Genomic DNA, 57,671 nt, shown 5'->3' with positions numbered 1-57,671 from the left:
GCCCCGCCCCGCACCCTCCGCGTCCCCGGCGAAGGCGGCCCCGCCGACCCTCGCCCCCGGAGCCGCGGGCCTGGTCCCGGTCTTCCACAACGGTCCGCGCACCGGCGACCGGACGGTCGCCCTCACCTTCGACGCCGACATGACCGCCGACCAGGGTCCGAGGGCCGCGGCGGGCGAGCACTTCGACCACCCCCGCCTGATCGGGACCCTGCGCGCGCTGAAGGTGCCGGCCACGGTGTTCATGACGGGTCGCTGGGCCGAGGAGTACCCGGACCAGGCCCGCTCCATCGGCCGGGACCCGCTCTTCGAGGTCGCCAACCACTCCTACAGCCACTACGCGTTCACCGGCGACTGCTACGGCCTGCCGACCGTCCCCGCAGACCGGGCGCGGGCGGACGTGGAACGGGCGTACGCGGCGTTCCGGAAGGTGGGTGTCCGGGAGCCCATGCCGTACTTCCGCTTCCCCGGCGGCTGTTACGACCGTAAGGCGCTCAAGGCGCTGGCCCCGGCCGGGGTGACGGCCGTGCAGTGGGACGTGGTGGGCGGCGACGCGTTCGCCACGGACGCGGACGCGGTGGCCCGGCAGGTGCTGGACGGTGTGCGCCCCGGCTCGGTGGTCGTCCTGCACTGCACCCGCAGCGCGGCCCCGACGACGGAACGGGCCGTGCGCGCGATCGTCCCGGAGCTGCGCCGCCAGGGCTACCGCTTCGTCAAGGTGTCCGAACTGATCGCGGCGGCGAACGGCCGGGGCTGAGCCGCCGGGCGGACCTACGCTGGAGGCATGAGCGACACCGAGAACGACTACTGCCTGATCGACGCGTCCAGGCCGCCGAAGGCCGACGGGCCGCCGTACGCGCGGTGCGTGCTGTGCCAGGAGCCGACGGAGTACCCGGAGTCGTACAAGGGCATCACTCTGTGCCCGGTCTGCGAATGGCGGGAGGCGGAGCGCACGTCCTGCTCCGGCTGACGGACCCGTCGTGCGGCTTGGCACACTGATCCCGTGAGCGACGACCGGACGACACCCGCCCCCGACAGCCCCTTCCGCCCCGACCCGGGCGCCCGCGACGAGGCACCCCAGTTCGTGCTGCCCCTGGTGGTCCGCATCGAGCGCGCGGCACCCCCGGCCCGCACGGACGCCCTGGAGACCGCGGCCCGCGCGGTGCTGCTGATGCTGACCGACGAGCGCTCGGTGGGCGAGGGCGAGTGGGCCCGCGCGATGCGCGACTGGCAGGACGCCCGCATCCGCAAGGTGGTCCGCCGGGCGCGCGGCGCGGAGTGGCGCCGCGCGGAGGCCCTTCCCGGCCTCACGGTCACCGGCAAGTCGGCGGAGGTGCGGGTCTTCCCGCCGGTCCCCCTGGACGGCTGGCCCAAGGACCTGGCCCGCCTCCAGGTCTCGGGCACCGACCTCGACGACCCGGAGCCCGCGCCGCCCGTGGATCCCGCGGTCCCCACCCTCTGGCTCAACCCCGACCTCGGCATGTCGGCCGGGAAGGCGATGGCGCAGGCGGGCCACGGCGCCCAGCTGGCCTGGTGGGAGCTCTCGGACGAGGCCCGCGCCGTGTGGCACGCCACCGGCTTCCCGCTGGCGGTCCGCACCGCCGACCCGTCCCGCTGGCCCGCGCTGGTCGCGAGCGGCCTGCCCACGGTCCGCGACGCGGGCTTCACGGAGATCGCCCCGGGCTCCTGCACGGTGGTGGCCGACCACCCGGCGCTGCGGGCCCGCTGAACCGCGGGCACCCGCCGGGGTCACCCGCCGCGGTGACCGGCCTCAGTCGACCGCCACGGCGCGGCGGACGCTCTCGCGCAGCAGTTCGCGCCGCTGCTCGTGGGCGTCGGCGGGTTCGTCGGCGTGGGCCGCGTAGACGTTGCTGACCGGCGACCAGGCCATGGACATGGCGATGACCATGGCCATCAGGTCGAACGGGTCCCCCTGCCGCACCAGCCCCGCGGCCTGCGCCTCGGCGACGGCCCGCAGCTTGCGGTCGTCGAAGCTGTCGTGGTCGGCGACCAGATGGCCGACCGGCCGGCGCTCCAGACGCGCCCAGGTGGCCAGCCGGATGAGGTCGGGGCGCCGGAGGTACTCGTCGTAGAGGCGCACGGCCCAGTCCGCGAGGTCGGTGGCGTCGATCGGCACGACCTCGGTGATCCGGTCCAGCGAGCCCCGGAAGATCGCGTCGAAGAGCTGCTCCTTGTTGCCGAAGTAGGCGTAGAGCTGGGCCTTGTTGGTCCGCGCGGCGGCCACGATCCGCTCGATGCGCGCGCCGGCGATGCCGTGCTCGGCGAACTCCTGGGTGGCTACCTCGAGGATGCGCTGGTAGGTCGCCGCTCCGCGCGCGGTGAGGGGCTGGTCGGGCATGCCCGCAGGCTATCAAACAGACAAGTCGGTTTGCCTTTGTCGGCGACCCGCCGTTACGTTGGATAGACCGAACAGTCTGTTTAAGGGGATCGGCATGCGGTACACAACCGGTTGGCAGGCGGACGGCACGACCGCCGCTCTTCGTCGCACGTCCCTGCGGCGACGGGCGCTGCGGCCCGACGACGTGGCGGTCCGCGTCGACTACTGCGGTGTCTGCCACAGCGATCTGCACGCCCTCGACCAGCACGGCGCCGGGGCGGGCGAACCCCTGGTGCCGGGGCACGAGTTCACGGGAGTGGTCACGGAGACGGGGCCCGAGGTCACCCGCTTCTCCGTGGGCGACCCCGTCGCCGTGGGGAACATCGTGGACTCGTGCGGGGAGTGCCCGATGTGCCGGGCGGGACAGGAGAACTACTGCCACGCCTTCCCGACCCTGACGTACGGCGGCGCCGACCGGCGGGACGGATCGACGACCCTCGGCGGCTTCTCCCGTGAGTACGTCGTCCGGGAGGACTTCGCCCACCCGCTCCCGGCGGGCCTGGACCCCGCCGCCGCGGCTCCCCTGCTCTGCGCCGGGATCACCGTCTGGGAGCCCCTCCGCTCCCTCGGTGTCGGCCCCGGCAGCAGGGTGGCCGTGGCGGGCCTCGGCGGTCTGGGGCACCTCGCGGTCAAGATGGCCGTCGCCCTGGGCGCGGAGACGTCCGTCATCAGCCGCACCGCCGACAAGGCGAAGGACGCCCGCGACCTGGGCGCCCGCGAGCTCGTCGTCTCCACGGACCCGGAGCGGATGCGCGCGGCACGCGAGCGGTTCGACGTCGTCATCGACACCATCTCCGCGCCGCACGACCTCGGCCCCTACCTCCGGCTGGTCGCCCTGGACGGCACCCTCAGCGCGCTCGGCCATCTCGGACCCGTCACCGTGGAGACCATGGACCTGCTCGTCGGCCGCAAGAGGCTCACGTCGGCGGGCAGCGGCGGCCTCCCCGCCACCGCCGCCATGCTGGAGTTCTGCGCCGCGCACGGCATCACGGCCGACATCGAACTGCTCCCCTCCGCACAGGTGAACCGGGCACTGGCCCGGCTCCGGGACAACGACGTGCGCTACCGGTTCGTGCTCGACCTGTCGGACCTGGACTGAGTTTCCGGCCAACGGGTCAGGGCACGGCGTTGAACAGATCGACGGCGCTCTGCTGGCGCGCCGCGTCCACCCGGTCGACCGGCCCGTACCAGCGCAGCCCGTACTGGTCGAGGGCGTTGCGGTCGCTCACGTGGGCGCGGTCGGCCTGACGCCGGAGGTAGGCGGTGTACGGGTGGTCCGGGAGCACGGCGTCGAGTGCTCCCAGCCCTCGCACGTGCGCGCCCTTGAACGACGGTCCGTCCGCCCCGCAGTCGCCGTTCTCGCACGGGTCGCGCAGGACGCCGTCCGCCGTGTGGAGCGCGGGCGTGGTGGTGGCGGCGTCGGCGATCCGCCGTGCGTCGGTGAGCAGGGCGCCGTCGCCCGTCGCCCGGTACAGCTCGGTCAGGGCGCCGAGCAGGACGCCCTGGTTGTACGACCACACCGTGTCGCCGTTGTTGCGGCAGGTGCCGAGATCGATGCCGTCGTTGACCAGGTGCGAGCCGTTGACCATGCCCGTGCCCCGGAACCAGGACCAGCCGGCCCGCGCCCGGTCCAGATGGGTCCGGTCGCCCGGCATCCGGTTGTGGAGCGCGGCGTTGAGCCGGATGTACAGGGAGTTGGAGATCGCGTTCTTGTAGGTGCGCGCGGTGCTCCACCACACCCCGCCGCCGCAGGTGGAGTCCCAGTACGCGGCCATGTGGTCGGCGTCCGCGCGGGCGGTGGCGAGATAGCGGCTGTCGCCGGTCAGGTCGTAGGCGGCCACCCAGGCCAGCCCCCACCAGCCCGTGTCGTCGATGTACTCGTTGCGGAACTGCCCGTCCCGCGCGTTCACGTTCAGGTCGTAGGTGCGGGCGACGGCGTACCGGTAACTGCCCATGCCCGAGGCGCGGATGTTGTCGATCAGGGCCGTGAGGGCGTTCGCGGAGTTCCACCAGCCGGTGGTGGCGAACAGGCCCGTGGAGTAGTCGTAGAACGTCATCAGCCCGGTGGCCGCGGCGGTGCGCCGGTCGCCGGCGTTCCAGGTGGTGCGCGCCCAGGCGGTGCAGGCGATCTCGGGGCGGTCACCGGCCTTGCCGCAGGCCCGCAGCGCGCCGACGCCGTGGCCGCCCCAGTCGTCCACGTTGTACATCGAGGTCCGCCATCCGCGCTGCCCCGACGGTACGACGGTGGCGCCGAGTCTGCTGCCCGAACTCCAGGTACGGCCGCCGTCGAAGGAGCGGTCGAGCCATACCTCGTCGCCCGGGTCGCCGTTGCCGATGGAGGCCCAGCCCATCGCGTCGGCGTCGTCGAAGTGCAGGACGACCGACCGGGAGTGGACGGTCGCCGTGACGGGTGCGCGGTCTCCCGGGGAGAGGGCGGGGTCGCGGCCGTCGCAGTACTTGTTGCAGATCGTCGCCGCGGCGGCCCGGGGGGTGGTGACCGCGCCGTCGGCCGACGCGGTGTGCGGCAGCAGCGCGCACAGGGCGAGGGCGAGCACCGCGGCGGGCCGGAACCGGCGGGATCTCCATGCAGGATTCATGGGCTGCTCCCTGTGGGGGGTGTGAGAGCGCTCTCGCAACGTATTACCAGGCCGGTGAAGCGTCAACGAGTCGTGCGGGCAGGGGAGTTGGACGGAATGTACTGACGCCCGTTCTGCGGTTCGGCACGCCTCTTGCGGGGGCTGTGGCGTGCGGTGTACCAATGAGGACGCAGAACTTGAACGTTGTTCAGCTTTTGCCCGCCGGGGGGACCGACCGAGCCGGAGGAGCCTCAGATGTCCACGGAACGTCGTCCCGTGCGCAGCCGTCGTACCGTCCTACGGGCGGGAGCCCTCACCGGCCTGGGCCTGGCGGGTGCCCGCATCGTGGCCCCCGACCGGGCAACCGCCGCCCCCGGCACCGGTTTTCTCGTCGGCCGGGGTCTGGCCGACGCCACCGGTGAGGTCGCCGAGGTCGGGATGATGGGGTACGGCCGGTTCGACCAGCAGGCCGCGGGACTGCACACCCGGTTGCGGGCACGCGCCTTCGTCGTGGCCGACGAGGCGAGCGGCCGGCGGGTGATGCTGATCGTCGCCGACTCGCCGATGATCTTCGAGAGCGTGCACCGGGCGGTACTGCGCCGGCTCGCCGAGGCGTACGGCGATCTCTACACCGCGCGGAACGTGCTCATCACCGCCACCCACACCCATGCCGGTCCCGGGGGCTACGCGCACCATCTGCTGTACAACACGACCACGTTCGGCTTCCACCGCAAGACCTTCGAGGCGGTGGCGGACGGCCTGTTCGAGGCGGCGCAACGGGCCCACGAGGACCTCGCACCATCCGAACTGGTGCTCAGCCACGGCACGTTGACCGGGGCCAGCGTCAACCGCTCCCGGTCCGCCTTCGACCGCAACCCCAAGGCCGACCGCGACCACTTCCCGGACGCCGTGGACACGCACACCACCCTGCTGCGGGTGGAGCGGGCCGGGCGCACCGTCGGGGCCGTCAACTGGTTCCCGGTGCACAGTACGAGCATGTCCGGCGACAACCGTCTCATCAGCGCGGACAACAAGGGGTACGCGGCCTACCACTGGGAGCGCGAGGTCCACGAGGTCGACTATCTGGCCGACGGCTCCCCGGCGTTCGTCTCGGCGTTCGCCCAGACCAACAGCGGCGACATGTCGCCCAACCTGGATCTGAAGCCGCCCACCACACCGGAGGACTTCGCGCACACCCGCGCCAACGGACTGCGGCAGTACGAGGCCGCGGCGGCCCAACTCCACGAACCCGGCACCCGGTTGACCGGTCCGGTCGACTCCCGGCTGGTGTACGTCGACCTCTCCGACGTCACGGTCCGCCCCGAGTTCACCGGCGACGGACGCACCCACCGGACCTCGAAGCCCTGCGTCGGCGCCGCCATGGCGGCCGGCAGCCTGGAGGACGGTCCGGCCTTCCCCGGATTCGAGGAAGGGGAGAACCCCTTCTGGGACGCCATTTCCGACTCCGTGATCTACACGGTCTCACCCGAACTGAAGCAGGCACAGGCCCCGAAGGACGTCTTCGTCCCCATCGGGGAGATGAACCGGATCTACCCGTGGGTGCAGGAGCGGGTGCCGGTGATGCTGGTCCGCATCGGCGGCCTCCACCTCATCGGCATCCCGGGCGAGGTCACCGTCTGCGCGGGGCTGCGGCTGCGGCGGACGGTCGCCGGGATCATGGGCGCGGACCTCGACGACGTCCTCGTCGCCGGGTACTCGAACGCGTACTTCCACTACCTGACCACCCCCGAGGAGTACGACGCGCAGCAGTACGAGGGCGGCAGCACCCTCTTCGGCCGCTGGCAGCTCCCGGCGCTCCAGCAGACCGTCGCGGAACTGGCCACCTCCCTGCGCGACGGCACGGACCTGCCGCTCGGGCCCGAGCCCCCGGACCTCTCCGGCAAGGCGCTCTCCCTTCAGCCCGGTGTGGTGCTGGACACGCCGCCCGTCTTCCGGAAGTTCGGGGACGTGCTGCTGCCGCCACGGGAGACCTACCGGGCCGGTGAGAGGGTCGAGGCCGTCTTCGCGGGCGCCCACCCGGGCAACGACCTCCACCGGGGCGAGACGTATCTGACCGTCCAGCACCGCCGGCCCGACGGAACCTGGCGCACGGTGGCCGACGACGGCGACTGGTCCACCCGCTTCCACTGGAAGCGCGACGGAATCGCGGCCTCCCGCATCACCATCACCTGGGACGTCCCACAGGATCCCGTCCCCGGCACGTACCGCATCGCCTACCACGGCGACGCCCGCACCCTCACCGGCACGATCACCCCGTTCACGGGCACGTCCCCGTCCTTCACGGTCCGCTGACCGCGGGCGGCTTCGCGATCGGTCAGGCCGGCTGGGAGCCGGGGCGTGCCCGTACCACCCACATGTATCCGGCCAGACCGAGTGCTCCCCGGACCATGAGGTCGGCCCACACCGCCACGGTGCCGGGCCCGGCCTCCCAGCCTGAGGCCCGGAGCAGCAGCAGGCTCAGCCCGCCCGCCGCGACGACCGCGCTCCCGTACCCCACCCACGTGGAACGGCTCCCGCCCAGCCACGCTCCCAGCAGCCCCGCCGGCATCTGCACCGTCACGTGGAAGACCGCACAGACCAGCGGAACGGCGAGCAGCAGGAGGAAGGGAGCCTCCGCGGTGGGATCACCCGGCGGGGTCGCGTAGCCGGCGTCCGCCATCCAGGCCGGCGGCACCAGGAAGGTGAGCAGGAGGACGCCCCCACTCACATGCATGGCACCGAGCTGCCGCCACACCCCGACACCCCACCCCCGGCCGCCCGGCCCACCGGCTCTCCCGCCCATGCTTCCCTCCCACGGCACGCAGCCGTAGGCGATCGTAGTCAGCCGGCCACCGCCGACGACGCCCAACCGGCACCAACCTCAAATGTTGCTCTGAAGGTCGCCGGGGGGCGGTTCGGGGGTGGGGGGTGGGGTCATAAACGTCTCACCTACGGGGGCCGGGGGGCCTGAGGAGGAGGGGACCATGGTGCGGCTGGGAACGGGGATCGGGTGGCGGCCGGAGATCGCGGAGGCCGTCGAGGGGATGCCGGGCATCGACTGGGTCGAGGTCGTCGCCGAGAACGTGTGTCCGGGGCATCTGCCGGAGTCGCTGCTGCGGCTGCGCCGGCGCGGGGTGACCGTCGTGCCGCACGGGGTCTCGCTGGGGCTGGGCGGGGCCGAGCGGCCCGACGAGGGGCGGCTGGCCGCTCTCGCCGAGCGGGCGGAGACGCTCGGGTCGCCGCTCGTCACCGAGCACATCGCGTTCGTACGGGCGGGCGGCGCGCTGACCGCGTCCGAGCGGCTCGAGGCCGGGCATCTGCTGCCCGTGCCGCGCACCCGTGACGCCCTCGACGTGCTGTGCGAGAACGTCCGCATCGCTCAGGACGCGCTGCCGGTGCCGCTCGCCGTCGAGAACATCGCCGCGCTGATCTCGTGGCCCGGCGAGGAGATGACCGAGGGACAGTTCCTGTACGAGCTGGCCGACCGGACCGGCGTACGGCTGCTCATCGACGTCGCCAACCTGCACACCAACCACGTCAACCGGGGCGAGGACCCGGCCAAGGCGCTCGCCGAACTGCCCCTGGAGGCCATCGCGTACGTCCATGTCGCGGGCGGGTTCGAGCGGGACGGCGTGTGGCACGACAGCCACGCCCACCCCGTTCCGCGTCCGGTGCTCGACGTCCTCACCGACCTCGCCTCCCGGGTCTCCCCTCCCGGCGTACTGCTGGAGCGGGACGAGAACTTCCCCGAGGCGGAGGAGATGGAGCGGGAGCTGAGGGCGATCCGGCGGGCCGTCGAGGAGGGGGCGGAGCGGCGGGACGCGGGCGCGGGCGCGGCGGCGGTCGTGGGGGTCCGCCCCGAGCCACGGCAGGGCTCCCGCGAAGCCGCGCGCCAGCGGCTCGCGCTCGCGCAGACCGCGGTGCTGTCCGCGCTGGTCGCCGGGACGCCCGTGCCGGAGGGGTTCGACCGGGCGCGCATGGGCGTGCAGGCGCGGGCGCTGGCCGCCAAGCGGGCCGACGTCGTCGCCAAGGTCGCGCCCGAGCTGCCGGTGATCCTGGGGGACGGCTACCGGGCCGCGTTCCTCGCCTACGCCCAGACGCGGCCGATGACCGACGGATACCGGCGGGACGCGCTGGACTTCGCCGAGTGGCTGCTGCCGGCCGGGCGGCCGGTCGAGGAGTGGGAGCGGCGCGCGTTGCGGGAGTGGTGGCTGGAGCGGTCGGGTCCGAAGCCCCGGTCGACCAGGCCGGCGGTGCGGCTGGCCCGGGCCACGCGACGGGTGCTCCTGCGGCGCTGACCGGCGGCAGCCGCCCAAAGCCAAATGGAACGTCACATACCGACAACACTCCGTCCCGGATTGTGAACAAGGCATGGTGTTCTCGCGACCGTGTCACTTACAAACAACTCATGTTCTGGGTCCCTCTTCTGCTCCTGGCCTGGGCCGTCGCCGGCGCGACCTGCCTGCGGCTGTGCCTGGCCGCCGTACGCGGGGCCGCCGCCCCGGCCGACGACGACGCGGGAGCGGGACGCGATCTGACGCTGTACGAGGCCGCGTTCCTGTCCGGCGGCCCCCGGCGGGTCGCCGACGTCACGCTCGTCGCGATGGCCCGTCAGCGGCGGCTGCTGCTGGCGCACACGGGCTGGGCGACGGTCGTCGATCCGCGCGGGCGGGACGAGATGGAGCGGTCGGTGATAGGGGCGATAGGGCCGGAGGGCCAGTCGCCCATCGCCCCGGTACGGGCCGCCGCGGCGACCGCGGACGCCGTGCGCGGGATCGCCGACCGGCTGGTCGGCGCCGGGCTGGCGGTGCCCGACGGCGCCGGGACGACCGTCGCGGACGCGGTGCGTCAGGTGCGGCTCGCTGTACCGGCCGTCGCGGGACTGGGGGCCGCGGCGGTGTTCATGCCCGTCGCGCCGGACATGCCGCGCCATCTGGTCGCCCTGTGGTTCGCGCTGCCGCTGGTCCTCACCCTGGGCTGTCTGGCCATCGCCCGGTTCGAGGTGCACCCGTACTCGCGCTGGGCGTCCCCGGCCGGCCAGCGCCTGCTGGGCGCGCTCCCCCGCCGCGCCGACGAGGCCGGTGACGACCGTACGTATCTCACGTCCGTCGCGGTCCGCGGCATCCGGGCGGTGGGCGAGCCGGAGCTGCGCGCCGCCTTCGCGCACCGGGAGCCTCCTCGGGGGGATTGACGCCGACACCCCGGCGGACGGTCCTTGCCTCGGGCCACCACCGAACAGAAATATCCCTTTTGTCGCCATCGCGCACCGAAGGGACAGTCGATGAGAACCACCGCCGTCCATGTGGCCGCCGGGTCCTTGCTGCTCACCACCCTGGCCGCCGCCCCGGCCGGCGCGGGGACCGCCGCCGCCCCCGGGGCCGCCGAACTGCGCGGCACCGCCGTGGCCGCCGCCCGCGCCGCGGCCGAGGGCATCGACTTCGGCCCGTGCCCGGAGGCGGACGGGCTTCCCGGCACCGTCCGGTGCGGCACCGTCGCCGTCCCGCTCGACTACGCCCGTCCGAACGGCGAGCGGATCCGACTCACCGTCAGCCGCACCCCGGCCACCGGGAAGGACCCGGACGACAGCAAGCGCAAGGTGCCCCGGCAGGGCGCCCTCGTCCACAACCCGGGCGGCCCCGGCGCCACCGGCATGTACTTCCCGATGATGGGCGCGCTCCCCGAGTGGAAGCGCCTCGCGGCGGCGTACGACCTCGTCGGCTACGCCCCGCGCGGAGTGGGCCGTTCGGCACCGCTGTCCTGCACGGACCCCGGGACGTTCTTCAACGGCCCGGCCGAGTCACCGGTCCACCCCTCGGCGGCGTACAAGCGGGAGCGCGTCGCCCGGGCCAAGGCGTACGCGCGGGGCTGCGCCGAGCGGACGGGCGACGCGCTGAAGCACTACAACTCGCTCAACAACGCCCGGGACCTGGACGTCCTGCGCGCCGCGCTCGGCGAGAACCGTCTGACGTATCTGGGATCGTCGTACGGCACCTACTTCGGGGCGCTGTACGCCACCATGTTCCCCTCGCACGTACGGCGGATGGTGTTCGACTCCGCGGTGGACCCGGACCCGGAGCGGATCTGGTACCGCAACAACCTCGACCAGTCGGCGGCGTTCGAGGACCGCTGGGCGGACTTCCGGGCCTGGGCCGCCCGGCACGACGACGTGTACGGGCTGGGTCGCACGGCGGACGCGGTGCAGGGGAGCTACGAGAAGGCGCGTGCCCGGCTGGCGCAGGAACCGGCGGGCGGGACGGTCGGGCCGGGGCAGTTGCAGGCGGCCTTCCTCAAGGCCGGGTACTACGACGACTACTGGCCGCATCGCGCGCACGCGCTGTCCGCGTATCTGAAGGGCGACCCCGGACCGCTGGTGGAGCAGGCCCAGGACCTGCCGGAGGCCGCGGCGGAGGCGGAGAACTCACGGGCGGTGTATCTCGCCGTGGAGTGCAACGACGCGCCCTGGCCGACGGACTGGGCGGTGTGGGACCGGGACAACACCCGGCTCGCGCGCCGCGCGCCCTTCGAGACCTGGGCCAACGTGTGGACCAATCTGCCCTGCGCCTACTGGCCGGCACCCCGGCAACGGCCGCTGGACGTGCGGGCCGGGCACGGTGAACTGCCGCCCACCCTCGTCCTGGCGGCCGAGCGGGACGCGGCCACCCCGTACGACGGTGCCCTGGAGCTGCACCGGCGGCTGGCGGGATCGACGCTGGTGACCGAGCGGGACGCCGGCGGCCACGGCCTCGCGGGCGGGCCCAACGCCTGTGTGAACGGCCACCTGGAGGCGTATCTCCTGGACGGCCGGGTCCCGGGGCGGCGCGCGTCCTGCGCACCGCACCCGGCACCGAGGCCGAAGCCGGAGTCGGCGGGCCCGCGGGCCGAGGAGCCCCGGCCCGCCGCCTGATCAGGCCAGGCCCGCGACCAGTTCCGCGACGTCCTTGCGGCGGCCCGTGAAGAACGGGACCTCCTCGCGGACGTGCATCCGGGCCTCCGAGCCGCGCAGATGGCGCATGAGGTCGACGATGCGGTGCAGCTCGTCGGCCTCGAAGGCGAGGATCCACTCGTAGTCGCCCAGCGAGAAGGAGGCGACCGTGTTGGCGCGCACGTCGGGGTAGCCGCGGGCCATCTTGCCGTGGTCGGCGAGCATGCGGCGGCGGTCCTCGTCGGGCAGCAGGTACCAGTCGTAGGAGCGCACGAAGGGGTAGACGCTCACATAGTCGCGGGGCGTCTCGTCGGCGAGGAACGCCGGGATGTGCGACCGGTTGAACTCGGCGGGCCGGTGCAGCGCCATGTTCGACCAGACCGGCTCCAGCGCGCGGCCCAGCTTGGTGCGGCGGAAGAGGTTGTACGCCTCCTGGAGCTGGTCGGCGGTCTCCGCGTGCCACCAGATCATGAGGTCGGCGTCCGCGCGCAGGCCCGACAGGTCGTAGGTGCCGCGGACCGTGACGTCCTTGGCGGCGAGCTGGTCGAACAGCTCCTGGACCTCGTCGGCGTACCCGGAGCGGTCCTCGGGCAGCACGTCCTTCAGTTTGAAGACGGACCAGAGGGTGTAGCGGATGACCTCGTTGAGGTCCTTGGCCAGCTTGCCCTTGTTCGGGATCCGGTCGGCGGCGGGGGTGGTGGCGTCGTCACTCATGTCCTCATTCTCCTGCTCCTCCGTGGAGGCTCTGCACCGGGTCGGCGGTGAGTTGCTGCACACCGTGCGGGTCACCGTGGATCTGGTCGGCGGCGGCGTACGCGCTCGCGACGCACGCGGGGATGCCGACGCCGTCGTAGGCCGCGCCGCACACGGCGAGACCGGCGAGCCCGGCGAGGTGCTCGCGCACGCGGGCCACGCGCGCGTGGTGGCCGACGGGGTACTGGGGCAGTCCGTCCCGCCAGCGGGTGACGCGGGTCGCGACCGGGCCGGCGTCCAGGCCGACGGCCGCCTTCAGGTCGTGCCGGGCGACGTCCACGAGGTCGGCGTCGTCGCGGCGGAGGATCTCCGTCTCGCCGTGCCGGCCCACGGAGGCGCGCAGGACGACCAGGTCCGGGTTCTCGTCGGCGATCCAGCCCCACTTGTGGGAGGAGAACGTGGACGCCTTGATGGTGTGCCCGTCGACGGGCGGCACCAGGAATCCGCTGCCCTCGGGCAGCTCGGTCCCCGCGCGGCGGTAGGCGAGGGTGATCAGCGCCATGGAGGCGTACTCGACGCCGGCGAGTTCGGCGGCGGCTCCGGGGGCCTCGCCGCGCAGCAGGGCGGCGGCGGCCGGGGCGGGTACGGCGACGACGACCGCGTCGGCCCGCAGGACCCGGTCCCCGGCGACGACCCGCCAGCCCTCCTCCGGCTCGCGGCGCAGCTCCGTGACCGGGGTGCCGGTGAGGATCTCCGCGCCGCGCGCCCGCAGCGAGTCGGCGACGGCGAGCGGAAGGGTGCCGATCCCGCCCGCGAGGCCCATGAAGACGGGTCCGGCCTGCGGCGCGGCGGTGGACTTCGCCTGGAGGTCGCGGACCGCCTCGGTCAGGGAGGTGTGGGTCCGCGCCGCCTCGAAGAGCTGCGGGACCGCCGAGCGCATCGAGATGCGGTACGCGTCGCCCGCGTACACCCCGCCCAGCAGGGGCTCCACCAGGCGGTCGACGACCTCGCGGCCGACGCGCGCCGCCACGTACTCACCGACGGCCACGTCGTCGCCGACCTCGGTGCGGGGCAGGTCGGCGTCGCGCTCGATCCGGGCCAGCCCCTCGTCGGACAGCACTCCCGCGAGGGCGGCGGCGGTGCCGGGTACGCCCATGACGTGGCCCTTGGGCATGGGGTGCAGGGCTCCCCGGCTCCAGAGCGCGGCGGTCGCGGTGGCGGGCGGCTGGAGCCGGTCGGCGAGGCCCACCTCGCGGGCGAGACCGACCGCCTCGGGGCGGCGGGCCAGCATCGACTCCGCGCCGAGGTCCACGCGCGCGCCCGCGATCTCGCCCGGCAGCAGCTTGCCGCCGACCCGCTCCGAGGCCTCCAGCACCGTCACCCGCGCCCCGTGCCCCAGCAGCCGGTGCGCGGCGGCCAGCCCGGCGATTCCGGCTCCGACGACAACGACGTGCTGCCCCGGGCCCGCATGTGATCCGCTCATGGCTCCACCTTCTCAAACGCCACCGACGGTCCCGCCAGGGCCATGTGGCCCTGCCGAGTCCCTACCGTGACCGCATCGGGACCGTTCGGCCCCAACGTCCCGCGCCCCTGCCGCGTCGAAGGAGCGTCAGTCATCACGACGCCGGGGGAGACCCATATGCGCACACGACGATCCCTACGATCCGCCCACGCCCTGGCCGGGCTCCTGCTGGCGGCGGCCCTCGCCGTCAGCGGGTGCAGCGGCGCGGGCGACTCCGCCGCCGGGTCCACGGCCGACAAGGCCGCCGCACCGGAGGGGCAGGCGGCACAGGAGGACGCCAAGCAGGGCGCCCCCGGTGGCGCGGCGGACGGCGCGAAGGCGACCGCCGCGCCGCCGAGGGCCACCGCGAACCGCATCATCCGCACCGCCTCCCTGACCGTGCGGGTGAAGGACGTCCCGAAGGCGCTGGACGAGGCCCGCACGACGACCGAGAACGCGGGCGGCTACATCGGCGACGAGACCACCGACCGGGACGAGGACGGCCACGAGCACACGCGCGTCGTGCTGCGCGTGCCCGTCGAGAAGTACGAGGAGGTCCTCGCCGGCCTGGAGGGCACGGGCAAGCTCCTCGAACGCACGGCGAAGGCGCAGGACGTCACCGACCAGGTGGTCGACGTGGAGAGCCGGATCACCTCGCAGCGGGCCAGCGTGGCCCGGATCCGCGAGCTGATGGACCGGGCCACCAAGCTCAGCGACGTGGTCACCCTGGAGGGCGAGCTGAGCAGCCGCCAGGCCGATCTGGAGGCCCTGCTGGCCCAGCAGGCGTCCCTGAAGGACCGTACGAGCCTGGCCACCATCACCCTGTCCCTCTCCGAGTCACCGGTGCGGGAGGCGGCCGAGGACGACGACCCCGGCTTCATGGACGCGCTCGCCGGGGGCTGGGAGGCGTTCCTCACGATGCTGCGGTGGCTGGCCGTGGCGATCGGCGCGGTGCTGCCGTTCGCGGCGGTGACGGCGCTGCTCGTCCTGCTGTGGCTGAAGGCCGTACGCCCCCGGCTGCCCCGCCGCCCGGAGCCGCGCCCGGTGACGACCGCCCTGGGCCCGCTGCCCGCCGCCCCGCCGGTGCCCTCCTCCGCGCCCCGGCAGGCACCGGACCGCGCGGACGACGGGAACGGGAAGGACTGACAGGGGCCGGCGGACCCTCGGGCGAACCCGAAACACCCCGCCTCCGTAGCGTGTTCACATGACCATGAGCGATGCGCGCGGTGCGAGGGAACGCCTGGTGGTGATCGGCGGCGACGCCGCGGGAATGTCCGCGGCGTCGCAGGCCCGCCGGCTGAGGGGTCCGGACGAGCTGGAGATCGTGGCCTTCGAACGCGGCCACTTCACCTCCTTCTCGGCGTGCGGCATCCCCTACTGGGTGGGCGGCGACGTCCCGGAGCGGGACCATCTGATCGCGCGCACCGCCGAGGAGCACCGCGCGCGGGACATCGATCTGCGCCTGCGCACCGAGGTCACGGAACTCGACCTCGACCGGGGGCGGGTGCGGGCGCGGGACGTCGACTCCGGCGCCGAGTCCTGGACCTCGTACGACAAACTCGTGATCGCGACCGGCGCGCGGCCCATCCGCCCGGCGCTGCCCGGTATGGACGCCCCCGGGGTGCACGGCGTGCAGACCCTGGACGACGGGCAGGCCCTCCTCGACACGCTGACCCGCACCCGAGGGCGGCGCGCGGTGGTCGTCGGCGCCGGGTACATCGGCGTGGAGATGGCCGAGGCGATGATCAACCGCGGCTACGAGGTGACGGTCGTCAACCGCGGCAAGGAGCCCATGGCCACCCTCGACCCCGACATGGGGCGCCTGGTGCACCGGGCCATGGAGGGTCTGGGGATCACCATGGTCAACGACGCCGAGGTCACCAAGCTGCTCACGGGGGACGACGGCAGGGTGCGGGCGGTCGCCACGGAGGAGGCCGAGTACCCGGCGGACGTCGTCGTCCTCGGCATCGGTGTCCGTCCCGAGACGGGCCTGGCACGGGCCGCCGGGCTCCCCCTGGGGGACCACGGCGGCCTGCTCACCGACCGCTCCATGCGGGCGCTCGGGCACGAGAACGTCTGGGCCGGCGGCGACTGCGTGGAGGTCCTCGACCTGGTCTCCGGACAGCAGCGGCACATCCCGCTCGGCACGCACGCCAACAAGCACGGTCAGGTCATCGGCGCCAACGTGGGCGGCGGCTACGCCACGTTCCCGGGTGTCGTCGGCACGGCGGTCAGCAAGGTGTGCGACCTGGAGATCGCCCGCACCGGGCTACGGGAGAAGGACGCCCGCCGCGTGGGGCTGCGGTTCGAGTCGGTCACCATCGAGTCGACCAGCCGCGCCGGCTACTACCCGAACGCCTCCCCGATGACGGTGAAGATGCTCGCCGAACTCCGCACCGGCCGCCTCCTGGGCGTCCAGATCGTCGGCCGCGAGGGCGCGGGCAAACGCGTCGACATCGCGGCGGTCGCCCTCACCGCCGGCATGACGGTCGAACAGATGACGTCCCTGGACCTCGGCTACGCCCCACCGTTCTCCCCGGTCTGGGACCCCATCCTGGTAGCAGCCCGCAAGGCGACAACAAAAATCAGGGCGACCGTTTGAAAGGGGGGCAGGTTCAGCGCCCCTGAAAGGGGCGCGGGGAACTGCGCGACAAGCCCCAACGAACCCGCACCCCGCAACGCGACCGCACCCCTACGGCGCCCCCCGAAAACCCCTCACGCCGTCCCATTGATCCTCTCGATCGCCTGCCGCGCCTGCTCCGCCGGCGGACGAGAAGGCAACGACGCCACAGAGGCAGTCGGCGCCGGCGCAGGCGCCGGCACCGGCTGCTCCCCCGCCGGCTTCGCATGCGCAGCACTCCGCGAGGACCGCAAGCGATGCCCCACCGCCTCATCCAGCGTCACCGCCCGCCCCGTCCGGGCGGCGAGCCGCCCCGCCTCCTGCCCGAGCCGGGCGACGTCCTCCCACGGCAGCCGCACCACGAGCGTGAGCTCGGCCTCTCCGTCGGGCGTCGCGTGCATCGCGGTGGGCACTCGGTCGTTCATCGCCTGTTCCTCCACGTCGGCCCCGCGGCCCCTGCCCCGCGCCGCGGGCGGTTGAAGAGACATACGCGCCGCCGCGCGGCGGTGTTCACCGACCGCCCGCCGGGCACTAGGGGAACGTGGTCATCCCCGTCCATGACGTGAACCCCGCGCGGCGCACCCCCTGGGTGACGTACGCGCTCCTCGCGGCCAACTTCGTCGTCTTCCTGTTCTTCACGCCGGGCGTCATCGGCTCGCTGACCGGTGGGAGCGATCTGGCCGACCTGTGCGACCTCCAGGCGTTCCTGGACCGCTACGCGGCGGTGCCGCGGGAGCTGATCCACCACCGGATGCCGAACGTGGTGCCCACGGGTGACACGGGGGTGGGCCCGCAGGGTCCGGGATGCGTGATCGGGCCGCCGGGCTACGACAAGTCGCCGGAGCTGAGCGTCCTGACGGCGATGTTCCTGCACGGCGGCTGGCTGCACCTGCTGGGCAACATGCTCTTCCTGTGGATCTTCGGCAACAACGTCGAGGACCGCATGGGCCCCGTCCGCTTCCTGCTCTTCTACCTCGTCTGCGGCTATGTCGCCTCGTACGGCTTCGCCCTTCTCAACGCCGACTCGGGTGAGCCCCTGATCGGCGCCTCCGGGGCGATCGCGGGGGTGCTGGGCGCGTATCTGGCGCTGTATCCGAAGGCGCGCGTCTGGGTGCTGGTGCCGTTCCTGATCTTCCTGCCGCTGCGGCTGCCCGCCTGGATCGTGCTGGGCATGTGGTTCGTGCTCCAGGCGGTGTACTCCTCCGGCGAGGGCGTCACCGACGCCGGGACGGTGGCGTACGTGGCGCACGTCGTCGGATTCGTGGTCGGCATGCTGCTCGCCTGGCCGCTGCGACCGGGCACTCCCCCGCCGCCCGAGCCGCGCGGCATCCTCTTCGGCCGACGGGCACGGCCCGACTGGCGTTAGACACCCGACGAAACGGCACCGGGCCGGAAGGTGTCCGAAACTCGCCGTAGGACGGCGGCTCACGACGCCGGTCCGCTACGCGCCCTTCGCGGCGAGTGCCGCCACCAGCACCGGGGTGACCTGCTCCACCTGCCAGGGCCGGGCGCCGTGGCCGGCGAGGGCCGCGGCCACGGACTCGGCGTCCACCACCGCGGGCGGCTCCCAGCACACCCGGCGCACGGTGTCCGGGGTGATCAGGTTCTCCGCCGGCATGGTGAGCCGCTCGGCGAGGGCGGTGACGCCCGCGCGGGCGGCGGACAGCCGGGCCGCGGCCGCCGGGTCCTTGTCGGCCCACGCGCGCGGCGGCGGGGGGCCGGTCACCGGCTGGCCGGGCTGGGGCAGCTGGGACTCGCTCAGGGACTTCGCCCGGTCGACGGCCGCCTGCCACTGCTCCAGCTGACGCCGCCCCACGCGCTGTCCGAAGCCGTTGAGCGCGGCCAGGGCGTGCGGGTTGGCCGGCATGGCGAGCGCGGCCTCGACGATCGCGGCGTCGGAGAGCACCTTGCCCGGCGAAACGTCCCGGCGCCGGGCGATGCGGTCGCGGGTCTGCCACAGCTCCCGTACGACGGCCATCTGGCGGCGCCGGCGCACCTTGTGCATGCCGGAGGTGCGGCGCCAGGGGTCCTTGCGGGGCTCGGCGGGCGGTGCCGAGGCGATCGCGTCGAACTCCTGGAGGGCCCAGTCCAGCTTGCCCTGCCGGTCCAGCTCCTTCTCCAGCGCGTCGCGCAGGTCGACGAGCAGTTCGACGTCGAGGGCGGCGTAGCGCAGCCAGGGCTCGGGCAGCGGGCGGGTGGACCAGTCGACGGCGGAGTGGCCCTTCTCCAGGACGTAGCCGAGTACGCCCTCGACCATCGCGCCGAGCCCGACGCGGGGGAACCCGGCCAGGCGTCCGGCCAGCTCGGTGTCGAAGAGGCGGGTGGGGACCATGCCTATCTCGCGCAGGCAGGGCAGGTCCTGGGTGGCGGCGTGCAGCACCCATTCGACGCCGGACAGCGCCTCGCCCAGCCCGGACAGGTCGGGGCAGGCCACGGGGTCGATCAGCGCGGTCCCCGCGCCCTCGCGGCGCAGCTGGACGAGGTAGGCGCGCTGGCCGTAGCGGTAGCCCGAGGCGCGCTCGGCGTCCACGGCGACGGGGCCGCTGCCGGCGGCGAAGGCGGCGGTCGCCTCGGCGAGGGCGGTCTCGTCCGCGATCACGGGCGGAATGCCCTCGCGTGGTTCCAGCAAGGGGATCGGCGCCTCCGTAGCAGAAGATCCGCCGTCGTCCGGAGGGGCGCCTCCGGTGGTTCGCAGTGAGCTGTCTGCTGCGGTGTCGTGGGCGTCGGTCACCTGTCAAGGGTATCTGTGCCATGAAGGCGCCCGTCGACGGTCGCGTTCCGTGACGGGCGCCGGTAGGTCGTATTCCGGTCAGGAGGGGGAAAGGTCGTGTTCGTGTGTCCGTGGGGAGGGCGGGGCGGGACGGTCAGTGGATGATGCCGGTGCGCAGGGCCACGGCGACCATGCCGGCGCGGTCGCCCGTCCCGAGCTTGCGGGCGATGCGGGCGAGGTGGCTCTTGACGGTCAGGGCGGACAGGCCCATCGAGACGCCGATCGCCTTGTTCGACTGGCCCTCCGCCACCAGCCGCAGCACCTCGACCTCGCGGCCGGACAGCTCGCGGTAGCCGCCCGGGTGGCTCGGGGCACCCGGGGGGCGGCGGTGCAGGCGTGCGGCGGCGGCGCCGATGGGGGCGGCACCGGGTCGGGTGGGGAGCCCGAGGTTGGTGCGGGTGCCGGTGACGACGTACCCCTTCACTCCGCCCGCGAGGGCGTTGCGCACGGCGCCGATGTCGTCGGCGGCGGAGAGGGCGAGGCCGTTGGGCCAGCCCGCGGCGCGGGTCTCGGAGAGGAGGGTGAGGCCGGAACCGTCCGGCAGATGGACTTCGGCGACGCAGATGTCGCGGGGGTTGCCGATGCGGGGACGAGCCTCCGCGACGGACGAGGCCTCGATGACGTCGCGCACACCGAGCGCCCACAGATGGCGGGTGACGGTGGAACGGACGCGGGGGTCGGCCACGACCACCATGGCGGTCGGCTTGTTCGGGCGGTAGGCGACCAGGCTTGCGGGCTGCTCGAGGAGAACGGACACCAGGCCTCCTGGGGTTCGGGACGGGGCCGGCTCGCGAGGGGGAAGCCGGGACGAAAGGTGCTTTCAAGGTCACAGTCGTCTTCGGCAATAAACCTGGTGTCCTTTAACGAATGATCACGAAGTGATGAGTAACAATCCGACCAATTCGGACACGCGATCGATCATTCGAAGATCGAACGGTTTCGGTCTGCGTCACAACGCTTCCGAAAGTGGCCGTATCGACAAAGAGATGGACGGCGGTGACGGCCGGGAGCCCCGAGCGGGGAACTCAGCGCGACTGCGGCCCTCTCCGCTGCGGCAGCGTCACCACGGACGCGTCCCCCGGAGCGGCCGGCGGCAGCCCCGCGACCTGCGCCAGCAGATCGGACCAGGCGACCAGATGGGCGGCCGCGTCCGGGACCCCGTCCAGGCCCTCCCGGGGCGTCCAGGAGGCGCGGATCTCGATCTGCGAGGCGGCGGGCCGCGCGGACAGCCCGCCGAAGTAGTGGGAACTCGCCCGCGTCACCGTGCCGCTCGGCTCGCCGTACGTCAGTCCGCGCGCCGACAGCGCGCCGGTCAGCCAGGACCAGCACACGTCCGGCAGCAGCGGATCCGCGGCCATCTCCGGCTCCAGCTCCGCGCGGACCAGCGTCACCAGACGGAATGTGCCGCGCCAGGCGTCGTGGCCGGCCGGGTCGCACAGCAGCACCAGCCGGCCGTCGGCCAGATCCTGCTCGCCGTCGACGACCGTCGCCTCCAGCGCGTAGGCGTACGGGGCGAGCCGCTTCGGCGCGGGCGTGGGCTCCACCTCGATCTGCGGCCGCAGCCGAGCGCTCCGCAGCGCCTCGACGGCGGCCCGGAAGGGCGGCGGAGGCGCACCTCCCTGTCCGGGGTCCCCTCCGGTCTCCTTCGGTTCGTCCATTCCGCCAGCGCCGTCCGACAGTCGTCCCTGAGCCGCAGCCATGCGGGGAAGATTAAGCGGAACGGGCCCCCGGCGCAGGGAGGGACACCCGCGCCGCCCGGGGGTGTCCGGATCCCGTCCCGTGGCCGCCCCGTACCGGGTGCCCTGCGGTCCGGGGAGGCGGACGGGTCGTGCGAGACTTGCCGATGTGAGTGCCAACGCGAGCCCGACGGGCCAGACGCCGACCGCGACCCCCCATCCCGTCAAGGACGACGCAGTCAGGGAATCAGCCTTCCTCAAGGCGTGCCGGCGGGAGCTGGTGCCGCACACGCCGGTGTGGTTCATGCGGCAGGCCGGGCGCTCACTGCCGGAGTACCGCAAGGTGCGCGAGGGCATCGGGATGCTGGAGTCCTGCATGCGGCCCGAGCTGGTCACCGAGATCACTCTCCAGCCGGTGCGCCGCCACCACGTCGACGCGGCGATCTACTTCAGCGACATCGTCGTCCCGCTCAAGGCCATCGGCATCGACCTCGACATCAAGCCGGGCGTCGGCCCGGTCGTCGAGCAGCCGGTCCGCACCCGCGCCGACCTGGCCCGGCTGCGCGACCTGACCCCCGAGGACGTCTCCTACGTCACCGAGGCCATCGGCATGCTGACCCGCGAGCTCGGGTCCACCCCGCTGATCGGCTTCGCCGGCGCCCCGTTCACCCTCGCCAGCTACCTCGTCGAGGGCGGCCCGTCCCGCACGTACGAGAACGCCAAGGCGATGATGTACGGCGACCCCGAGCTGTGGGCCGACCTGCTCGACCGCCTCGCCGCGATCACGGCCGGGTTCCTCAAGGTCCAGATCGAGGCCGGCGCCGCCGCCGTCCAGCTCTTCGACTCCTGGGCCGGCGCCCTCGCCCCCGCCGACTACCGGCGCTCGGTGCTGCCCGCCTCCGCGAAGGTGTTCCGCGAGGTCGCCGACTACGGCGTCCCCCGCATCCACTTCGGCGTCGGCACCGGTGAGCTGCTCGGCCTGATGGGCGAGGCCGGCGCGGACGTCGTGGGCGTCGACTGGCGCGTCCCCCTCGACGAGGCCGCCCGCCGTGTCGGCCCCGGCAAGGCGCTCCAGGGCAACCTCGACCCGACCGTGCTCTTCGCCGGCCGGGAGGCCGTCGAGACGAAGGCGCGGGAGGTGCTGGACACGGCCGCGGGGCTGGAGGGCCACGTCTTCAACCTCGGCCACGGCGTGATGCCGTCCACCGACCCGGACGCCCTGACCCGACTCGTGGAGTACGTCCACACCCGCACGGCGCGCTGAACCCACCGCGTACGCGCCGGACGCGCGTCGGACCCCGGGGGGCGGGGTACTGGGCACGGGTGACCACCACGTTCGCTCCCGGGTAAGGGCAGGCGGAGGCGCCATGAGGCTCCAGATGTTCGACCCCGCCCCGATCGGTGTCGTCGTCACCGAGGGGCCGGAACACCGGCTGGCGTACACCAATCAGGTGTACCGGGAGACCTTCGGCGACCGCCCGCTGGGCCGGACCATCCGCGAGGCCTTTCCCGACCTCACGCAGTCCGGCTACTTCGACATGTTCGACCGGGTCCTCACCACCGGCACGGCCGAGGTCCTCACCGCGGTGCCCGTCGACCTGGCCTACCCCGACACCGACGGCAGGCGGACGCGCTACTTCTCGTTCAGCGTCTCCCGCGCCGTGATGAGCGACGGCCGTCAAGGGGTGCTCGGCGTCATCGTCGAGGTCACCGAAGGGGTGACCGCCGCCCAGCGGATCCGCGTCCTGTCCGAGGAACGCCGCCGCGCGCTCCAGCGCTACCGCAGCCTCGTGAACGCCGGATCCCAGATCGTGTGGGTGACGAGCCCCAAGGGGCAGGTGACCGAGCCGAGCCCCGGCTGGACGCGGGTGACAGGACAGAGCTGGGAGGAGTTCCGCGACGACGGCTGGGTGGACGCGCTCCATCCCGACGACCGCGCCGCCGCCGTCGAATCGTGGTACCGGGCCGTGACCGAACCCGTGCCGCGCTGGACCCACACCTACCGGCTGCGACTGGCCACGGGGGGCTACCGGCACTTCGCCGTCGACGCCGCACCGGTGTACGACGGGGACACGGTGACCGAGTGGATCGGCACCTGCACGGACGTCGAGCAGGAGTGGCAGGAGACCCGCCGTGACGCGCTGCTGGCGCGGGCCACCGCCGCCACGGCCGGCATCGTGCGGCTGGAGGAGATGCTCGCCGCCCTCGCCGGTGTGATCGTGCCCGACATCGCCGACAACTGCACGATCCACCTCCTGCCGCACGCCCTGCACCGCCCGCCGGGCACCCCGCTGACCGCCGAGCGGGTCGCCGCCGTCACCCGCCCGGGGCTGCCGGACCTGCCCCCGCACCACGAGGAGCACCTGCGGTCCGGCAGTCCGCTGGCCCGCGCCGCCGACGGGCGCCGCCCCGTGCACGCGGTCTTCCCGCCCGGTGAGGCTCCGCCCGACCTCTGCCCGCCCGAGTCCGCTCCCTGGCTGGCCCCCGGCGCCAACAGCGTCGTCCTGCTCCCCGTCGTCGTCGACGGCACCACGGCCGCCCTGGTCACCGCCTCGGTCAGCGGCGACCGCCCACCCCTCGGCCAGGCCGAGATCGGCCTGCTCCAGACACTGCTGGAACGGGCCCACACCCCCCTCAGCAACGCCCTGGAGTACCAGCGCACCCGGCAGGTGGCGCTGGCCCTCCAGCGCAGTCTGCTCACCGATCCGCCGGACGTGCCCGACCTCGGCATCGCCGTCCGCTACCGGCCCAGTACCGCGGCCGCCGAGGTCGGCGGCGACTGGTACGACTCGTTCGTGCTGCGCGACGGCGCCACCGTCCTCACCATCGGCGACGTCTCCGGCCACGACCTGCCGGCCGCCGTCACCATGAGCCAGGTGCGGAACATGCTCCGCGGACTCACCCTGGACCGCCAGGAACCGACCGGCACGATCCTGCGCCGGCTGGACGTCTCCCTCCAGACCCTCTACCTGGAGTGCACCGCCACCTGTGTCCTGGCCCGCGTCGAACGCCCGGAATCCGGCGGCTTCCAGCTCCACTACTCCGTCGCCGGGCACCCGCCGCCCCTGCTGATCGACGCGGACGGCACCGCGCGCTTCCTGGTCGCGGCCCGCTCCCCGATGCTCGGGCTGGACCCGGAGCCGGAGTACGCCAGTGCCGTGGAGCCACTGCTGCCCGGCTCGACCCTGCTGCTGTACACCGACGGGCTGGTGGAACGCCGCGAGGAGGACCTCACCGTCGGCCTCGAGCGGCTGCTCCACCACGCGTCGACACCCGCCGGCCGTCCCCTGGAGGCGTTCTGCGACACCCTGCTCGCCGAGCAGCTGACCGTCGACAACGACGACGACGTGGCGCTGCTGGCGCTGCGCCTGCCGCCGGCGTGAGCCCTACTTCGTCGCTCCCCTCATGAACCCGTTGTAGATGAAGCGCTGGAGGAAGAGGAAGACGATCAGGGTCGGCAGGATGACCAGGACCGCGCCCGCGGAGATCGTCTCCCAGTGCGCGCCGAAGGGGCCCTTGAAGCGGAACAGCGACGTCGAGATCACTCCGAGGTCCTCGGAGGGCATGTAGAGGAAGGGGATGTAGAAGTCGTTGTAGACGTTGATCCCCTTCACGATCACCACGGTCGCGATCGCCGGCTTCAGCAGGGGGAAGATCACCTTGCGGTAGACCGTGAACGCGTTGGCGCCGTCCAGACGGGCCGCCTCGTCCAGGGAGACCGGGATGGAGCGGATGAACTGAAGGAAGATGTAGATCGACACGATGTCCGTGCCCATGTAGAGCGCGATCGGCGCCCACAGGCTGTCGAACATGCCGAAGCTGTTGACGATCTGGAAGGTCGCCACCTGGGTGGTGACCCCGGGGACCAGCGCGGCGAGCAGGAACAGGGCGACGACCAGCTTCCTGAAGCGGAAGTGGAAGCGGTCGATCGCGTACGCCGTCATCGAGCCGATGAGGATGGTGCCGCCGACGGCGACGACCAGGATGACCGCCGTGTTGCCGAAGGCGGACAGCATCTGGCCGTCCCGGAACGCGGTCACGTAGTTGTCGAGGTTCAGCGGGTCGTCGGGCAGGGCCAGCGCCCCGCTGCCGTCCGCCATCTCCCCGGAGGTCTTGAGCGAGGTCAGCAGGACCACGGTGAGCGGCAGCAGGACCACGAGCGTCGCCAGGACCAGCGACAGGTACATCAGCGCGCGGGCCACGGTGCGGCGGGTCATACCAGGTCCACCTTGTCGTCGGGGACGATGCGCCGCTGCACCCAGGTGACCGCCAGGACGATCAGCAGCAGGACGACGGCGGCGGCCGAGGCGAGCCCCGTCTTGTTGAACTGGAAGGCCAGCTTCACCGTCTGGATCACGAACGTCTCGGTGCCGGTGGCGCCGCCGGTCATGATGTACGGGATCTCGAAGACGGACAGCGAGCCGGAGACCGAGAGGATCACGCTCAGGCTCAGTACGGGTTTGATGCCGGGCGCGATGATGTGCCGGAACTGGTGCCAGCGGCTCGCGCCGTCGATCTCGGCCGCCTCGTAGAGCTCGCCCGGGATGGACTGGATCGCGCCGAGGAACAGGACGAAGTTCAGCCCGAGGTGGCGCCAGACGGAGACGCCGGCGAGCGAGGTGTTCGCGGAGAACGGCGTGCCCAGCCAGGCTCGGTCGGTGTCGACGCCGAGCAGGCCCAGTACGGAGTCGAGGGTGCCGCCGTCCTGGAAGAAGTAGAGGAAGACGAAGCCGATCGCCACCCCGTTGATCAGGTACGGGAAGAACAGCACGCCCTTGAAGAAGTTCCGGAAGCGGACGTCGAAGCTGAGGATCGTGGCGAAGTAGAGGGCGAGGACGATCTGCACCACGGATGCGGCGAGGTAGTAGCCGCTGACGAAGAAGACCTCGAACAGCTCGGAGCGGGTGAGGAGTTCGGTGTAGTTCTCGGTGCCCGTGTAGGTGAGCTCCGGGCTCACGCCGTCCCAGTCGGTGAAGCTGTACGCGATCATGTTGGCGATCGGCGCGTAGGTGAAGGTCAGCAGCAGGGCCAGCGGGGCGATCAGGAAGAGCCACGGGGTGAGGTGGCGCCAGGTGCGGGCGGCGCGCGGCGCGGGTGCGGCCCGTTTCGGCCCGGCGGGCGCGGCCGGGGACGCCGGCCGCGCCGCCTTGCGGGTGGTGTCCGTCATCAGGACCCCAGCGAGTTCCGCGCCTCGGCCCAGCGCTTGCCGAGGTCGCCGAGGTAGTCGTCCAGGCTGCCCTCGCGCGCGCCGCGGGCCAGGTCGACGAGTTCCTGGCGGTAGTCGGGCTTGTAGATGCCGACCTCGGACTGGTTGTCGATGGACTTCACCTCGGCGCCCTTGGCGTCGTCGAGGTCGAGCAGCTTCACGCCCTTCTCCTCGTACGGCTTGAGCACGTCGGGCAGCGGGGCGTCCTTCAGCGGGGAGAGGGCGAGGTTGGCCTGCGCGTAGCCGGACTTGTCGGTGAACCAGTCGATCCAGGCGCGGGCGGCGGCCTTGTTGTCGGAGTTGACGTTGACGGCCTGCTGGTAGTCCGGGGAGGTCACCGCGCAGAACACGCCGTCCTTCTGGGCGGGGAAGGGCATGAAGCCGATGTCGGCGGGGTCGGTGCCGGCCTGCTTGGCGGCGTCCTGCATCTGGACGACGGCCCAGGAGCCGAGCCACATGGTGGCGATCTCGCCCTTGGCCAGTCCGGGCTTGGACGCCTCCCAGTTGGTGGTGGTCGGGTCCTTCTCGATCAGCCCGCCGCGCACGATGTCGTGGAGCAGGGTGTCGCCCACGCGCAGGTCGGCGCCCTCGGCCCACGGGTCGCCCTCGGCGAGCTGCGTGGTGGCGTTCGTGTCGCAGCCGACGGAGCCGTTGACGTTGGTCCACTGGGTCAGCGGCCACATGTCCTTGAAGTTGGTGTAGTACGGCACCGCGTCGGTCCTCGACCTGATCGCCTTCAGGTCGTCGAGGAACTCGGCGGGCGTGGTGGGCCAGTCGGTGACGCCTGCCTCGCTCCAGACCCTCTTGTTGTAGATGAACCCGGGGACGACGCCGACGGGGCTCTGGCCGTAGACCTTGCCGTCGACGGTTGAGTAGTCGGTGAAGCGGTACTTGGCGCCGCGTTCCGCCTCGGTGCCCAGGGAGGCGAAGAACTTGGGGTAGTCCTTCTTCTCGATGACCGCCGGGATCATGAGGACGTCGCCGTAGTTCTCCGTGTTCATACGGATCTTGACCTCACCCTCGTAGTCGGTGAGGCCGTCGAACTCGACCTTCACCCCGGGGTAGGTCCTGTTGAACTCGGCGGCGTACTTCTTCATCGTCCCGTCCTGCACCAGGTCGGTCCGGTGGGTGAGGACCGTGATGGACCCCTTGACCTCGGACGGGTCGTCGGGGGCCTTGGCGTCCGCGCCCTCCGAGGAGCCTCCGGTGCCCGTGCAGGCGGAGGCCAGGAGGGCGAGGAGGGCGAGCGATCCGGTGAGTGTCGTGCGGCGGTTCAGGTGCATCACGGCTCCGTTCACGGGGCGGACGAGCACGAGTGGGTTGGCTGGTTCGGCACTCTGGCAGCCCCGCGCTGAACCGGTAAAGTCTCAATCGCGCCAACGATGCCAAAACGTTGTCCAGAGCTGAGTGAACCGGTTAAGGAGAGTGTGCATGCGTCAGGTCACACCGCTCACCGACGGATGGATCCTGCGACACCCGGACGGCACGGGGGACGCGCTCCCCGCCGCGGTGCCGGGGTGTGTGCACACCGATCTGCTGGCGGCCGGGCTGATCCCCGATCCCTTCCTCGGGCGGAACGAGACCGAGGTGGCGTGGGTGGGCCGGCGGGACTGGACGTACGAGCGGGACCTGGCGCCGGGACCGTCCGGGTACGAGCAGACCGACCTGGTCTTCGACGGCCTCGACACCGTCGCCGAGATCCTGCTCGACGGCCGGTCGCTGGGCCGGGTACGGAACATGCACCGCTCGTACCGTTTCGACGTGACCGGGCTGAGCGGGCGGCTCACGGTGCGGTTCACCTCCGCCTACGCCGAGGCCGAGGCGGTGCGCGGCACGGTGGGCGAGCGGCCGGGAGCGTACGCCGAGCCCTACCAGTACATACGCAAGATGGCCTGCTCGTTCGGCTGGGACTGGGGGCCGACGCTGGTGACGGCCGGGATCTGGCGGCCGGTGCGGCTGGAGCACTGGTCGACGGCCCGCATCGCCCGGGTGCGCCCGCTGGTGACCGTCGAGGACGGCGTGGGGCAGGTCGAGCTGGCGGTCGACGTGGAGCGCTCCCGGGTCGAGGCACCGCTCGCCGTGGAGGCGAGCGTCGGCGGCGTGCGCGCCCGCGCGGAGATCGACGGGACGCACGGGACCGTACGGCTGCGGGTGCCGGACGCGCGGCTGTGGTGGCCCCGGGGCTACGGCGAACAGTCCCTGTACGACGTGGAGTTGACGCTCCTCCAGGGCGAGGACGCGCTGGACTCGTGGCGGCACCGGATCGGGTTCCGCACGGTGGAGCTGGACGCCTCGGCCGACGCGCACGGCACCGGGTTCACCCTGGTCGTCAACGGTGAGCGGCTGTTCGCGCGGGGCGTCAACTGGATCCCGGACGACGTCTTCCCGTCCCGGATCACCCGCGAGCGCTACCGGCGGCGGCTGGAGCAGGCGGCCGGCGCGGGCGTGGACCTGGTCCGCGTCTGGGGCGGCGGGATCTACGAGAGCGAGGACTTCTACGACGCCTGCGACGAGCTGGGGCTGCTGGTCTGGCAGGACTTCCCGTTCGCGTGCGCGGCCTACCCCGAGGAGCAGCCGCTGCGCGGGGAGGTGGAGGCGGAGGCCCGGGAGAACGTCGTACGGCTGATGCCGCATCCCTCGCTGGCGCTGTGGAACGGCAACAACGAGAACCTGTGGGGCTTCCGGGACTGGGACTGGGAGCCGGGGCTCGCCGGGGACTCCTGGGGCGAGGGTTACTACCTGGGGGTACTGCCGCGTGTCGTCGCCGAGTTGGACCCCGTCCGGCCGTACACGGCGGGCAGTCCCTGGTCCGGGTCCTGGCTGCACCACCCGAACGATCCGGCGCACGGCACCCACCACTCCTGGGAGGTCTGGAACCGCACCGACTACGCCGACTACCGGCTCGATGTCCCGCGCTTCGTGGCGGAGTTCGGCTGGCAGGCGCCGCCCGCGTACGCCACGCTGCGGCGGGCGCTGCCCGGGGAGGAACTCGCGCCGGACTCCCCCGGCATGCTGCACCACCAGAAGGCGGACGACGGCAACGGCAAGCTGGAGCGCGGACTGGCCCGGCACTTCGCCGTGCCGGAGGGGGACTTCGACCGCTGGCACTATCTGACGCAGGTCAACCAGGCGCGGGCGATCGCCGCCGGAATCGAGCACTGGCGCTCGCACTGGCCGGTGTGCGCGGGCACGGTGGTGTGGCAGCTCAACGACTGCTGGCCGGTGACGTCGTGGGCCGCGATCGACGGGGACGGACGGGAGAAGCCGCTGTACCACGAGCTGCGGCGGCTGTACGCGGACCGGCTGCTGACCGTGCGGGCGGACGGGGACGGTGGTCCGGTGGTGGCGGCCGTGAACCAGGCCGCCGAGGGCTGGCACGGCACGCTGCGGCTGCGCCGGATGTCCGTGGACGGCACGGTGATCGGGGAGGCGGGCCCGGTACTGGCCGCCGAGGCGCGGACCGTCGCCCTGGTCGAGGTCCCGGCCGAGCTGGTTCCGGCCGGCCCGAAGGAGTACCTGGTCGCCGACGCGGACGGGGTGAGGGCGCTGCACTTCCCGGTGCCGGACCAGGAGGTCCCGTACCCGCGGCCGGAGTTCGAGGTCGCCCTCGCTCCCGGCGGGATCACGGTCACGGCCCGCACCCTCGTACGGGACCTGCTGCTCCAGGCCGACCGGCTGGATCCGGACGCGACCGCCGACCGGGGGCTGGTGACGCTGCTCCCCGGGGAAGAGGTGACCATCGGGGTGCGGGGCTGGAAGACTCCGGACCCGGAGACCGCCCGTTCCGCCCTGTACTGCGTGGAGCCCACTCGATGACGGCAACGCCGACCCCCCGCGTCACCATCAAGGACGTCGCCGCGCGCGCCGGTGTGTCCAAGGGGGCCGTGTCCCTCGCCTTCAACCGGAAACCCGGTCTGTCGGAGGCCACCCGGGACCGGATCTTCCGGGCGGCGCGGGAGCTGGGGTGGTCGCCCAGTTCGACCGCGCGCACACTGGCCGGCTCGCGGGTGGACGTGGTGGGCCTCGCGGTGTGCCGGCCCGCCCGGCTGCTCGGCCTGGAACCCTTTTACATGGAGTTCATCTCCGGCGTGGAGAGCGTGCTGGTCGAGCGGTCCTGCTCACTGCTGCTGCGGCTGGTGCGCAGCCCGGACGAGGAGGTCGGGCTGCTGGAGTCGTGGTGGAGGGGGCGGCAGATCGGCGGGTCGATCCTGGTGGACTTCCGCGCCGACGACCCCCGTCCGGCGGTGGTCGAGCGGCTCGGGCTGCCGGTCGTCGCGGTCGGGCATCCGTCGCTGACGGGCGGGCTGACCTCCGTGTGGACGGACGACGCCACGGCCGTGACGGAGGCGGTGCGGTATCTGGCGGCGCTCGGGCACCGGCGGATCGCCCGGGTGGGCGGTGCGGCGGCGCTCGGGCACACCTCGATCCGGACGACCGCGTTCGACGAGGCGGTCCGCGCGCTGGAGCCGCCCGCGCGGGCGTGGCAGGTGGCGACGGACTTCTCGGGGGACGCGGGGGCGCGGGCGACCCGCTCGCTGCTGGCCGCCGCGCCGGGCGAACGGCCGACGGCGATCGTGTACGACAACGACATCATGGCGGTGGCGGGGTTGTCGGTGGCGGCGGAGATGGGGCTGCGGGTGCCGGACGACGTGTCGCTGCTGGCGTGGGACGACTCGCAGTTGTGCCGGCTGACGCATCCGACGCTGTCCGCGATGAGCCATGACGTGCACGGGTTCGGGGCGGAGGTCGCCCGAACGCTGTTCGGCGTGATCACCGGGGAGGGCGAGGGGTCGCATCCCGTACCGACGCCGGTCCTGACCCCCCGGGGCTCCACGGCCCCACCGTGATCCGCCCCCGCCGCCCCTTCCCGTCCCGTCCCTGGGGGCTGCGCCCCCAGACCCCCCTTTCGGCCCTTCGGGCCTCGTCCTCAAACGCCGGACGGGCTGGTGTGTCAGCCCCTCCGGCGTTTGAGGAGCGGGGGTCCGGGGGCAGCGCCCCCGGGTTCGGGACGGGAAGGGGCGGCGGGGGCGAGGCGAACGTGTGATGTTCGCCGCTCCGGGGACCGGGACTGGGCAGTCACGTTACTCGTAAGTAGCATGGCTCTTAAGCAAGCGCTCAGCATCCCGTACCTGGAGGAGAGCCATCGTGCCTCGTACCGTCAGGGACGTCGTCTTCGTCGACGGCGTCCGCACCCCGTTCGGCAAGGCGGGCCCGAAGGGCATCTACCACGAGACCCGAGCCGACGACCTCGTCGTGAAGGCGATCCGGGAGCTGCTGCGCCGCAACCCCGGTCTCGACCCGAAGAAGATCGACGAGGTCGCCGTCGCCGCGACCACGCAGATCGGTGACCAGGGCCTGACCATCGGCCGCACGGCCGGCATCCTCGCGGGCCTGCCCACCTCGGTCCCGGGCTACTCCATCGACCGCATGTGCGCCGGCGCGCTCACCGCCGTCACCACGGTGGCCGGCTCCGTCGCCTTCGGCGCGTACGACGTCGCCATCGCGGGCGGTGTCGAGCACATGGGCCGCCACCCGATGGGCGAGGGCGTCGACCCCAACCCCCGCTTCGTCTCCGAGAAGCTGGTCGACGAGTCCGCCCTGTTCATGGGTATGACCGCGGAGAACCTGCACGACCGCTACCCGAGCATCACCAAGCAGCGCGCGGACGAGTACGCGGTGCGCTCGCAGGAGAAGGCCGCCAAGGCGTACGCCAACGGCAAGATCCAGGCCGACCTGGTGCCGATCTCGGTGCGCCGCACCAACGAAGAGGCCGGCGAGACCGGCTGGGGCCTGGTCACCGCCGACGAGCCGATGCGTCCGGGCACCACCCTGGAGAACCTGGCGAACCTCAAGACGCCGTTCCGCGTCCACGGCCGGGTCACCGCCGGCAACGCGGCCGGTCTGAACGACGGCGCCACCGCCTCCCTCATCGCCTCCGAGGACTTCGCCCGCGAGAACAACCTCCCGGTGAAGATGCGCCTCGTCTCCTACGCCTTCGCGGGCGTGGAGCCCGAGGTCATGGGCTACGGCCCGATCCCGGCGACGGAGAAGGCCCTCGCCCAGGCGGGGCTGTCCATCTCCGACATCGGACTGTTCGAGATCAACGAGGCCTTCGCCGTCCAGGTCCTCGCCTTCCTGGAGCACTACGGCATCGCCGACGACGACGCCCGCGTCAACCAGTACGGCGGCGCCATCGCCTTCGGCCACCCGCTCGCCTCCTCCGGCGTCCGTCTGATGACGCAGCTGGCCCGCCAGTTCGAGGAGCAGCCGCAGGTCCGTTACGGCCTGACCACCATGTGCGTCGGCTTCGGCATGGGCGCGACGGTCATCTGGGAGAACCCGCACTTCGAGGGGGACAAGTGAGCACCACCGCAGAACTGTTGAAGGGCGCGGCCGAGCTGTTCCCGGACGAGGTCGTCACCACGGCCCACGTACGCCACTTCGAACTCCCCCTCGGTGCCGGGCGCTTCGCGCTCATCACCCTGGACAACGGCCTGGACCACACCAAGCCGACCACCTTCGGCCCCCAGTCGCTGGCGAACCTCAACGCCGCGATCGACCAGGTCGAGAAGGAGGCCGCGGACGGCGAGATCGTCGGCGTCGGCGTCACCGGCAAGCCGTTCATCTTCGCGGTCGGCGCCGACCTCAAGGGCGTCGAGCTGCTGAAGCGGCACGAGGACGCGCTGGCCATCGGCAAGGGCGGCCACGACGTCTTCAAGCGCCTCGCGAAGCTCGCCGTGCCGACGTTCGCGTACTACAACGGCGCCGCCATGGGCGGTGGCGTCGAGGTCGGTCTGCACTGCACCTACCGCACGGTGTCCGCGGCCATCCCCGCGTTCTCCCTCCCCGAGGTCTTCCTCGGCCTGGTCCCCGGCTGGGGCGGCTGCACCCTCCTGCCGAACCTGATCGGCGCCGACAAGGCCGTCTCGGTGATCATCGAGAACAGCCTCAACCAGAACAAGCAGCTCAAGGGCAAGCAGGTCCACGAACTCGGCATCGCGGACGCGATCTTCGAGGGCGCGGACTTCCTGGAGCAGTCGCTGATCTGGACCGCGTCCGTCCTCAAGGGCGAGATCGAGATCGAGCGCCCGGTGATCGACCGCGGCGAGGCCTGGGACCAGGCCGTCGCCAAGGGCCGCTTCATCGCGGACGGCAAGGTGCACGGCGCCGCCCCGGCCGCCTACCGTGCCCTGGACATCATCGCCGCCGCGAAGAACGGCGACCTCCAGCAGGGCTACGACGCCGAGGACAAGGCGCTCGCCGACCTCATCATGGGCGGCGAACTGCGCTCCGGCATCTACGCGTTCAACCTGGTGCAGAAGCGCGGCAAGCGCCCGGCCGGGGCCCCGGACAAGAACCTGGCCCGTCCGGTCACCAAGGTCGGTGTCGTCGGCGCCGGTCTGATGGCCTCCCAGCTCGCGCTGCTGTTCCTGCGCCGCCTGGAGGTGCCGGTCGTGCTGACCGACATCGACCAGGAGCGCATCGACAAGGGTGTGGGCTACGTCCACGCCGAGATCGACAAGCTGCTCGGCAAGGGCCGGATCAACCAGGACAAGGCCAACCGTCTGAAGGCCCTGGTCTCCGGCGTCCTGGACAAGGCCGAGGGCTTCGCGGACGCCGACTTCGTCATCGAAGCGGTCTTCGAGGAGATGGGCGTCAAGCAGCAGGTGTTCGCGGAGGTCGAGGCGGTCGCCCCGGCGCACGCGATCCTCGCCACCAACACCTCCTCCCTCTCGGTGACGGAGATGGCGTCGAAGCTGAAGCACCCCGAGCGGGTCGTCGGCTTCCACTTCTTCAACCCGGTCGCGATCCTCCCGCTGCTGGAGATCGTCCGCGGTGAGAAGACCGACGACGCGGCGCTGGCCACGGCGTTCGGTGTGGCCAAGAAGCTGAAGAAGACCGCGGTGCTGGTGAAGGACGCCCCGGCGTTCGTCGTCAACCGCATCCTGACCCGCTTCATGGGCGAGATCCAGAACGTCATCGACGAGGGCACCCCCGTCGAGGTCGCGGAGAAGGCGGTGGAGCCGCTCGGCCTGCCGATGTCCCCGCTCGTCCTGCTGGAGCTGGTCGGCCCGGCGATCGGCCTGCACGTCTCGGAAACCCTCAACCGGGCCTTCCCGGAGCGCTTCACGGTCTCCCCCAACCTGAAGGCGGTCGTCGAGGCGGGCAAGCGCGGCTTCTACGTCTACGACAGCGGCAAGCCCGAGCTGGACCCGGAGGTCGCCGCGCTCCTCAAGCAGGGCGACACCGTCCTGACGGAGGAGCAGGTACGGGCCCGGGTGCTCGACGCGGTCGCCCAGGAGATCGGCCTGATGCTCGACGAGGGCGTCGTCGCCGAGGCCCAGGACATCGACCTGTGCCTGATCACCGGCGCCGGCTGGCCCTTCCACCTGGGCGGCATCACGCCGTACCTGGACCGTGAGGGCGTCTCCGAGCGGGTGAACGGGAAGCGGTTCCTGGAGCCGGGCGTGGCGTCGGTTCCGGCGTAACGGTCGTACGGGACAGAGGAGGGCCTCCGCGGTGCGCGGAGGCCCTCCTCGTCATACGTCCCGCTGGTCGGCCGCGTCGAGCCGCGCCCTCAGCTCGGCGTTCTCGGCCTCCAGGGCGGCGATGCGCTTACGGGCGAAGTACAGCTCCATGACGGCATCGTGGAACTCGGAGATCAGTTCTTCGGGGGTCAGTTGCACGCTCGTCCTCCCCTACGCCGGCGCGAGCTCGGTGACGTGCCCCGCGCCGCCCTTCCAGAACAGCTTGCCGTCCTGGGCGAAGAGGGAGCCGCCGCCGGCGGAGGCGGGCGCGTTGGTCGGTGCCGCGTCGACGTCCGCGAGCCGCACCGCGCCCTCGGCGAGGATCGCGGACGGGGCGCCGGCCGCCGCGACCACGTGCAGCTGGGACTGGGGCGTGTCACCCCGGCCGATGCCGACACCCGTCCGGCCGGTGCCCTTGACCACGAAGTCGTCCACGCCCGGGTTGTTCCGCAGGACGATCAGGGCGCCGGTGGTCGGGCCGTCGGTCGCGGTGACGAAGATGCCCTGCGCGGCGGTCCCCGAGGTCCTGAGATCGATCGAGAGTCCGGAGGCCCCGGGGTCCGAACCGTCGGCGTACCCCTTGTGGGATATCTTCAGCGTCCCGCGCGAGGTCTCCACACCGGTCAGATACATGGCCGAGGTGGCCGGGTTGTCCGAGGTGACGTTCAGCGCGGCGGTGTCCCCGGACGGGGCCTTGTGGTTGATGGTGACCGTGTGCGCCGTCGTCGACGAGCCGTAGAACTGGGCCGGTGAGGTGTACAGGGTGTACTCGCCGTCGGCCGCGGCCGCCTCCGAGCCGGCGGCGACGGTGACGGCACCCGCGGTGAAGGCACCGAGGAACACTCTTCGTCCCACAGTCATGCGTTCTCCCCGATCGTGGTTGTCATGTGAAGATCTTCCCTGGTGATGATCTCCCACATCCCGAGTCGGGTCACCCCTGCGCGGACGACGGGCGTTCCCCGCGGTGCCCGGCGCCTACCAGTCCCCGGTGAAGGGCCGGTGCTCGCACACGTCGCCGCACGTGTGGCGCGAGGTGCCGAACGAGCGGATGGGGCTGTTCTCCGGAACACCGACGACCGTGAACGTCGTGCTCGCCGGCGCCGACTCCGCCGCGCCGAACAGGGCGATCGCCTGCACCGTGTAGGTGCCGGGGCGCCAGGGGTGACCGTGTCTGAACCCCCATTCGCCCTTCTCGTCGACACCGGTGGCCCCGATGAGCAGGCCGCGTTCCATCAGTACGACCTTGGTGGTGCCGGGCTGGACCTTTCCGGAGAAGCGGGGCCGCGGTCCGCAGAAGGCTCCCTCCGAGGGGATCGAGATCACGGGCGGCAGCACCTCCGTCCGTACGGTGAACCGGCGCTCCAGCACCGGTGAGCAGCCGTCGCCGCGCAGTCCGACGCACTGGACGACGTGCTCGCCCTCCGTCCAGTTGACGGAGCGGCGCCAGCTCCACTGGCCGGCGCCGCCGACCTGGGTGCCGCCGATGTACTGGCCCTGCTCGAAGAAGAGGATGTAGTTCGTGCCGGGCGCCGCGGTGCCGGAGAACTTCGTCATGGGGCCGGCGAGGGCGCCGGTCCCCGGCTTGGACACCGAGGGCGGCTCGCCGACCGGCTGCGCGTAGTGCAGTGCCGCCTCGGGCGACTGGATGGTGAACTCGGTGGAGACGGGCGGCAGGGTCGGTGGCGTCATGAGCGTGGTGACGTCCACGTCCGTCTTGTCGAGGACGCCGAGGTTGCACAGTCCCGACACGACGACGCGGGCCACCTCGAAGGCGCCGGCGTGGTTCAGGTGGGACGAGTCGATCTGACCGTCCGGGTGGAGGTGGTGCTCCCCCGCGTCGACCCAGGAGAAGTACTGGCGCAGCCGGGTGGGGCCGATCTGGGCCCACAGCTCCATCGTGCGGCCGGTCAGGTCGATCACCGGGGCGCCCAGTTCGGCGGCGACCTCCAGCATGGCGCGCGGGTACTCGCCCCGGGTGTTCAGCACCTCGCCCGCGGGTGAGAAGGCGTAGCGCGCGCAGGGGGTCACCAGCACCGGTACGCCCCCCTCCCCGTGGATGTACCGCACGAACAGCCGGAGCAGTTCCTGGTACTCGGGCACGGGCACGTAGCGCATACCGTTGTGGATCATGTGGTCGACGCCGCCGAAGCCGATGAGCACGATGTCGCCGCGCTTCATCCGGTTGAGCATCGCCGGGAAGCGTTCCGTGAAGTACTTCCGGGTGGTCATGGCGCTGCGGGCGTAGTTGGCCACGGCGACCGGCCCCACCAGGAGGTCCTCGATCTTCTGTCCCCAGCCCGCCATCGGGGCCTCTTCGTCCGTCCGCGGGGCGGGTACGGAGTCCCCGAGGACGAAGATGGTTCGGTTCACTGATTTCCCATTCCTAGCGGTCGACCACGTTCATGGCCATGGCTCCCGAAGCGGAGCAGTAGGGCCGGACCCACACCGGACGGACCGGGTGGACCACGGCGTACTCCGATGCCTCGTCCCCGACGAGCGGCACGGAGGGATAGGCGTAGGCGCCCTTGACGTCGGGGAAGTCCTCCAGCAGGTGGCAGACGCGCAGCTTGTACCGGTCGCGCGGGTCCGGCTGGAGCCACCAGTCCCAGTCCTCCCAGCGCTCCAGCCGGTGGTCGACGACCCGGCGCACCGGCACCTCGGCCCGGAACGCCTGGCGGCCCAGCACCTGCACGGGCACCGTGAAGTTCTTGCCGTGCCGGCCGCGGCGGCTGACGACGAAGAGCGCCCCCGGCTCGATGCGCCGGCCCCCGCACAGCACGCCCCGCAGGGTGATGGTCCCGTCGCCGATCTCGACGCCGGTGCACTCGGCGTGCTCCTGGCGCAGCACCGTGCGCAGCATCAGCCGGCCGTTGGGCTGGGCGTAGGGCAGGTTCCAGCCGGTCGGTCCGGTCGGCGGGCGGCCGACGAGGCGTGCGCGCGCGTCGATGAGCGCCCGGGTGTCGCGGAGGCCGGCCTTCATGTGGATGTGCGCCGACTTGGCCGACGCCATCGTCACCTGCCAGCGCCCGTCGCCGAGTTCGTCCAGGGACGCGGGGCTGAGCGCGGCGGTGTAGCGGGTGCCGCCGTTGTCCAGGTGGCTGCGGGAGGTACGCAGCGGCAGGTCGGGGCGCCGGTTGCCGTCGGAGGGCTTGTGGCGCAGTACGTACTGCCAGCGGTGGCGGCCCTCCCCCGGGCCGTCGGTGCTGAAGTGCAGCCAGCCCGCGCCGTCGGTGGTGACGTCCACCGTCGCCGTGCCGAGGGCGGTCGGCGGGACGGTGGCCTGGGCGGTGGCCGCCTTGCGCGGTCCGGCGGGGGCGCGGTAGCCACGGACGGCGGCGGCCCGGCGACGGGCGGCGTCCTCGAACAGCTTCACATAGCGGTCCGCCACGGCGGCCGGGTCGTAGCGGGCCGCGTTGCGCAGCGCGGCCTCGCCCATGGCGCGGCGCAGCGGCTCGTCGGCCATGAGGCGGCGCAGCCCCCAGGCGATCCCCTCCACCTCGCCGTTGGGCACCAGGAACCCGTCCTCCCCGTCGCGGAGGATTTCCCGGGGGCCCACGGGGCAGTCGGTGGAGACCACGGGGAGCCCGCAGCGCATCGCCTCGACCAGGGTCATGCCGAAGGACTCGGCGCTGGAGGTGACGGCCGCTATGGATCCCTTGGCCCACTCGGACTCGATCGGCGAGAAGCCGCCCATGAGCAACGCCCGGCCGTTCAGACCGAGTTCGGTGACCAGGGCCCGCAGCTTGGCCGCCTCGCCACCGTCGCCGTAGATGCGCAACTGCCAGTCGGGGAACTCCTCGGCGAGGCCGGCGAAGGCCCGGATCAGCAGGTCGTAGCGCTTGATGTGGTGCATGCGGCCCGCGCTGACGACGATCTTGCGGGTGCAGTCGGAGGGCTCCACGGCGGGCTGCGGCACGCTGTTGGGGATGCCGACCACGGAGAGACCGGGGATCGGGGTGTTCTCCATGAAGGAGCGCGCGTCGGCCTCGGTGACCGTCGTGATCGCGTCGAGCCGCGGGTAGACCCTGGCCATCTCGGCGCGCACGGCCGGCGGGATGGCGAGGTGCGTCATGTGCTCCTGTGCGACCCGCAGGGCGCCTTCCCTGGTGTGGGCGGCGACGAAGAGGTTGAGGCTGGGCCGGGTGCCGACGACCACGTCGGCGTCGGTCTTCCTGAGGTCGCGGATGATGCGCTCGTCGGTGAACCGGCTGTACTGGGCGTAGAACTCCTCCTGGCGGGGGACCACCTCGCTCGGTTCCGCGCTGCCCGCGGCGCCGCGGTCGGAGGACCCGGGACGCAGGTCGACGAGGGCCCGGACCGCGATGCGCGGGGAGATCTCGAACTTGGTGGTGTTCGCGCGCCGGAAGACGGAGACGATCTCCACGTCGTGGTGGACGGAGAGGGCCTCGGCGAGGTTGATGACGGTTCTGTTGGTGCCGCCGATGCCGTAGATGTTGTTGATCAGGAAGGAGATCTTCACCGGACCTCGCGCTCCTTCCGCTCGAAGGGACTGGGCACCGGGTAGTAGGCGTCGAGGAACGCGCCGAGCATCGCCGTCTGGCGATCGGTGTCGTTGCCGTCGGAGAGGGTGTCGTTGATGCAGAACGCCTGCCGGTCACGACGGGCCAGCAGGATGCCGAGCCGGCGCTGGATCTCGGGCCTGGCGAGGTCGAGGTAGGCGAACTTGATGTCGGACGGCACGGCCCGGCCCGTGAAGTACGCGTAGTAGTGGTAGAGCGACGACGGGATGGAGATGTCGGTGGGGCTGCGGAACCGGCTGTGCGAGGTCTGCCAGTGCGCTTCCCCGTACTCGCGTTCGATCTCCTCCAGCACGCTGCGGCGCAGGGCGTACGGCGCGTGCCGGAGCTTCTGGACGATGACCGTGCCGAAGTTCTCCAGGAGCAGCCGCCGGTTGTTCTTGCCGGCCGCGTCGACCGGCCGGTCCACGGGGCTGGGGGCCCAGCGGGGCACCTGGGACGGCGAGAAGAAGGTCCGGGTCATCCCGTTGGAGAGGAAGAAGTCCTGGGGCAGGACGGGGCGGCCCAGGAACATGTCGTCGTTGAGGTAGAGGAAGTGCTCCGCCAGGCCCTTGATGTGGTGCAGGCGGCTCTCGATGGCGTGCGAGTTGAAGGTGGGCAGCGCGGACTGGTCGGCGAAGATCTCCGAGTGGTCGACGACGGTCAGGCGGGGGTGGCTGTCGTTGAGCCAGGACGGACGCTGCCGGTCGGTCACCACGTAGACATGGCGTACCCAGGGGGCGTTCTGTTCCAGGGCGCGCAGGGAGTAGCGCAGTTCGTCGCGGCTGATGTACCGGGCCGCGTTCGCCGACTCGGTGTGGTAGCCGCCCCCGTAGGCGCTGCGGCGCTGCTGCCACGCGGGATCGTTGCCGTCGACCCAGGTGTAGACGACGTCGATGGGGAAGCGGACGTCCTCGGTCAGGGCGTCGGCGCACGCCTGGACGGTGCGCACCGAGCGGGTGCGCCGGGTGTGCAGCGCGGCGAACCCGGTGAGCCGGCTGACCGGCACGGTGACACGGGCCTCGCGCAGCGACACGTCCTCGGTGACGCGGTTGGGGCGCGGGGCCACGAGGCGTCCGGCGTCGGGGCGCCAGAACTCGATGTCGCAGCTGTGCTCCAGGCCGAGTACGAGGGTGCCGGTGGGGTCGCTCCACACCATGCCGATCTGGAGCACGGCCGCGTGCCGGGCCAGTTGCCGGCCGGCCCGGGAGCCCGCCAGCAACCCCCTGCCCTGGGGGGTCTCCCCGCGGCAGGCCCGCAGATAGACGGGGCTGTGCCGGGCGCAGAGCTCCAGCGCCCTGCCGACCCGCTCGCGGTCGGCGTCGGACACGGCGAGGCAGGAACGGAAGTCGGAGGTGCCGCGGATCGCGAAGTAGTCGATGCCCGCCTCCTCCAGCGCGGTCACGACGAGTTCGAGGTTGGCCTCGCGCAGTCCCAGCGGGGAGACGGTGGGCCGGACGAGGGCGATCCGGTCTCCGGGTCCGGCCAGCGCGGCGAGCCGCTCGCCCTCGCCGAACAGGTGCGGCCAGCGGCGGCGGGCCCGGACGCCGCGGAACAGCCGGGACGCGAGGGAGAGCACGTGCAGCCGGCGGAGCAGGTGCTTGAGCACCATGCGGAGCCGTGGGGGGACGCGGTGTGCGATACGGCGTCTGAGGCCGGCGGGGACCAGGCTGCGGTAGGCCCCGACCGCGGCGGATGCCTCGGGGTTGCCTGTGCTCACGAGTGGGTGTCCGGATCTGTGGAGGTCCCCGGGCTGTCGTGCTCGAAGACGCTGGGGACGGGGAAGTACTGGTGCAGGAAGCGGACGACGGCCCTGGTTCCGCCGCCGGTGTGCGCCTCCTCGGTGCCCACGCCGAAGAACTGGAGCTGCTGGAGGTCACGGCGGACGAGCAGCCGCTCGAGGCGGGTGCCGATGCCGGGCAGTGCCGCGTGCAGCGCCATCGACGCCTCACCCGACGGGTCGGCGTGGCCGGCGACGTAGCCGAAGTGGTGGACCAGGCCGTCCATGGGGTGGGTTCCGGGTACGGCGGGCAGGGTCTGTCCGTCGCCCAGGGGCAGGGGATGGGCCCCCGCTTCCCTGAGCCGGGTGAGGGTGTCGGCCCGGTAGGGCTGGGGGCCCGCGGCGTAGCCGTGTCCGGTGAGCCGGCCGGTGACGGTGTAGGAGGCACGGACCCACTCGGCGAAGGACTCCGACGCGTTCCAGACGCCGCGCCGGGGGCGGGTGCCGCCGTTGGGTGTGAAGTAGTCGAACGGGCGTACCGGCCGGCCGATCAGTGCGCCGGGGCGCAGCAGGAGGAAGTGTTCGGCCACGTCGGGGAGCTGGTCGAGCTGCCACTCCGCGCGGGGCCGGGCGCGGACGACGCTGAGCCGTTCGTCCGCCTTCAGCCAGGCCGGCGGCTCGGCCTCGGCGACGACGTGCACGACGTCGGTCCACGGCGCGTACTGGTGCAGGGAGCGCAGGGCGGCGCGCAGCAGCTCCTCGCCCCACGGCGTGGGGTGCTGCCACAGGAGCACCGCGTCCACGGGGAAGGTGATCTCCTCCAGCCGGACGACGTCGAAGTCCTCCAGCGAGATCGTCGGCTCCAGGTCGCCGTCGATGTCGCAGTAGCCGGACAGCCGGTCCAGGCCGATCTCGATGCCCGGCGCGTCGGCGGGCACGGCGCGCTGGACCCGGTTGGGGCGGGGGCCGATGAGCCGTTCGTGGGGCAGGTCGGTGTTGGTGGTCCAGAACTCGATCTCGATGCCCTGGTCCTCGCCGAGCCACAGCTGCTCCGTGGGATCGGTGCGCAGCCAGGTCAGGCGGATGACCCTGGCCTTGCCGTAGTGCTTCCACGCCTTGATGTGGCTGCCCGGGGTCTCGGCGGTGTCGCCCGCGGCCGGGGAGACGGAGACGACGTAGCCGGTGTGTTCCTCCAGCAACGCGCGCAGCACCCGGCGCACCGTGCCCTTGTCCCGCTGTTCCACGGCGATGCAGAGCCGGCGGTCGTCCAGGGCGGGCACGGCGAACCACGGGACCTCGGCCGCGTCGAGCGCCTGGGTGACCAGGTCGTGGTCGAGCCGGCGGGCGAGGTCGACGGTGAGTCCGGTGTGGACGTGGGCGACTCTGCCGTCGGGCGCCTGCGTACGGCGCTCGGACCCGCCGAGCCCCGCTCGGCGGACACGGCGCAGGGCCCTGCGGTGCAGTCGGGCCTCGCGGCGGCTCAGGGTGCGCGCGAGGCCGCCCTTGACCTTGCGCCGCACGCCCGCGGGGAGCGTGGTCGCGGCGGCCGAGCGCACCGGCTGGGGGACAAACCTCTTGTAGACGTGGGCCGCGGAGCTCATCGACGTCGGATTGGGCACGTCATGAACTCCGTCTCATCGCTCGAAGGGACTGGGGGTGGGGAAGTAGGAGGTGAAGAAGTCGTCCAGCAGTTCCTGCTGCGCCTCGATGTCCTCGGGGGTCGAGAAGGCGTCGTTGAGACAGAAGGTGTCCTGGTCCCGGCCGTCGAGCAGCCGTTGCAGTCGGTCCGCCAGGTCCGGCACGGCCAGCTGGAGGTAGGTGAAGGGCATGGATCCCGGCTGGGCCCGCCCGGTCAGCGCCGCGTAGTACAGGGCGAACGAGGAGGTCGGCGACAGGTCGGTCATGGCCCGGAACCTGCTGGCCGACGTGCGGGCCCAGGCCTCGGGGAACTCGAGTTCGGCCTCCTCCATCGCCGAGCGGCGCAGGGCGTAGGGGATGTGCTCCATCGGCTGGGTGATGACCTTGCCGAATCGTTTGTGCAGGAGCGCCCGGTTGTTCTTGCACGCGGCGTCCACCGGGGTGTCGGTCTCGGCGACGGGCCCCTGCGGGATGCGGTTGCGGGAGGGGAAGTAGCGAGCCGTTCCGTTGGGGGTGAAGAAGGCGTGCGGGGCCACGGGGCGGCCCATGAACATGTCGTCGTTGAAGTACAGGAAGTGCTCGGCGAGCCCCTCGATGTGGTGGAGCTGGCTCTCGATCGAGTGCGAGTTGAAGGTCGGCAGGTCCTCCGGGTTGCGGAAGATCTCCCGGTGGGTGGCGATCCGGATCCCGGGCACGTCCTCCCGCAGCCAGGCCGGCACCTGGTCGTCGGTGACGACGTAGATGTTCCGTATCCACGGCGCGAACAGATGGATGGACCGCACCGAGTAGCGCAGCTCGTCCCGGCTGATGAACCGGGCGTCGCTCGCCGACTCCGCGTGGTAGACCTCACCCTTCGCCCGGGCCTTGCGCTGTGCCCAGACGGGGTCGTTGCCGTCCACCCAGGTGTAGACGGCGTCCACGGCGAAGGCGATGTCGTCCGCGCAGTTCACCAGGAACTCGGGCCGGGTGGGCAGCGCGGGTGCCAGGTGCCCCGGGGTCCAGTCCGAGACGAACCGGCTGAACAGCCGGGCGGCGCCCATGACGTTCCCGCCGTCGGCCGCCACGGCCCAGGTCGCCCGGTTGGCCCGGGGGGCGACGAGGTGGGTGCCGTGCCGCTGCCAGAACTCGATGGCGCAGCCGTACTCGTGCTTGAGCAGCAGGTGCCGGCCCGGGTCGGTGCGGTACCAGCTGATCTGGAGCACCCGCGCGGTGGCGACCTCCCGCCAGGCCCGGGGGTCGCGCGAGGAGACCGGCTTGGCGGGCCGGGGCGCGTCCGGGTCCACGACGGACAGATGTCCCGGGAACTGGCCCAGTCCGCGGAACACCGCCTGGAGCACGCGTTCCCGGTCCTCCTCGGCGACGCCGAGGACCGTGCCGTGGTCGACCGTGCCGCGGACGGCGAAGTGGGCGACGCCGACCGCGTCGAGCAGGGCCGAGAGCGCCGAGCGGTTGGCCTCGCGGGCCGCGAGCGGCGTCAGCCCCGGCTCGACGTAGACGTCGCCGTGTTCGGCCGTGAACGTCGTGGGCGCGGTCGCGGCGGCAGGCGTCGGCCCGGCCCCGCCGCTCCGGCGCGAACCGTCCTGCCAGGTCGTTCGCTGGGCGGGAACGTCGGATACGGTCGTCACGCCACTGCCCCCAACGGGACGAACGCACGCAGCGGCACGGTCACCCACCCTCTCCTCACCCGGGACATGCCGCGGTGAGCACTGGTGGCCGTGAGCCCTCGTGCCCCCCGGCTCGATTCACGACCACAACCGGCTCCGGCCCACCGGCCGACGCCATTCACACCGAAAATTCAACCTTCACAGGACCGGCACATCTTCACCAATGGCCCGGATACCTGTCAACAGCAATCACTTATGACAGAAAATACACGGCTCACTGACATGCTTCTGAACATCGGACTTCGGGGAGATGTCCCGGACCGCCATCCGACTCGTCCGGCAATCGGTCTATAGTTCGGAAACGCTTCGGCGACGACCGCCGCGGCGGGGCCCGGCCTCTCCCCCCACTCGTGCCCTGCATGCCATGTCCGGACAGCGAGCCGGCAGACGAGAGAGGACCGAGGTCCATGACGCACGCCCCGACGGAGACGACGAGCCCCCGCCGGTCCAGACGTGCGCCCTCCGGCCGACGGCCGACCTCGGGCCGGCGATCGGCCCGGCCCCCGCGACGACGCCGTGTCTGGCGCTGGATCGCGCTGAGCCTGGTGCTGCTCGTCCTGGCCGCGGGCGGCATCGGCTACTGGCTGTACAGCGACCTCAACGGCAACATCAAGGGTGTCGACATCAACGAGGCGATCGGCGACGACCGGCCCGAGAAGCTGCCGACCTCCGGGCAGAACATCCTGGTCCTGGGCTCCGACTCGCGCTCCGGGGACAACGCCGAGCTGAACACCGGCAAGGTCGCCGGCGCCCGCTCGGACACCGCGCTGGTGATGCACATACCGGAGGGCCGCACCGAGGCCGTCGCCGTGAGCATCCCGCGCGACACCCTCGTGACCCGGCCCGCCTGCTCGAAGCAGGACGGCTCCGAGGTCGCCGCGGCCGAGCGTGTGATGTTCAACTCCATCTACTCGCAGGTCGGCCCGGCCTGTGTGGTCAAGACGGTGGAGAAGATGTCGGGGATCCGCATGGACCACTACATGGAGATCGACTTCGCCGGCTTCAAGGACCTGGTGGACGCGATCGGCGGGGTGACCGTCACCGTCGAGGAGGACATCCACGACCCGTCCAGCGGTCTCGATCTGACCGCCGGCACCCACAAGCTGAACGGCACCGACTCACTGGCCTTCGTCCGCACCCGGCACGGCGTCGGCGACGGCAGCGACCTCGGCCGCATCGGCCTCCAGCAGCAGTTCATGATGGCCCTGCTGAGCGAGATCAAGCGCCAGGACCTGTTCGGCAGCCCCACCAAGACCTACAAGATCGCCGACCAGCTCACCTCGGCGCTGACCACCGACTCCGAGCTGGCCTCCCTCACCGCGCTCGCCGACTTCGGCCGCAGCCTGAACGGGGTCGACCCGTCCTCCATGGAGACCATCATGCTGCCGGTGGCCTACGACAAGCAGGACCCCAACCGGGTGGTGGCGGCCCAACCCCAGGCGGACGACCTGTGGAAGGCGCTGCGCAACGACGAGGACGTTCCGGAGTCGGCCAAGAAGTCCCCCGCCAAGGGCGGCGGCACCTCCTGAACCACCGGTACCGGGGCACCGCAAGGCCCCGGGAAGCCGAGAGGCACATCGACAACGGCCGTGCGGGGGGGGGGGGGGGGGGGGGGGGGGGGGGGCGCCCCCCCCCCCCCCCCCCCCCCCCACGGCCGCGCGTACGTCAGACGGTCACCGAGGGGTCGAGCGACAGGCCCGGACCCGCGCCCTGGCGGGCGACCCGCAGCGCCCCGTCCGTGCCGATCACCGCGAGCACGACCCGGCCGTAGCCGTCCAGGGCCAGCGCCGGGGCGCCCACGCCGAACTCACCGGTGGGCGACCACCACAGGCCCGCTCCCTCGTTCTCGGTGCCGCACACGGCGAGCATGACCTGACCGTCGGGCCCGCGGTGGGCCAGCACCGTGCAGTCGTACCCGTCGAGCACCGCGCGCAGCACCGCGACGCGGTCGCCGGTCGTCGCGCCGCCGAGCGGGATCACCCAGCCGTCGGCGCGGTGGGCGAGCAGCTGGCCGGTCTCCTCGTCGGCCCAGTAGTACGTCGTCCGGCCCGGCGCCGTCTCCAGCATGGCGAGGGTGCCGGGCGTCAGGCGCAGTGCGATGTTCGGCAGTTGGCCCAGGTCGCCGTCGGCCTCCGTCTGGTACCACCGCATGGTGTGCGCCCGGTTGCCCGCGAGCACCTCGATGCGCCCGGAGGAATGGGCGAGGGCCGCGAAACCGTCCCGCACGCCGCTGCCCTTGAGATCCACCCAGGGCTCCCACTTGCCGCTGGGCGCCTCCCTGCGGAGCATCAGTCCACCGCCCGCGTTGGGGACGAGGACGTGCACCCGGCCGCTCGCGCTCACCGCGGCCACGGGTGCCCCGAGCCGGGCGGCCCTGCTTCGGTCCTTGTGCGGATTGCCCAGCGACCGCCACTCGGTGACCGGGCGGGCGGTCTGGTACTGGATGGCGTGGACGATGTCGACGACGGGCGGGCCGTCGTCCTCGCGGGCGCGCCGGCCCAGGAAGTGGACATAGCTGTCCGCGCCCTGCGTCACCGTCAGCCGGGTCAGGTCCGGGACGTCGAAGAACTCCGGATCCGACCAGTGCGGTCCGCCGGGCCTGGTCTCCGTCCAGCGCAGCAGCCCGGTGCGGGTGCGGGCGTAGGCGGTGAGCCTGCCGTCCTTGCCGAGGACGAGCCAGCGGCCGTCGAGGGTCTCCTCGGCGACGTGCCACTCGCTCCCGGCGCCCGTGCCCCGGTCGTCCGATCTGCCGCGGGCGGCGCCGCGCCCGGATCTGGTCCGCATGACGTGACCTGCCCCTCGTGCTGCTGGATGCGACTGACCTGCCATCCTCCCGAGCACCAGTTCTACACGGAGGCTGAGCGCAGACCATCATAGATCGAACATTTGACGAACATGAGGTGCCGACCGCGGCGCGGTCCCGCCGTGGGCCGGACCGTTCTCAGACCTCCTGCCAGGCCCGCAGCGCCAGTCCCGGTTCGTCCTTGCGGCGGGTGAGCAGGAGGGTCCCGGTGGACGGGGTGAGGGTGGCCGCGACGACCTCCTCGTGCTCGTCCAGGGCGACGGCCACGGTGGCGTCGGGGGGCAGCCGGGGACCCGACTCGGTCCACCAGGCGCCGGCCGCCTCCCGCTCCGTGGGGTAGGCGGCGAACGCGGTGCGGCCGCTCGCGGCACGCTGGGCGAGCACCGTGCAGTCGTGGCCCTCGATGTCGCAGCGCACGGCCGAGACGGGGCCGGGGCCGGCCGCCGTGATGAGGGGTGCCGGCTTCTCGCCGGGGCGCCAGGCGCACAACGTCCCGCGCTCGTCGGTGAAGTAGAGCGTGGTGTGTCCGGCGGAGGTGGCCAGCGCGCGGAGCGTGCCCGGGCGTGCGGAGGCGCCGGTGTCCTCCGCACGCACGGGCTGCTTGCCGGGCTCCTCCTGACGCCAGTGCAGGATCCCGCCCGGGACGGCCGCGTACAGCTCGACCAGTCCCGACTCCCCTGTCACGGCCGCGAGTCGGTCCTGGACGTCCGCTCCCCCGAGGTCCTGCCACGGGGTCCAGCCGCCCTTCTCCTTCTGCGCGAGCAGGCTCACCCCGCCGGCCTTGTTGCGGACGAAGACGTGCGCGCGTCCCCGGTCGTCGACGGCGACGGCCGGTGTGCCGGTGCGGTCGCCCTTCTTGTCGGGGTGGCCGATGGGGCTCCAGTCCAGCGGGGCGAGCCGCGGACGGAAGTGGGTGGAGTGCACCAGTCCCGACTCACCGGACGCCGTGGGCCGCCAGGCGACCAGGTGGGCGTAGCCGTCGGCGCCCTGTCCGACCGCCGGTCCCGGGCGGAGTCCCTGGTCGCCGCCGACCCTGCGGGGTGCTTCCCAGGGGCCGCCCGGGGCGAGTTCCGCGCGGCACAGGACGGCGTCGTCCGACGGCAGGTAGACGGTGAGGCGGCCGTCGCGGCCGCGGAGGAGCCAGTCGCCGTTCACCGGTTCACCTTACGCAAGCGGGTCCGCGGGGCACGGGCGGGGCCGACCGCGCATGGGACCCTGGCGGGTATGAACGACACCGCCGCCCTGCTCGTGATCGTCGACGCCGCGAACGTCGTCGGGTCGGTGCCCGACGGATGGTGGCGGGACCGCCGGGGCGCCGCGGAACGCCTGCGCGATCACCTGGCCGCACAGGGCCTGCCCGGGCACTCCGGCCCGGTGGAGGTCGTCCTCGTGACCGAGGGGGCGGCCCGTGGCGTGGACTCGGTCCCGGGTGTCCGGGTGGAGCCCGCCCCCGGCAGCGGCGACGACCACATGGTCGATCTGGTGGCGCGGGCCGGCGACCGCCCGGTCCTGGTCGTCACCGCCGACCGCGAACTGCGCCGCAGGGTGACGGCCCTGGGCGCGGACGTGACGGGCCCCCGCACCGTACGCCCGGCGGGGAGGGAGGACGGGTGAGAACCGTCCTCCCTCGGGCCGCGGGGCCGAGGGCCGGCCGTCCTCAGCGGGACGGTGGGGCGGGCGGGGTGGGGGCCTGGTCCTGGCCCTTGGCCAGGCGGCTGTGGGTGCGGCTGTAGAGGAAGTAGACGACGATGCCGATCGCCATCCAGATGCCGAAGCGGACCCAGGTCTCGGCGGGCAGGTTCAGCATCAGCCACAGGGACGCGCCGACCGACACGATCGGCAGGACCGGCACCCAGGGGGTGCGGAAGGAGCGGTGCAGGTCGGGACGGGTCCGGCGGAGGATGATCACGCTGATCGCCACGATCACGAAGGCGAACAGGGTGCCGATGTTCACCAGCGCGGCCAGCTCGTTCAGCGGGGTGAAGCCGGCGAGGACCGCGATGACGACGCCGAGCAGGATGGTCGGCCGGTGCGGGGTCTTGAAGCGGGGGTGGACCCGGGAGAAGAACCGGGGCAGCAGCCCGTCGCGGCTCATCGCGAAGAAGACCCGGGTCTGGCCGAGCAGGAGGATCATGCAGACGGTCGTCAGGCCGACGGCGGCGCCGAAGCTGATGAAGCCCGCGAACCAGGGATGCCCGGTGGCCTTGAAGGCGTCCGCCAGCGGGGCGTCCACGGACAGTTCGCTGTAGTGCTGCATACCGGTGACGACGATCGACACCAGCACGTACAGCACGGTGCAGATGAACAGGGAGCCGAGGATGCCTCGGGGCATGTCGCGCTGCGGGTTCTTCGTCTCCTCGGCGGCCGTGGCGACGATGTCGAAGCCGATGAAGGCGAAGAACACCACGGACGCGGCGGTGAAGATGCCCATCACACCGAAGTTGGCCGGGGCCCAGCCGAACATCAGCTGGATGAGCGGCGAATCGAGGCTCTCGCCCGCGGGCACGGGCTGCGAGTCCGGGACGAACGGGTCGTAGTTGTCGCCGGTGATGAAGAAGGCCCCCGCGATGATCACCACGAGGACCACGGTCACCTTGATGGCCACGACGAGCGACGTGACACGGGCGGACAGCTTCATGCCGAGGACGAGGATGCCGGTGAGCACCAGCACCAGGACGGCGGCGAGGATGTCGAACCCGAAGACGTCGGAGCCCTCGCGACTGCCCAGCTCCGCGGGCATCTCCCAGCCCGCGTTGGCCATGAGCGACTGGATGTACCCGGACCAGCCGACGGCCACCACCGCCGTGCCCAGCGCGAACTCCAGGACCAGGTCCCAGCCGATGATCCAGGCCGGCAGCTCACCCAGGGAGGCGTACGAGAACGTGTACGCCGAGCCCGCCACCGGCACGGTCGAGGCGAACTCGGCGTAGCAGAGCGCGGCGAGCGCGCACACGACACCGGCCACCACGAAGGCGAGGGCCACCGCGGGTCCGGCGTTGTTCTTGGCGACCGTTCCGGTGAGGACGAAGATGCCGGTGCCGATGATGACACCGACACCGAAGACCGTCAGATCCAGCGCGGACAGGGATTTCTTGAGAGCGTGCTCGGGCTCCTCGGTGTCGCGGATGGACTGCTCTACGTTCTTCGTCCGGAAAAGGGGGCTTGTCACGGGTACCTCCCACGCTTGTCGTCCTCGACATGATCGAGAGGGGGCGTAGGTCGTATGCCCCGGCGCGGGCGCCTTCACGCGGATGGGCCGTGCGCGCCACTCTTCGCGGTGGCACGCACGGCCCATCCGGGCGACACGGACGGCGGGTCAGTCGCGGGCCGGTTCCACCGCGTCGACCGCGTCGGCGGCGGAACGCTCGTACCGGCCGTCGAGCTTCGCGACCAGGCCGGTGACCTGGCGGGCGATGTCGGGGGCGGTCAGCCCGATCTCGGCCATGACCTCGGCGCGCGAGGCGTGGTCGAGGAAGCGCGGCGGGATGCCGAAGTCCCGCAGCGGCACGTCGACGCCGGCGTCGCGCAGCGCCTGGGCGATCGTGGAGCCGACACCGCCGACCCGGGAGTTGTCCTCGACGGTGACGACGACGCGGTGCTTCTCGGCGAGCGGGGCCATGGCCTCGTCGACGGGCTTGACCCAGCGCGGGTCGACCACGGTGGTGGAGATGCCCTGCCGGTCGAGCAGCGCGGCGATCTCCAGGCACATCGGGGCCAGCGCGCCCACGGAGACCAGCAGCACGTCCGGGGTGGCGGTGCCGGGCTCGCGCAGGACGTCCATGCCGCCGACCCGGCCCACGGCGGGTACGGCGGGGCCGACGGCGCCCTTGGAGAAGCGCACCACGGTGGGGGCGTCCTCGACGGCGACGGCCTCCCGGAGCTGGGCGCGGACCTGGTCGGCGTCGCGCGGGGCGGCGAGCCGCAGCCCGGGGACGACCTGGAGGATCGACATGTCCCACATGCCGTTGTGGGAGGCGCCGTCGGTGCCGGTGACACCGGCCCGGTCGAGCACGAAGGTCACACCGCACTTGTGCAGGGCCACGTCCATCAGCACCTGGTCGAAGGCGCGGTTCAGGAAGGTGGCGTACACGGCGAAGACGGGGTGGACCCCGGCGTGGGCGAGACCGGCCGCGGAGACGGCGCCGTGCTGCTCGGCGATGCCGACGTCGTAGACCCGGTCGGGGAAGCGCTTGGCGAACTTGTCGAGGCCCACCGGCTGGAGCATGGCCGCGGTGATGGCGACGACGTCCTCGCGCTCCTCGCCGAGCCTGACCATCTCCTCGCCGAAGACACTCGTCCAGTCGGCGCCGGAGCTGGCGATCGGCAGTCCCGTGTCGGGGTGGATCTTGCCGACGGCGTGGAAGCGGTCGGCCTCGTCCTGGAGGGCGGGCTGGTAGCCGCGGCCCTTCTCGGTGAGGCAGTGCACGATCACCGGGCCGCCGAACCGCTTGGCGCGGGCCAGGGCGGACTCCAGGGCCTCGATGTCGTGGCCGTCGATCGGGCCGACGTACTTCAGGCCGAGGTCCTCGAACATGCCCTGCGGGGCGATGAAGTCCTTCAGGCCCTTCTTGGCGCCGTGCAGGGTGTCGTAGAGGGCCTGGCCGACGACCGGGGTGCGCTCCAGGAGGTCCTTGGTGCGGGTCAGGAAGCGCTCGTAGCCGTCGGTGGTGCGCAGGGTCGCCAGGTGGTTGGCGAGGCCGCCGATGGTGGGCGAGTAGGAGCGCTCGTTGTCGTTGACGACGATGACGAGCGGGCGGTCCTTGGCGTCGGCGATGTTGTTCAACGCCTCCCAGGCCATGCCGCCGGTGAGCGCGCCGTCGCCGATGACCGCGACGACGTGGCTGTCGCGCTGCTTGATCTGGTTGGCCTTGGCGATGCCGTCGGCCCAGCCGAGCACCGTGGAGGCGTGGCTGTTCTCGATGACGTCGTGCTCGGACTCGGCCTGCGAGGGGTAGCCGGACAGGCCGCCCTTCATCTTCAGCTTGGAGAAGTCCTGCCGGCCGGTCAGCAGCTTGTGCACGTAGGACTGGTGGCCGGTGTCCCAGAGCACCTTGTCCTTGGGCGACTCGAAGACCCGGTGCAGGGCGATGGTGAGCTCCACCACACCGAGGTTGGGGCCGAGGTGGCCGCCGGTCTTGGAGACCGCGTCGACGAGGAAGGTCCGGATCTCCCCGGCCAGCTGGTCGAGCTCCTCCAGGCTGAGCCGGTCCAGATCGCGCGGTCCCCTGATGCGGGTCAGCAGCGGCACCCGTGCCTCCTTGCAGTAGAGCTGATCGAGCTGTTGCCGGGCGGGTCGAGTCTAATGTTCCGCCCGGCAGGAACGACTCCGGGCGGTGCGTCGTGCATCACCCGATCAGCAGTACCCATGAACAACACGACTGTTGCCCGGCACCCAAAAGGCACCGGGCAACAGCGACACCCTCAGGGGCGCGGGGAACTGCGCGACAAGCCACAGCCCACCCGCAGCGGAGCGACTACGCGCGCCCAGCCGTCTTCTGCGTCTTACGAGTAACCGCGTCGATGACGACGGTCGCCAGCAGCACACCACCGGTGATCATGTACTGAACCGGCGAGGCGATACCCTCCAGCGCCAGACCGTACGTGATCGAGATGATGACCATCACACCGAGCAGCGCGTCCCACGTGCGGCCACGCCCACCGAAGAGCGACGTACCACCGATCACCGCCGCTGCGATGACGTTCATCAGGAACTCACCCGTGCCCGCGCCCTGGTTGGCGGAGGCGATCTTCGAGGCGACGAACAGACCGCCGATCGCGGCGAAGGTACCGGCGATCGCGAAGACCGAGATCCGGACCAGCTCCACGTTGATACCGGCGCGGCGGGACGCCTCGACGCTGCCGCCGAGCGCGAAGACCTTGCGGCCGTACGCGGTGCGGCGCAGCACGAAGTCCGTGAGCACCAGGAACGCGAGGAAGATCACCACGGCCAGCGGCAGGCCCTTGTACTGGTTGAACACGATCGCGACGGCGAACGCCAGGATCGCGAGCAGTACGGTCCGCACGATGATCTCGTTCAGCGGCCGGGACGGCACGCCGGCGGCCTCACGGCGGCGGTTGTCGAAGAAGGCCATGAGGAAGTACCCCACGGTCGCGACGATCGCCAGGCCGTACGCGGCGGCCACATCCGAGAAGTAGTAGCTGGTCAGCTTGACGACCAGACCCTCGGAGTCCAGGTTGATGGTGCCGTTGTCGCCCAGGATCTGGAGCATGAAGCCCTGCCAGAACAGCAGGCCGGCCAGGGTCACGGCGAAGGCCGGGACGCCGATGCGGGCGAAGATGAAGCCGTGGATGGCGCCCGCCACCGTACCGGTGAGGATCGCCAGCACCAGGGCCAGCACCTCGTTCATCCCGTGGGTGACGTTCATGACCGCGAAGGCGGCGCCCGCCACACCGCTGACGGAGCCGACCGACAGGTCGATCTCGCCGAGCAGCAGGACGAAGACGATACCGACGGCGATCATGCCCGTGCCGACCATGGCCACGGACATGTCCGAGAAGTTGCCGGCGGTGAGGAAGTTGGAGTTCAGGCTGGTGAAGATGGCCCAGATGATCAGCAGGCCGACCACGACGGGGATGGAGCCGAGGTCACCGGCCTTCATCTTCCGCTTGAACTCGTTCCAGTAGCCCAGGAAGCCCTGTTCGCGCACGAGGAGCCGGGGGTCGACCACGGTGACCGCCGCGGCGGCCGCCTCGGGGTTCTCCACGGCGTGGTCCTCGGTGGGGGCGGTGGTCTTTTCGGTGCTCACTTCTTGATCTCCCCATTGGTGCGCGCCGCACGACGGGTCACGGCGTTGTCCGTGGCGCCCGTGATGGCGGAGATGATCTCTTCCTGCGAGGTCGACTTGACCTCGAAGACGCCGTTGTTGCGTCCGAGGCGCAGCACGGCGACCTTGTCCGCCACGGCCTTCACATCGGCCATGTTGTGGCTGATGAGGATGACCGCGTGACCGCGCTCGCGCAGCCGCTCGACCAGGTCGAGGACCTGCGCGGTCTGCTCGACGCCGAGGGCGGCGGTGGGCTCGTCGAGGATCACCAGCTTGGGCTCGCCGAGCATGGACCGGGCGATGGCCACGACCTGGCGCTGACCGCCGGAGAGCGAGGCAATCGGGATCCGGACGCTGGGAATGCGGATCGAGAGCGTGTCGAGGAGCTCGCGGGAGCGCCGCTCCATCTCCACCTCGTCCAGGACACCGCGCCTGCGGAGCTCCCGGCCCAGGTAGAGATTGCCGACGACGTCGATGTTGTCGCACAGCGCGAGGTCCTGGTAGACCGTCGCGATGCCCAGGTTCTGGGCGTCGTGCGGCCTGTTGATCTGGACGGTCTTGCCGTCCCACTCGATGACGCCCTCATCGATGGGGTGCACGCCGGCGATCGTCTTGACCAGCGTGGACTTTCCGGCACCGTTGTCGCCCACCAGGGCGACCACCTCACCGGCGTGGACCTCAAGCTCTACGTCGGTGAGCGCCTGGACGGCACCGAACCGCTTGGAGACCCCGCGCAACGCCAGCACGGGCGTAGCGGACACGTGAACCATCTCCTTCGCCGCCTGACCCGGCGGGAGGTTGTGCAGAAGTTTGGGGGGTGTTCCGTCCGGCGCCCCGCGTAGCTTGCGGGGCTGGTGTGTGCGGGGCGCCGGCGGAGCGCGTGGCAGTCGGTCCCGTGCGGGGGGTCCGGGTCACGGACTCCCGTGTCCGTCACGGGACGTGGGGACTGCTTACTTGAGGCCGATCTTGTCGCAGGCGGCCTTGTACTTGCCCGTGCAGATCTCCTGGACGGTGTAGATGCCGTCCTTGATCACGGTGTCGTTGATGTTCTCCTTGGTCAGCGACACGACCGGGACGAGAACGGAGGGGACGGCCTTGGTGGTGGGGCTGTCGACCTTGTCCTTGGCGATCGAGTCCAGCGACTTGCCCTGGGCCAGCAGCACGGCCATCTCCGCGGCCACGTCGGCCTCCTGCGGGTACGGCTTGTAGACGCTCATGTACTGCTCACCGGTGACGATGCGCTGCACACCCGCGAGCTCGGCGTCCTGGCCGGTGACCGGGATGTTGTCGATGCCGGCGGCCTTCAGGGCGGTGATGATGCCGCCCGCCATGCCGTCGTTGGCGGAGTAGACGCCGACGATCTTGTCCTTGCCGAGGGCGGAGATGGCGCCCTCCATGTTGGCGTTGGCGTTCTCCGGCTTCCACTCCTTGGTGTCGTACTCGCGGCCGACCTTCACCTTGCCGTCGAGGACGGAGTGCGCGCCCTCCTTGAACATGGCGGCGTTCGGGTCGGTGGAGGACCCGTTCATCATGACGATCTGGCCGTCCTTGGCCTTGTCGCCCAGGGCCTCGAGCAGGGCCTCGCCCTGGGTCTTGCCGACGGTCACGTTGTCGAACGAGGTGTAGGCGTCGATCGGGCCCTCGGCGAGGCGGTCGTAGGCCACGACCGGGATGCCGGCGTCCTTGGCCTTCTTCACCGAGCCGGCGATGGCCTTGGAGTCCACCGCGTCCACGATGAGCACGTCCACCTTGTTGGTGACCATCGTGTCGACCTGCTGGTTCTGCAGGCTGGCGTCCTGCTTGGCGTTGGCGTAGACGACCTCGCCCTTGTTGTTCGTGAGCTCCTTGACCTTCTTCTCGATCAAGGGCTTGTCGAACTTCTCGTACCGCGCGGTCTGGTTCTCCGGCAGGAGCAGACCGACCTTGATGTCATCGCCCTTCGCGGCGGAGTCGCCGGAGTCGCTCTTGTCGCCGGACTCGGCGGCGCTGCCACAAGCGGCGAGCGAGACGGCCATCGCACCTGCGGCGATGGCAAAGGCAGCACGACGCATACGCGTGTTCACTTCTACAAACCTCCCTGACGAGGCCGCGTCGTTGCGGCCGAGGTGGCTGGAAGTCAACTCGGCCACACGTGCGACGTCAAGAAGTAAATCCTTAACGAGATGGCAACGGTGCCATCCGTTCTCTAAGTGAAGGCAGGGGTCGCCGCGGTGAGCGACCCGGTCGCGGTGCCGTCCAAAAGCGTCGAATCGCCCATCTCGCTCAGCGCGAGAGCGAGCGCTCCGAGCACCTCCGCACGGCCCCCAAGTGCCCCGGGGAGAACGGACAGTTGACGTGCCGCACTGGGGATCGCATAGCGGCCGACGGACTCCCGGATCGGCCCGAGCACCAGCTCACCGGCCTCGGCGAGATCACCGCCGAGGACCACCCGGCTCGGGTTCAGCAGGTTGCAGAGGTTGGCGACTCCACTGCCGATGTGGCGGCCGACGTCGGCGATCACCCGACGGCAGCCCGGGTCACCGTCCCGCGCCAGCCTGACGACGCCCTCCATCGTCAGATCGGTGCCGTGACTGGGCTGGAGCAGCGGGAGCACATAGCGCGCGGCCGTGAAGGTCTCCAGGCAGCCGCGGTTGCCGCAGCGGCACACGGGGCCGGATTCATCGAGTGTAATATGTCCGATTTCACCGGCGGTGCCGCCGGGCCCGCGATAGATCTTCCCGTTGATCACCAGACCGGCGCCGACACCGCTGGCGACCTTGATGTACGCCAGGTCGCGCACCCCCCGGCCACTGCCCCAGACCATCTCGCCGAGGGCGCCCAGGTTGGCGTCGTTGTCCACGTGCACCGGCACGCCGAGCCGCCCCCGCAGCTCCTCGGCGGGCTTGGTGCCGGTCCAGCCGGGCAGGATCGCGGTCGAGCCCAGGGTCCCGGACTCCACGTCGATCGGCCCGGGTACGCCGAGGCCCACGCCGGCGACCTTGGCGCGGTCCACGCCGGTCGCCTCGATCAAGCGGCTGACCAGTTGTTCCGCCCGGTCGAAGCCCTGGGCCGAGGAGGCGTCCACGTCCAGCGGCTCGGACTCCTCGGCGAGCACCTGATGGGCGAGGTTCCCGACCGCGACCCGCAGATGGGTGTGCCCGAAGTCGACACCGATCACGATGCCCGCGTCCCCGCTCAGCGAGACGCTGCGGGCCCTGCGACCGCCCGCCGAGGTGGGCGTGACCTCGACCGTCCCGCCGTCCTTCAGTTCCCGGACGATGTTGGAGACCGTGGCCGCGGACAGGCCGGTCGTCCTCGCGATCTCCGCCTGGGTCAGCGAGCCCGCGAGACGTACCGCTCGGACGACCCGCTCCAGATTGGCCCGGTGCAGCGAGGACTGCGACCCCGGAGTCTCCATTGACTCTCACCCTCATCCCTGGCCGCGTCACCATGGGTGACCGGACCTTGTACAAGTTATGAACTCCAAGCTCCGCTGAATCGCCCGGTGGCGTCAAGCCCTTGACACAAATCGGTTCCAGGCCGTGTCCACGGCCGACTACCGGGCGGTACGCCACAGGGGTGGGGGGGGGGGGGGGGGGGGGTGGTGGGGGGGGGGGGGGGGGGGGGGGGGGGGGGGGGGGGGGGGGGGGGGGGGGGGGGGGGGGGGGGGGGCGGAAG

46 protein-coding genes (1 of these 46 running past the window's edge) are annotated in these 57,671 nt (G+C 71.9%); 19 read left to right on the top strand and 27 right to left on the bottom strand.

The features are described 5' to 3' along the window. The 3 genes in view from ACZ470_RS37405 to ACZ470_RS37395 are tightly spaced (at most 33 nt apart) and all read left to right on the top strand, a layout consistent with a single transcriptional unit that may run on beyond the window. Window positions 1-754, top strand: partial view of a polysaccharide deacetylase family protein gene (locus ACZ470_RS37405; RefSeq protein ID WP_468434423.1) — the 3' portion only. Its footprint begins 89 nt before the window's first position; the window shows 754 of its 843 coding nt (coding positions 90-843); its start codon lies beyond the left edge, outside the window; it ends in the stop codon at window positions 752-754. Between the two features lie 27 nt (window positions 755-781). Further along, window positions 782-967, top strand: a complete 186-nt coding sequence (locus ACZ470_RS37400; RefSeq protein ID WP_468434422.1) for a hypothetical protein — start codon at window positions 782-784, stop codon at window positions 965-967. Window positions 968-1,000: 33 nt separating this feature from the next. Next, a complete protein-coding gene (locus ACZ470_RS37395; RefSeq protein ID WP_468434421.1) occupies window positions 1,001-1,726 on the top strand; it encodes an aminoacyl-tRNA hydrolase in 726 nt (241 codons plus the stop codon). Between the two features lie 42 nt (window positions 1,727-1,768). On the opposite strand, the gene ACZ470_RS37390 is transcribed toward ACZ470_RS37395, so the two are convergent. Then, window positions 1,769-2,356 carry a TetR/AcrR family transcriptional regulator gene (locus tag ACZ470_RS37390; protein ID WP_468434420.1) on the bottom strand — a complete coding sequence of 196 codons (588 nt, stop codon included), beginning with the start codon at window positions 2,354-2,356 and terminating at the stop codon, window positions 1,769-1,771. A gap of 94 nt (window positions 2,357-2,450) precedes the next feature. On the opposite strand from ACZ470_RS37390, the gene ACZ470_RS37385 reads away from it, so the two are divergent. Beyond that, window positions 2,451-3,494: an NAD(P)-dependent alcohol dehydrogenase gene (locus tag ACZ470_RS37385; RefSeq protein WP_468434419.1), complete on the top strand. Its 1,044-nt coding sequence runs from the start codon at window positions 2,451-2,453 to the stop codon at window positions 3,492-3,494. 16 nt (window positions 3,495-3,510) lie between these two features. On the opposite strand, the gene ACZ470_RS37380 is transcribed toward ACZ470_RS37385, so the two are convergent. Further along, window positions 3,511-4,992 carry a glycoside hydrolase family 76 protein gene (locus ACZ470_RS37380; protein ID WP_468434418.1) on the bottom strand — a complete coding sequence of 494 codons (1,482 nt, stop codon included), beginning with the start codon at window positions 4,990-4,992 and terminating at the stop codon, window positions 3,511-3,513. Between the two features lie 234 nt (window positions 4,993-5,226). On the opposite strand from ACZ470_RS37380, the gene ACZ470_RS37375 reads away from it, so the two are divergent. Then, on the top strand, window positions 5,227-7,284 hold the full coding sequence (locus ACZ470_RS37375; RefSeq protein WP_468434417.1) for a neutral/alkaline ceramidase: 2,058 nt from the start codon (window positions 5,227-5,229) through the stop codon (window positions 7,282-7,284). 22 nt (window positions 7,285-7,306) lie between these two features. Here ACZ470_RS37375 and ACZ470_RS37370 read toward each other — a convergent pair whose 3' ends face one another. Beyond that, window positions 7,307-7,774 carry a hypothetical protein gene (locus ACZ470_RS37370; protein ID WP_468434416.1) on the bottom strand — a complete coding sequence of 156 codons (468 nt, stop codon included), beginning with the start codon at window positions 7,772-7,774 and terminating at the stop codon, window positions 7,307-7,309. Window positions 7,775-7,955: 181 nt separating this feature from the next. Here ACZ470_RS37370 and ACZ470_RS37365 point away from each other — a divergent pair, with 181 nt between their 5' ends. The 3 genes from ACZ470_RS37365 to ACZ470_RS37355 all read left to right on the top strand — a co-directional run bounded on the left by ACZ470_RS37365 (window position 7,956) and on the right by ACZ470_RS37355 (window position 11,875). Further along, a complete protein-coding gene (locus tag ACZ470_RS37365; protein ID WP_468434415.1) occupies window positions 7,956-9,269 on the top strand; it encodes an MbnB/TglH/ChrH family RiPP precursor modification enzyme in 1,314 nt (437 codons plus the stop codon). 110 nt (window positions 9,270-9,379) lie between these two features. Beyond that, complete coding sequence (locus tag ACZ470_RS37360; RefSeq protein WP_468434414.1) at window positions 9,380-10,162, top strand: TIGR04222 domain-containing membrane protein; 783 nt, start codon at window positions 9,380-9,382, stop codon at window positions 10,160-10,162. Window positions 10,163-10,252: 90 nt separating this feature from the next. Then, window positions 10,253-11,875 (top strand): alpha/beta hydrolase, encoded by a 1,623-nt coding sequence (locus tag ACZ470_RS37355; protein WP_468434413.1) that lies wholly within the window; start codon window positions 10,253-10,255, stop codon window positions 11,873-11,875. Here the strand turns inward: ACZ470_RS37355 and hemQ are convergent, their stop codons facing one another. Both hemQ and hemG read right to left on the bottom strand, forming a co-directional pair. After that, the gene (gene hemQ, locus ACZ470_RS37350) at window positions 11,876-12,607 is read right to left on the bottom strand and encodes a hydrogen peroxide-dependent heme synthase (protein ID WP_468434412.1); all 732 of its coding nucleotides are present in this window, start codon (window positions 12,605-12,607) and stop codon (window positions 11,876-11,878) included. A gap of 4 nt (window positions 12,608-12,611) precedes the next feature. Further along, window positions 12,612-14,069 (bottom strand): protoporphyrinogen oxidase, encoded by a 1,458-nt coding sequence (gene hemG, locus ACZ470_RS37345; protein WP_468434411.1) that lies wholly within the window; start codon window positions 14,067-14,069, stop codon window positions 12,612-12,614. A gap of 156 nt (window positions 14,070-14,225) precedes the next feature. Here hemG and ACZ470_RS37340 point away from each other — a divergent pair, with 156 nt between their 5' ends. Continuing rightward, the gene (locus ACZ470_RS37340; RefSeq protein ID WP_468434410.1) at window positions 14,226-15,233 is read left to right on the top strand and encodes a DUF4349 domain-containing protein; all 1,008 of its coding nucleotides are present in this window, start codon (window positions 14,226-14,228) and stop codon (window positions 15,231-15,233) included. Window positions 15,234-15,291: 58 nt separating this feature from the next. Then, entirely contained in the window at window positions 15,292-16,689 is a 1,398-nt protein-coding gene (locus tag ACZ470_RS37335; RefSeq protein WP_468434409.1) for an FAD-dependent oxidoreductase, read from the top strand. Between the two features lie 113 nt (window positions 16,690-16,802). Here the strand turns inward: ACZ470_RS37335 and ACZ470_RS37330 are convergent, their stop codons facing one another. Further along, on the bottom strand, window positions 16,803-17,132 hold the full coding sequence (locus ACZ470_RS37330) for a hypothetical protein (protein WP_468434408.1): 330 nt from the start codon (window positions 17,130-17,132) through the stop codon (window positions 16,803-16,805). Between the two features lie 116 nt (window positions 17,133-17,248). Here ACZ470_RS37330 and ACZ470_RS37325 point away from each other — a divergent pair, with 116 nt between their 5' ends. After that, window positions 17,249-18,073 (top strand): rhomboid family intramembrane serine protease, encoded by an 825-nt coding sequence (locus tag ACZ470_RS37325; RefSeq protein WP_468434407.1) that lies wholly within the window; start codon window positions 17,249-17,251, stop codon window positions 18,071-18,073. A gap of 75 nt (window positions 18,074-18,148) precedes the next feature. On the opposite strand, the gene ACZ470_RS37320 is transcribed toward ACZ470_RS37325, so the two are convergent. The 3 genes from ACZ470_RS37320 to ACZ470_RS37310 form a co-directional block, all read right to left on the bottom strand. Next, window positions 18,149-19,438 (bottom strand): ribonuclease D, encoded by a 1,290-nt coding sequence (locus ACZ470_RS37320; protein ID WP_468434406.1) that lies wholly within the window; start codon window positions 19,436-19,438, stop codon window positions 18,149-18,151. Between the two features lie 133 nt (window positions 19,439-19,571). After that, the gene (locus tag ACZ470_RS37315; RefSeq protein WP_004923664.1) at window positions 19,572-20,234 is read right to left on the bottom strand and encodes a helix-turn-helix transcriptional regulator; all 663 of its coding nucleotides are present in this window, start codon (window positions 20,232-20,234) and stop codon (window positions 19,572-19,574) included. Between the two features lie 268 nt (window positions 20,235-20,502). After that, a complete protein-coding gene (locus ACZ470_RS37310) occupies window positions 20,503-21,177 on the bottom strand; it encodes a DUF3000 domain-containing protein (RefSeq protein ID WP_468434405.1) in 675 nt (224 codons plus the stop codon). A gap of 145 nt (window positions 21,178-21,322) precedes the next feature. On the opposite strand from ACZ470_RS37310, the gene hemE reads away from it, so the two are divergent. After that, the gene (hemE, locus tag ACZ470_RS37305; RefSeq protein ID WP_468434404.1) at window positions 21,323-22,417 is read left to right on the top strand and encodes a uroporphyrinogen decarboxylase; all 1,095 of its coding nucleotides are present in this window, start codon (window positions 21,323-21,325) and stop codon (window positions 22,415-22,417) included. 103 nt (window positions 22,418-22,520) lie between these two features. Beyond that, window positions 22,521-24,536: a SpoIIE family protein phosphatase gene (locus ACZ470_RS37300; protein ID WP_468434403.1), complete on the top strand. Its 2,016-nt coding sequence runs from the start codon at window positions 22,521-22,523 to the stop codon at window positions 24,534-24,536. Window positions 24,537-24,539: 3 nt separating this feature from the next. Here the strand turns inward: ACZ470_RS37300 and ACZ470_RS37295 are convergent, their stop codons facing one another. Genes ACZ470_RS37295 through ACZ470_RS37285 form a run of 3 tightly spaced genes read right to left on the bottom strand, consistent with a single transcriptional unit; the run spans window position 24,540 to window position 27,642 of the window. Beyond that, on the bottom strand, window positions 24,540-25,370 hold the full coding sequence (locus tag ACZ470_RS37295; protein ID WP_468434402.1) for a carbohydrate ABC transporter permease: 831 nt from the start codon (window positions 25,368-25,370) through the stop codon (window positions 24,540-24,542). Continuing rightward, window positions 25,367-26,320 (bottom strand): carbohydrate ABC transporter permease, encoded by a 954-nt coding sequence (locus ACZ470_RS37290; protein WP_468434401.1) that lies wholly within the window; start codon window positions 26,318-26,320, stop codon window positions 25,367-25,369. Before ACZ470_RS37290 ends, ACZ470_RS37295 begins: the two co-directional genes overlap by 4 nt. Further along, complete coding sequence (locus ACZ470_RS37285) at window positions 26,320-27,642, bottom strand: ABC transporter substrate-binding protein (RefSeq protein WP_468434400.1); 1,323 nt, start codon at window positions 27,640-27,642, stop codon at window positions 26,320-26,322. Before ACZ470_RS37285 ends, ACZ470_RS37290 begins: the two co-directional genes overlap by 1 nt. Before the next feature lie 148 nt (window positions 27,643-27,790). Here ACZ470_RS37285 and ACZ470_RS37280 point away from each other — a divergent pair, with 148 nt between their 5' ends. The 4 genes from ACZ470_RS37280 to ACZ470_RS37265 all read left to right on the top strand — a co-directional run bounded on the left by ACZ470_RS37280 (window position 27,791) and on the right by ACZ470_RS37265 (window position 34,848). Beyond that, window positions 27,791-30,175 carry a glycoside hydrolase family 2 protein gene (locus ACZ470_RS37280; protein ID WP_468434399.1) on the top strand — a complete coding sequence of 795 codons (2,385 nt, stop codon included), beginning with the start codon at window positions 27,791-27,793 and terminating at the stop codon, window positions 30,173-30,175. Then, window positions 30,172-31,206, top strand: coding sequence for a LacI family DNA-binding transcriptional regulator (locus ACZ470_RS37275; protein WP_468434398.1), 1,035 nt, complete (start codon window positions 30,172-30,174; stop codon window positions 31,204-31,206). The genes ACZ470_RS37280 and ACZ470_RS37275 overlap by 4 nt, the downstream gene beginning before the upstream one ends. A 298-nt stretch (window positions 31,207-31,504) precedes the next feature. Continuing rightward, a complete protein-coding gene (locus ACZ470_RS37270; protein WP_468434397.1) occupies window positions 31,505-32,722 on the top strand; it encodes a thiolase family protein in 1,218 nt (405 codons plus the stop codon). Beyond that, a complete protein-coding gene (locus ACZ470_RS37265) occupies window positions 32,719-34,848 on the top strand; it encodes a 3-hydroxyacyl-CoA dehydrogenase NAD-binding domain-containing protein (protein ID WP_468434396.1) in 2,130 nt (709 codons plus the stop codon). Before ACZ470_RS37270 ends, ACZ470_RS37265 begins: the two co-directional genes overlap by 4 nt. Window positions 34,849-34,899: 51 nt before the next feature. Here the strand turns inward: ACZ470_RS37265 and ACZ470_RS37260 are convergent, their stop codons facing one another. The 7 genes from ACZ470_RS37260 to ACZ470_RS37230 form a co-directional block, all read right to left on the bottom strand. After that, window positions 34,900-35,046 carry a hypothetical protein gene (locus ACZ470_RS37260; RefSeq protein ID WP_468434395.1) on the bottom strand — a complete coding sequence of 49 codons (147 nt, stop codon included), beginning with the start codon at window positions 35,044-35,046 and terminating at the stop codon, window positions 34,900-34,902. 12 nt (window positions 35,047-35,058) lie between these two features. Then, a complete protein-coding gene (locus tag ACZ470_RS37255; protein ID WP_468434394.1) occupies window positions 35,059-35,748 on the bottom strand; it encodes a hyaluronoglucosaminidase in 690 nt (229 codons plus the stop codon). A 114-nt stretch (window positions 35,749-35,862) separates the two neighbouring features. Beyond that, entirely contained in the window at window positions 35,863-37,257 is a 1,395-nt protein-coding gene (locus ACZ470_RS37250; protein ID WP_468434393.1) for a GDSL-type esterase/lipase family protein, read from the bottom strand. A 13-nt stretch (window positions 37,258-37,270) separates the two neighbouring features. Beyond that, window positions 37,271-39,367, bottom strand: coding sequence for a glycosyltransferase family 4 protein (locus ACZ470_RS37245; protein WP_468434392.1), 2,097 nt, complete (start codon window positions 39,365-39,367; stop codon window positions 37,271-37,273). Continuing rightward, window positions 39,364-41,124, bottom strand: coding sequence for a stealth family protein (locus tag ACZ470_RS37240; RefSeq protein ID WP_468434391.1), 1,761 nt, complete (start codon window positions 41,122-41,124; stop codon window positions 39,364-39,366). Before ACZ470_RS37240 ends, ACZ470_RS37245 begins: the two co-directional genes overlap by 4 nt. Further along, window positions 41,121-42,743: a sugar phosphotransferase gene (locus tag ACZ470_RS37235; RefSeq protein WP_468434390.1), complete on the bottom strand. Its 1,623-nt coding sequence runs from the start codon at window positions 42,741-42,743 to the stop codon at window positions 41,121-41,123. Before ACZ470_RS37235 ends, ACZ470_RS37240 begins: the two co-directional genes overlap by 4 nt. Before the next feature lie 15 nt (window positions 42,744-42,758). After that, window positions 42,759-44,387, bottom strand: a complete 1,629-nt coding sequence (locus ACZ470_RS37230) for a stealth family protein (protein ID WP_468434389.1) — start codon at window positions 44,385-44,387, stop codon at window positions 42,759-42,761. Between the two features lie 446 nt (window positions 44,388-44,833). Here ACZ470_RS37230 and ACZ470_RS37225 point away from each other — a divergent pair, with 446 nt between their 5' ends. Further along, window positions 44,834-45,955 carry an LCP family protein gene (locus ACZ470_RS37225; protein WP_468434388.1) on the top strand — a complete coding sequence of 374 codons (1,122 nt, stop codon included), beginning with the start codon at window positions 44,834-44,836 and terminating at the stop codon, window positions 45,953-45,955. Window positions 45,956-46,091: 136 nt separating this feature from the next. Here ACZ470_RS37225 and ACZ470_RS37220 read toward each other — a convergent pair whose 3' ends face one another. Together ACZ470_RS37220 and ACZ470_RS37215 are read right to left on the bottom strand one after the other, a co-directional pair. Continuing rightward, entirely contained in the window at window positions 46,092-47,210 is a 1,119-nt protein-coding gene (locus tag ACZ470_RS37220) for a PLL family lectin (RefSeq protein WP_468434387.1), read from the bottom strand. Window positions 47,211-47,367: 157 nt separating this feature from the next. Then, on the bottom strand, window positions 47,368-48,384 hold the full coding sequence (locus tag ACZ470_RS37215) for a PLL family lectin (RefSeq protein WP_468434386.1): 1,017 nt from the start codon (window positions 48,382-48,384) through the stop codon (window positions 47,368-47,370). Window positions 48,385-48,453: 69 nt separating this feature from the next. On the opposite strand from ACZ470_RS37215, the gene ACZ470_RS37210 reads away from it, so the two are divergent. Further along, window positions 48,454-48,843 (top strand): PIN domain-containing protein, encoded by a 390-nt coding sequence (locus tag ACZ470_RS37210; RefSeq protein ID WP_468434385.1) that lies wholly within the window; start codon window positions 48,454-48,456, stop codon window positions 48,841-48,843. Window positions 48,844-48,886: 43 nt separating this feature from the next. Here ACZ470_RS37210 and ACZ470_RS37205 read toward each other — a convergent pair whose 3' ends face one another. The 6 genes from ACZ470_RS37205 to ACZ470_RS37180 form a co-directional block, all read right to left on the bottom strand. Continuing rightward, window positions 48,887-50,398 (bottom strand): amino acid permease, encoded by a 1,512-nt coding sequence (locus ACZ470_RS37205; RefSeq protein ID WP_468434384.1) that lies wholly within the window; start codon window positions 50,396-50,398, stop codon window positions 48,887-48,889. 147 nt (window positions 50,399-50,545) lie between these two features. Continuing rightward, window positions 50,546-52,477, bottom strand: a complete 1,932-nt coding sequence (dxs, locus tag ACZ470_RS37200) for a 1-deoxy-D-xylulose-5-phosphate synthase (protein ID WP_468434383.1) — start codon at window positions 52,475-52,477, stop codon at window positions 50,546-50,548. Between the two features lie 226 nt (window positions 52,478-52,703). Continuing rightward, window positions 52,704-53,996, bottom strand: a complete 1,293-nt coding sequence (locus tag ACZ470_RS37195) for a sugar ABC transporter permease (RefSeq protein ID WP_468434382.1) — start codon at window positions 53,994-53,996, stop codon at window positions 52,704-52,706. After that, on the bottom strand, window positions 53,993-54,784 hold the full coding sequence (locus ACZ470_RS37190) for an ATP-binding cassette domain-containing protein (protein WP_184761552.1): 792 nt from the start codon (window positions 54,782-54,784) through the stop codon (window positions 53,993-53,995). The genes ACZ470_RS37195 and ACZ470_RS37190 overlap by 4 nt, the downstream gene beginning before the upstream one ends. Window positions 54,785-54,964: 180 nt before the next feature. Next, on the bottom strand, window positions 54,965-56,065 hold the full coding sequence (locus ACZ470_RS37185; RefSeq protein WP_468434428.1) for an ABC transporter substrate-binding protein: 1,101 nt from the start codon (window positions 56,063-56,065) through the stop codon (window positions 54,965-54,967). A 134-nt stretch (window positions 56,066-56,199) separates the two neighbouring features. Then, on the bottom strand, window positions 56,200-57,411 hold the full coding sequence (locus tag ACZ470_RS37180; protein ID WP_468434381.1) for an ROK family transcriptional regulator: 1,212 nt from the start codon (window positions 57,409-57,411) through the stop codon (window positions 56,200-56,202). Between the last annotated feature and the right edge of the window lie 260 nt (window positions 57,412-57,671).

The sequence above is a fragment of the Streptomyces sp. NPDC031111 genome (assembly GCF_055570675.1).
The sequence above is the reverse complement of the archived record's forward strand: the minus strand, read 5'-3'. Positions and strand labels throughout refer to the sequence as shown.

What these genes read in the sequence shown, in the direction of transcription:
- ACZ470_RS37400 (WP_468434422.1), top strand. Translation starts at nt 782, where the DNA reads ATGAGCGACACCGAGAACGACTACTGCCTGATCGACGCGTCCAGGCCG.
- ACZ470_RS37390 (WP_468434420.1), bottom strand. Translation starts at nt 2,356, where the DNA reads ATGCCCGACCAGCCCCTCACCGCGCGCGGAGCGGCGACCTACCAGCGC.
- ACZ470_RS37385 (WP_468434419.1), top strand. Translation starts at nt 2,451, where the DNA reads ATGCGGTACACAACCGGTTGGCAGGCGGACGGCACGACCGCCGCTCTT.
- ACZ470_RS37380 (WP_468434418.1), bottom strand. Translation starts at nt 4,992, where the DNA reads ATGAATCCTGCATGGAGATCCCGCCGGTTCCGGCCCGCCGCGGTGCTC.
- ACZ470_RS37375 (WP_468434417.1), top strand. Translation starts at nt 5,227, where the DNA reads ATGTCCACGGAACGTCGTCCCGTGCGCAGCCGTCGTACCGTCCTACGG.
- ACZ470_RS37370 (WP_468434416.1), bottom strand. Translation starts at nt 7,774, where the DNA reads ATGGGCGGGAGAGCCGGTGGGCCGGGCGGCCGGGGGTGGGGTGTCGGG.
- ACZ470_RS37365 (WP_468434415.1), top strand. Translation starts at nt 7,956, where the DNA reads ATGGTGCGGCTGGGAACGGGGATCGGGTGGCGGCCGGAGATCGCGGAG.
- ACZ470_RS37360 (WP_468434414.1), top strand. Translation starts at nt 9,380, where the DNA reads ATGTTCTGGGTCCCTCTTCTGCTCCTGGCCTGGGCCGTCGCCGGCGCG.
- ACZ470_RS37355 (WP_468434413.1), top strand. Translation starts at nt 10,253, where the DNA reads ATGAGAACCACCGCCGTCCATGTGGCCGCCGGGTCCTTGCTGCTCACC.
- hemQ (WP_468434412.1), bottom strand. Translation starts at nt 12,607, where the DNA reads ATGAGTGACGACGCCACCACCCCCGCCGCCGACCGGATCCCGAACAAG.
- hemG (WP_468434411.1), bottom strand. Translation starts at nt 14,069, where the DNA reads ATGAGCGGATCACATGCGGGCCCGGGGCAGCACGTCGTTGTCGTCGGA.
- ACZ470_RS37340 (WP_468434410.1), top strand. Translation starts at nt 14,226, where the DNA reads ATGCGCACACGACGATCCCTACGATCCGCCCACGCCCTGGCCGGGCTC.
- ACZ470_RS37335 (WP_468434409.1), top strand. Translation starts at nt 15,292, where the DNA reads ATGACCATGAGCGATGCGCGCGGTGCGAGGGAACGCCTGGTGGTGATC.
- ACZ470_RS37330 (WP_468434408.1), bottom strand. Translation starts at nt 17,132, where the DNA reads ATGAACGACCGAGTGCCCACCGCGATGCACGCGACGCCCGACGGAGAG.
- ACZ470_RS37310 (WP_468434405.1), bottom strand. Translation starts at nt 21,177, where the DNA reads ATGGCTGCGGCTCAGGGACGACTGTCGGACGGCGCTGGCGGAATGGAC.
- ACZ470_RS37300 (WP_468434403.1), top strand. Translation starts at nt 22,521, where the DNA reads ATGAGGCTCCAGATGTTCGACCCCGCCCCGATCGGTGTCGTCGTCACC.
- ACZ470_RS37295 (WP_468434402.1), bottom strand. Translation starts at nt 25,370, where the DNA reads ATGACCCGCCGCACCGTGGCCCGCGCGCTGATGTACCTGTCGCTGGTC.
- ACZ470_RS37290 (WP_468434401.1), bottom strand. Translation starts at nt 26,320, where the DNA reads ATGACGGACACCACCCGCAAGGCGGCGCGGCCGGCGTCCCCGGCCGCG.
- ACZ470_RS37285 (WP_468434400.1), bottom strand. Translation starts at nt 27,642, where the DNA reads ATGCACCTGAACCGCCGCACGACACTCACCGGATCGCTCGCCCTCCTC.
- ACZ470_RS37280 (WP_468434399.1), top strand. Translation starts at nt 27,791, where the DNA reads ATGCGTCAGGTCACACCGCTCACCGACGGATGGATCCTGCGACACCCG.
- ACZ470_RS37275 (WP_468434398.1), top strand. Translation starts at nt 30,172, where the DNA reads ATGACGGCAACGCCGACCCCCCGCGTCACCATCAAGGACGTCGCCGCG.
- ACZ470_RS37255 (WP_468434394.1), bottom strand. Translation starts at nt 35,748, where the DNA reads ATGACTGTGGGACGAAGAGTGTTCCTCGGTGCCTTCACCGCGGGTGCC.
- ACZ470_RS37225 (WP_468434388.1), top strand. Translation starts at nt 44,834, where the DNA reads ATGACGCACGCCCCGACGGAGACGACGAGCCCCCGCCGGTCCAGACGT.
- ACZ470_RS37220 (WP_468434387.1), bottom strand. Translation starts at nt 47,210, where the DNA reads ATGCGGACCAGATCCGGGCGCGGCGCCGCCCGCGGCAGATCGGACGAC.
- ACZ470_RS37210 (WP_468434385.1), top strand. Translation starts at nt 48,454, where the DNA reads ATGAACGACACCGCCGCCCTGCTCGTGATCGTCGACGCCGCGAACGTC.
- ACZ470_RS37190 (WP_184761552.1), bottom strand. Translation starts at nt 54,784, where the DNA reads ATGGTTCACGTGTCCGCTACGCCCGTGCTGGCGTTGCGCGGGGTCTCC.
- ACZ470_RS37185 (WP_468434428.1), bottom strand. Translation starts at nt 56,065, where the DNA reads ATGCGTCGTGCTGCCTTTGCCATCGCCGCAGGTGCGATGGCCGTCTCG.
- ACZ470_RS37180 (WP_468434381.1), bottom strand. Translation starts at nt 57,411, where the DNA reads ATGGAGACTCCGGGGTCGCAGTCCTCGCTGCACCGGGCCAATCTGGAG.